Source organism: Streptomyces sp. NPDC002730 (assembly GCF_042888805.1).
Lineage (GTDB): Bacteria > Actinomycetota > Actinomycetes > Streptomycetales > Streptomycetaceae > Streptomyces.
The window spans coordinates 1-54,376 of sequence record NZ_JBIAQG010000006.1; the positions used below are offsets into that span (position 1 = coordinate 1).

Consider the following 54,376-nt stretch of genomic DNA (forward strand, 5'->3'; position numbering starts at 1 on the left):
TTTTGGCACGCTGTTGAGTTCTCAAGGAACGGACGCTTCCTTTGTACTCACCCGCAGAACATTGTCTGAGGCTTTCCTCCGGGCGCTTCCCTTCGTGTTTCCAACTTTACCAGATCCTTTTCCGTTCCGTTTCCGGTTCGGAATTTGATTCCAGTGGCCGTTGGGGGCCTTTTGCCTTTCGGCGTGTTCACTACTTTAGCTGATTCCCCCAGGCGACTCATAATCGAGTCATTCGGCTTGGATTTCGGCATGCCGAAATCGCACCCGGTTGGGTTGGTAGAAAGTAGTGGATGGCCACTTCGGGTTGCTGAACAGCAGGGCCCGTTTCAAGCGGCTCGGGCTACGTTAGGCGTCCCGGCAGGCCGAGTCAAGTTGCCCTGCGGCGCGGCGTATGGGCTCGGTAGGGGCTCACTGTGGGGTCGCCGTCGATCCAGAACCGCCAGGGGTGGTGGGCGCCCTCACCGCCCACTCCCGTGCGCGGGCCACTGCGCACCTGGTCAGAGCTCGGTGCGGTACCGGGCAGTAGGGACAGTGGGGCGGTCGGGCCGGCGCAGAGGTCGGTGCCGTTCAGGTCGCGGTCGACGTCGAGGGCCGTGGCCAGGCGGGCGGGGCCTTTGGCCAGTTCCTTGTCACTACGGGCCGAGAACCGTCGTTTACGTGCGAGGTCGGCGCCTACTCGGATCTCACCGGCGCGCAGGAGGACCCCGCTCGCCATGCCTTCCGGGCCGCACACCACATTGAGGCAGTGCCACATGCCGTAGGTGAAGTAGACGTACGCATGGCCGGGCGGTCCGAACATCACGTCGTTGCGCGCGGTGCGGCCGCGGTAGGCGTGGGAGCCGGGGTCGACCTCGCCCGCGTACGCCTCCACTTCGGTGAGGCGCAACTCGATGGGGCCGTCGTCGGTGAGACGTGTCAGGGTGCAGCCAAGGAGCTCCGGGGCGACCTCCAGAACAGGGCGGTCGAAGAACTCCCGGGGCATCGGCGTACGGTCGGGGCTCTCGATCATGGCGTATGAGCCTAGCGGGGAACCGACTACGGTCGTCGCGCGTATGTAGGGGTCAGGACCAAGAAGGAGTGGACATGGGCTTCAAGAGGCTGCTTGCGAGCTTGGGCGCCGGCGGTGCTTCCGTGGAGACGGAGCTGACCGAGGCGAACGTGGTGCCCGGCGGTGTGGTGCAGGGCGAGGTGCGTATCCAGGGCGGCTCGGTGGATCAGCTGATCGAGGGGCTCGCCGTCGGTCTGCAGGCGCGGGTCGAGGTCGAGGGTGGTGACCAGGAGGTCAAGCAGGACATCGAGTTCACCAAGCAGCGGCTCGGTGGCGCCTTCGAGGTGAAGGCAGGGGCTGTGCACGTGGTGCCGTTCGGGCTCGAGATTCCGTGGGAGACCCCGGTCACGAGCATCGCCGGGCAGCAGCTGCGCGGGATGAACATCGGTGTGACGACGGAGCTGGAGATCGCGCGGGCCCTGGACTCGGGCGACCTGGACCCGATCAACGTGCACCCGCTGCCGGCGCAGCAGGCGATCCTGGACGCCTTCATCGGGCTGGGCTTCCGCTTCAAGAGCGCGGACATGGAGCGCGGGCACATCCGCGGTACGCGGCAGCGGCTGCCGTTCTACCAGGAAATCGAGTTCTTCCCGCCGCAGCAGTACCGGGGGCTGAACCAGGTCGAGCTCACGTTCGTCGCGGACGACCGCGAGATGGACGTCATCCTCGAGATGGACAAGAAGCCGGGGCTGTTCAGTGAGGGCAGTGACTCGTACAAGGCCTTCAGGGTGGGTCACCACGACTTCCAGTCGACCGACTGGGCGGCGTACCTCAACCAGTGGCTCGCCGATGTCGGCGGGCGTCGTAACTGGCTCTAGGCTCGGATGCGGCAGGACAGGACAGCCGAATCGGAGGTTCAGACGTGACCGAGCTCAAGAGGGCGCCACTTCCGCACGACTTTCATCCGGCGGTGCCGTCGTTCACGGTGGTGAGCGATGACATCGCGCCGGGGTCGGTACTGAAGGACGCCCAGGTCTACTCGGCGGGCAACACCTCGCCGCAGCTGCGGTGGGAAGGCTTCCCGGCGGAGACCAAGAGCTTCGCCGTGACGTGCTTCGATCCGGACGCGCCGACGGGCAGCGGTTTCTGGCACTGGGTGCTCTTCGACATCCCGGCGTCGGTCACTGAGCTGCCGGCGGGTGCGGGCAGCGGGAAGTTCGAGGGGCTGCCCGAGGGTGCCGTTCAGGTCCGCAACGACTACGGGTCGAAGGACTTCGGCGGTGCGGCTCCGCCGGCCGGTGAGAACCACCGCTATGTCTTCACCGTGTACGCGGTGGACCGAGCGAAGCTCGGGCCCGACGCGGACGTCTCGCCCGCCGCCGTCGGCTTCAATCTGCGGTTTCACACGCTGGCCCGAGCGCAGCTGATCGCTGAGTACGAGGGGCCCGCCTAGAGCTCAGCGTTCGTTTGTTGTTTGCCCTGCCCTGGTCTTGGAGAGATCAGGGCAGGGCATCTTTTATTGCGTTGTCCATCTCGGCGCGCCCGGCCAAAGTTGATCCAAGCCCAAGGCCCGCAATGGGCTGGGCCGGCGAACGGGAGGTGGGCGGGATGCGGGACACGCTGGTACTGAATGCGAGCTTCGAGCCGCTGTCGACAGTGACACTCAACCGTGCGGTTGTGCTGGTCCTGCAGGACAAGGCCGTCGTCGAGCAGGCCCACCCCGGACTCCGTGTGCGTGCTGCCGCGGTCGATCTTCCGGTGCCCCAGGTGATCAGGCTCTGCCGCTATGTCAGGGTGCCTTTCCGAAGACAGGCGCCGTGGTCGAGGCGTGGTGTGCTGGTACGTGACCAGCACCGGTGCGCGTACTGCGGCAAGCGCGCCACGACTGTGGACCATGTGGTGCCGCGGTCGCGCGGTGGCGCGGACAGCTGGCTGAATACGGTCGCGTCCTGCGCCGAGGACAATCACCGCAAAGCGGACCGCACGCCGGAGCAGGCAGGGATGCCGCTGCTCCACGAGCCGTTCGTACCGTCTCCGGCGGACGCGATGCTGCTCGGGATGCGGGCCGGTGAGCGGTCGGAGCTGCCGCAGTGGCTGACGGCGCAGCCGGCCGCGTAGGAAACAGCAGTCTTGATGAGGCCCGCCTCCGTTCGGAGGCGGGCTTTCCTGCGTCAGCGCAGCAGTAGTTGGACGATGGCGACGCTGCCGACCACCACGATCAGTACGCGCAGGGCCGTCGGCGGGAGGCGGCGGCCGATCTTGGCGCCGAGCTGGCCGCCGATGGCTGAGCCGACCGCGATCAGCAGGACCGCTGTCCAGTCGAAGTCCGCGACGAAGAGGAAGAAGAGCGCGGCGATGCTGTTGACGACGGCGGCGAGGACGTTCTTGGCGGCGTTGAGGCGCTGCAGGGTGTCGTCGAGCAGCATGCCCATCAGGGACAGGTAGATGATCCCTTGGGCGGCGGTGAAGTAGCCGCCGTAGACGCTGGCGATCAGCAATCCGATGAACAGGAGGGGGCCGCCGTCGGGGTGGGCGTGGCTGCCATTGCGGTCGCGGCGGCGCTGGACGGCCTTGGTGATGCGCGGCTGGAGGATCACCAGGATGAGGGCGAGCGCGACCAGTACGGGCACGATCGTCTCGAAGGCCGTCGAGGGGAGCATCAGGAGCAGCAGAGCTCCGCTGATGCCGCCGATCGCGGCGGCGATGCTGAGGCGCAGGAGGCGGCTGCGCTGGCCGGTGAGTTCGGCGCGGTAGCCGATGGCGCCGCTGACCGAGCCGGGGATCAGACCGAGGGCGTTGGAGACGGTGGCGGTGACCGGGGGCAGGCCGGTGGCGAGGAGCACCGGGAAGGTGATCAGTGTTCCTGAGCCGACGATGGTGTTGATGGTGCCGGCGCCGATGCCCGCGGCGAAGACGGCGAGCATCTCCCAGATGGTCACGCTGTGCCTCTCGATGATCGGTGCCGGATGCACCGATCATGCCTGAGGGGATACCGGGGTCAGTCGATGGGGGGCTGCTCGCGGCGTTCCGTGCCGTTGCCGCCGCCGGACTTGCCGGAGCCGGAGCCGCCACCCATGCCGGCCATGGGGTTGAAGTTGCCCATGGCGCCGCTCAGACCCTTGAGCGCGTCGCCGATCTCGCTGGGCACGATCCAGAGCTTGTTGGCGTCGCCCTCGGCGATCTTCGGGAGCATCTGGAGGTACTGATAGGCGAGGAGCTTCTGGTCCGCGTCGCCGGCATGGATGGACTCGAAGACCGTACGGATGGCCTGGGCCTCGCCCTCGGCGCGCAGCGCGGCCGCCTTGGCCTCACCTTCGGCGCGCAGGATGGCGGACTGCTTCTCACCTTCGGCGGTGAGGATCTGCGACTGCCGGATGCCCTCGGCGGTGAGGATCGCGGCGCGCTTGTCACGGTCGGCGCGCATCTGCTTCTCCATCGAGTCCTGGATGGAGGTGGGCGGCTCGATCGCCTTGAGCTCGACACGGTTGACGCGGATGCCCCACTTGCCGGTGGCCTCGTCGAGCACGCCGCGCAGGGCCGCGTTGATCTCCTCGCGGGAGGTCAGGGTCCGCTCGAGGTCCATGCCACCGATGATGTTTCGCAGGGTGGTGACCGTGAGCTGCTCGATCGCCTGGATGTAGCTGGCGACTTCGTACGTGGCGGCGCGGGCGTCGGTCACCTGGTAGTAGATGACGGTGTCGATGTTGACCACCAGGTTGTCCTGGGTGATCACCGGCTGGGGCGGGAAGGGGACGACCTGTTCGCGGAGGTCGATGCGGTTGCGGATCGAGTCGATGAACGGGACGACGATGTTCAGGCCCGCGTTGAGGGTGCGGGTGTAGCGCCCGAAGCGTTCGACGATGGCGGCGCTGGCCTGTGGGATGACCTGGATCGTCTTGATCAGGGCGATGAAGACCAACACCACCAGAATGATCAGGACGATGATGATCGGTTGCATCGTGTTCCCTGTGCCCTTCGCTGCCGGATGATTCTGATGATCGAGTTTCCCAGAACACGGGCTGATGTGGGGGGTGTTCGGCTTCGATTTGTCACATGACCACGGCGGTGGCTCCCTCGATCTCCACAACGTCGACCTGTTGGCCTGCCTCGTACGACATGGTTGCGTCGAGTGCGCGCGCGGACCACACCTCACCGGCGAGTTTGATCCGGCCGCCGCTGCCGTCGACCCGTTCCAGGACGACGGCCTGACGGCCTTTCAGCGCGTCAACTCCGCTGGCGAATTGAGGGCGTTGGGAGCGGTGCCGGGTGGCGATGGGGCGTACGACGGCGATGAGTGCGACGGAGACCACGGCGAAGACGAGCACTTGGGCCACCGTGCCGCCGCCGAGCGCCGCGACGACGGCCGCGGCCACCGCTCCGGCGGAGAGCATGCCGAATTCGGGCATCGCTGTCAGTACGAGCGGAATGCCCAGTCCGACCGCGCCGATCAGCCACCACACCCATGCGTCGATGTCCACGTGGTCATGGTAGGTCCGCCGGTCGCGGTGGGGACAGGGGGCGAGGGCAGGAGCGAGATCCGGTCAGCCGCGCGGGCCGGGCCGGGGGTCGCCCCAACTACGGGGCCGGTCAGCCGAATCGGCCGGCCCGGAGTCAGCCGAGCGGGAGGCCCTGCGCGCTCCAGCGCTCGCCGTTCTGCTCGACGACCAGCGGGAGGCCGAAGCAGAGCGAAAGGTTGCGGGAGGTCAGCTCGGTCTCCATGGGACCGGCGGCCAGCACCTTGCCCTGACGGATCATCAGGACGTGGGTGAAGCCCGGGGCGATCTCCTCGACATGGTGCGTGACCATGATCATGGAGGGGGCGTACGGGTCGCGGGCGAGGCGGCCGAGGCGGCGGACCAGGTCCTCGCGGCCGCCGAGGTCGAGGCCGGCGGCCGGCTCGTCGAGGAGCAGCAGCTCGGGGTCGGTCATCATCGCGCGGGCGATCAGAGTGCGCTTGCGCTCACCCTCGGAGAGCGTGCCGAACTTGCGGTCCAGGTACTCGGTCATGCCGAGGCGGTCGAGGAAGGCGCGGGCTCGCTCCTCGTCGACGGCGTCGTAGTCCTCGTGCCAGGTGGCTGTCATGCCGTACGCGGCGGTGAGCACCGTCTGCAGCACGGTCTGGCGCTTGGGGAGCTTCTCGGCCATGGCGACGCCCGCCATGCCGATACGGGGGCGGAGCTCGAATACGTCGACACCGGCGGTGCCGAGCCGCTCGCCCAGGATCTTGGCCGTACCGGAGGTCGGGAAGAGGTAGCTGGAGGCGATGTTGAGGAGGGTGGTCTTGCCGGCGCCGTTGGGGCCGAGGATGACCCAGCGCTCACCTTCCTTGACCGACCAGGAGACGTCGTCCACCAGAGCGCGTCCGTCGCGGACCACGGATACGTCCACCAGCTCCAGTACATCGCTCATGAGCGCGTTGTCTCCCCATGCAATCGTCTTGAGGTATTGGGGGCGGTTTATGCACCTGTGGGCACAGCTCCCAGGGAAAACTTACGCCACCGGTCGGGTGGCCCAGTCGCCCGGTCCGGTCCCTAGGCTGGGTCCATGCTTTCCGAACCACGCTCAGGACGGCTGGCCGCATGGGGAAATGCCCTGTTGGCCGGATTTGTATCACCGGATGACGCGGCGCTCGCCATCGTCGGCGACGACGCGGTGCACCGGGTGGAGGGGTTGCCGGGCGAGGCGGGCCCGGTCGGGCTCACGCTTGCGCTGGGGCGGCTGCGGGCGCTCGGGGTGACCGGGTACCGGGTCGCGCTGCCGGCACCGGGGCATCCGCTGGGGCTCAGCGGGCCACCGGAGTTCAACGCGCGGGCGCTCGACGCGGAGGAGGCGGTCGTCGCTTCCGGCGCCACGTACGGGCTGGTGCCCGAGGTCTACGAGGCCGGGCCCGCGGGTGATCTGCATGTGGAGGTCGTCTGGCACTGCCTGCCGGTGCGGGAGGCGCCGCCCGCGGATGTGCCGTCGCTCGGGGAGGCGGAACGGGAGCTCGCGGAGGCGCTGCGGGACGCGACGGAGGTGCTGTCGCGGCTGGATGTGGCGGCGTCGGGGCCGGTGGCGGAGGCGGCGATCGACGCGTATCGGGCGCGGGCGGAGCGGGGGGTGGGCGAGATGCTGGCACCCGGGTATCCGCCGCGGGCGGTACGGGTGTTGGAGCTGGCGCAGCGGGTCGGGCTGCTGATCTCGGTGGCGTACGAGAACGGGCACGGCGGGGCGGTGAGCGCGTCGGAGATGGCGGCGAGGGGCGAGGCGCTGCGGCCGGTGGAACGGGTGGCGCGACGGGCGCAGGTGGCGGCGTACAACGCGTACGTCGAGGAGCGGGAGCGGTGAGCCTCCGGCGGGGGGCGGGGTCTTGTTGCCCGGGCCCGGGGCGCGGGTTGCCTCCGGCGGGGTGCGGGTGCCTGTCCGGCGCGGGCTGCCTCCGGCGGAGTGCGGCTGGCTGTGGCCCGGGCCTGGGGGTGCGGGGTCTTGTCGGGTGCGGGCTCCGGTGCCCCTCCGGGCTCGACTCCTCGGGGTCGGCGGCGTACAGGGTCTTGTCGCGTGACCCCGGTTTTGCCGCCAATCCCCTGCGGGGCCGGCCCTGCACGGCCCCTCCCCACCCGAACGGCGCGAGTGCGGTCCGCCGCGGGGGTTCAGCGGTTCGCCGGAGGAAACCACCCACGGACAGCAACCATCAACGCCCCCGGCCCACCTCGACCACATGACCGAGCACTGACGGGGGCGACACTGCACGGCCCCTCCCCACCCGAACGAGACAAGACCGATGCGCCGCAGTCGTCCGGTGACCCGGGCCCGCCTCGCTGGGGGCTGAGCCACAGGACCCGACGCGTGCCCCCGGTTCGCCGGAGGAAACCACCCACCGAAGAGCAACCGACAACGCCCCCGGCCCACGCTCACCACATGACCGGGCGACTGCCACCAACGTCCCCGGCCCACCCCGGCCACATGACCGAGCACTGACGGGGGCGACACTGCACGGCCCCTCCCCACCCGGACCAGACAAGCCGCTCGCCGGGGGCTCAGGCGGTTCGCCGGTGGAAACGACAGTGCACGGCACCTCCCCACCAGGACGGGACTCGCTCGGGCTGCGGGGGGGCAGCGGTTCGCCGGTGGAAACCACCACGGACAGCAACCATCAACGCCCCCGGCCCACCCTGACCACATGACCGAGTACTTAGGCAGGTGGTTAGGGGCCGGGGGTCGCTGATCGGAACCGTCAGCCGTTGTAGCCGGCGTTTCCGAACGTCGGGTTCAGCGCGCCGATCACGTTGACGGTGTTGCCGACGACGTTCACCGGGACGTGGACCGGGGCCTGCACCAGGTTGCCGGAGACAACGCCCGGGGAGTGGGAAGCCTTGCCATTGGCGTGCGCACCGGTGGTGGCGGACGCCACACCGGCGCCGGCGGCGACGAGGCTACCGGCGACCATGGTGAGGGCAGCGGCCTTCTTCAGGTTCTTCACTTCGAAATCCTCCTGAGCTTCGCTGCGGCCGGCCGCCGCAGCACGCCATGAAGAACGGCCGTGAGTCGATCAGGATGCGCCGTACGGGTGACATACACCCGACGGTATGAATCTCCGATCTGAGCTGGACGCTCCGGTTGGCCCGTCTCAGCCCGCCAGACCGTGCCGCACGGCCCACAGCGCCGCCTGGGTGCGATCCGCCAGATCCAGCTTCATCAGAATGTTCGAGACATGTGTCTTGACGGTTTTCTCGGACAGCACGAGCGCCCGGGCGATCTCGCGGTTCGACCGGCCGTCGGCGATCAGGCCCAGTACCTCCCTCTCCCGTTCGGTGAGGGTGCTGCCGCGGCCCGTGCCATTGCTCGGGTCGTCCTGCGAGAGCAGCGCGCCCGCGACCTCCGGCTGGAGCAGCACATGGCCCGCGTGCACGGAGCGGATCGCGCGGGCCAGCGCCTCCGGGTCGATGTCCTTGTAGACGTAACCCGAGGCACCCGCGCGCAGGGCGGGGACGACGGTGCGCTGCTCGGTGAAGCTGGTGACGATCAACACCTTGGCGGGGTTCGACAGCTCACGGAGCTTACGGAGGGCGTCGATGCCGTCCATCCCGGGCATCTTGACGTCCATGAGGACGACGTCCGGCTTCAGCTCCTCGGCGCCGGCGACGCCCTCGGCACCGTCCGCCGCCTCGCCGACGACCTCTATGTCGTCCTGGATCTCGAGGAAGGTGCGCAGTCCTCGCCGTACCACCTGATGATCGTCGACCAGCAGGACACGGATCATCCCAGTCTTCGCATGGGGCACAGCCTCAGCCACCGGGCACCTCCATCTCGATCGTGGTGCCCTTTCCGGGCGCCGATTCCACGGTGAGCGTTCCGCCGACCCCGTTCGCCCGGTCCCGCATCGAGACCAGTCCCAGATGGCGGCCGGCCCGGCGGACCGTCTTCGGCTCGAACCCCTTGCCGTTGTCGGTGACGCTGAGGACCGCGCCCTGGCCGCGGCGGACCAGGACCACATCGACCTCGTTCGCGCCGGAGTGCCGCAGCGCATTGTGCAGGGCCTCCTGGGCGACCCGGAGCAGGGCCTCCTCCTGGGCGGCCGGCAGCGCTCGGACAACGCGGCTGTCGAAGGTGACCCGGGCGGTGTGCGCGCGGTCGAGGACCTGAATGTGCGTACGGAGTGTGTTGACCAGTCCGTCCTCGTCGAGGGCGGCGGGGCGCAACTCGACGACGGCGGCGCGCAGTTCGTCCGCGGCCTCCGCGGCGAGCACGGCGACCTGCTGGAGCTCGCCCTTGGCGCGGGCCGGGTCGCGGTCCACCAGGGCGGCCGCGGCCTGGGCGGTCAGCCGGAGCGAGAAGAGCTTCTGGCTCACCGCGTCATGCAGCTCATGGGCGAGGCGGGAGCGTTCCTCGGCGATGGTGAGCTCGCGGCTGCGCTCGTACAGCCGGGCGTTGGTCAGGGCTATCGCCGCGTGCTGGGCGAGGATGGAGAGCAGCTCCTCGTCCTCGGCGGTGAAGCCGCAGCCTCCGTCGGGCTTGGGACACCGCTTGTTCGCCAGGAAGAGCGCGCCGATGGTCTCGTCGCCGTCCTTGATCGGCAGGCCGAGGAAGTCGGACATGTCCGGGTGGGCGGACGGCCAGCCTTCGAAGCGGGGGTCCTTGCGGACATCGGCGAGGCGCTCCACCTTCGCGTCGCGGAGCATCGAGGCGAGGATGCCGTGCTGCCGCGGGAGCGGGCCGATCGCCTTCCACTGCGCGTCGCTGACGCCGTCGACCACGAACTGGGCGAAGCCGCCGTGGTCGTCGGGCACGCCCAGCGCCGCGTACTCGGCGTCGAGGAGCTCGCGTGCCGAGGCGACGATCGTCTTCAGCACGTCACGCACCTCGAGATGCCTGCTCATCGCGAGGAGCGCGGTGCTCACGGCGGCGAGGCCGGAGCTCGGTCGGTGACTCATGAACTCACCGTACCGGCGGGGTGTGACGGTCCGTATCGGGCCGGGGACGGCTACCGCTTAGGGCTCAGGACGTAGGTCGAAATCCCTTGGCGGGTGGGGTCCCGCGCACGAGGCGGTGCGCGGTGTCGCGTTCCTACGTTGGTGGCACCGACGCGGAACAGCGGAACAAGGGGATGGACATCATGCCGGTAGCGGTGATCACTGGGGCTTCGAAGGGCTTGGGGCGTGCGCTCGCGGCGGCCCTCGCCCGGCAGGGCTGGGATCTGGCGCTGGGGGCCAGGACCGCGAGCGTCCTGGAGGACAGCGCACGTCATATCCGCGCGGCGTACGGGACGCGCGTGGTGGCGGTGGTGGGGGATGTCACCGATGCCGGGCACCGCAAGGAGCTGCTGGCCGCGGCCCGTGAGCTCGGCGGTCTCGACCTGCTGGTGAGCAATGCGAGCGCGCTGGGGGCCGAGCCGCTGGTGCGGCTGGACGCGCTGCCGCTGGAGGGGCTGCGGGCGGCGCTGGAGACCAATGTGGTCGCCGCGCTCGGACTCGTACAGGAGGCGCTGCCGCTGCTGCGGGCGTCGGGGGCGGGCACGGTGATCGCGGTCAGCTCGGACGCGGCGGCGGAGGCGTACGAGACCTGGGGCGGCTACGGAGCCTCGAAGGCGGCGCTCGACCATCTCGCGGCGGTCCTCGCCGTCGAGGAGCCGGAGCTGCGGGTGTGGACGGTGGACCCGGGCGATATGCAGACGGATCTGTACGCGGCCGCGGTACCGGGCGACGACGACCCGCGACCGGCGCCGGAGACGGTGGCGCCGGGATTCCTCCGGCTGCTGGAACAGCGACCCGTCAGCGGTCGGTACGCGGCGCCCTCGCTGCTGGATGCGCGATGAAGGTGCTGGAGTCGCTGTGGGTGCCCGAGGAGCTGTCGGCCCGGGTGCCTGCCGAGGAGCGCGGATCGGGTCGGGACGACGTACGGCTGATGGTCTCGCGCGGGACGGAGGTGTCCCACCACGCCTTCCGTGACCTTCCCGGGCAGCTGCGGGCCGGGGACGTCCTGGTGGTCAATACGTCGGCCACGCTGCCCGCCGCCGTCAATGGGCGGGTCGGCGGCGAAGCCGTCGTCGTGCACTTCTCGACGCGCGGGGACGACGGGCGGTGGGCGGTGGAGCTGCGCCGCCCGGACGGTGCGGGCAGCACTCTGCCGCGCGCCGGCGGGCCGGTAGGTGCGGTCGTACGGCTTCCCGGGGGCGAGCAGCTCGTACTGGAGGCCCCGCTCGCGCCGGGCGCCGACCGGTTGTGGTGGGCGTCGGTGTCGGTGGATGTGCCGGAGCTGCTGCACCGGTACGGCAGGCCGATCCGGTACCGGTACACGACTGGGGACCAGCCCCTGGCCGCGTATCAGACGGTCTTCGCGCTCCCCTCCCCCGACGGGGCGGGATCGGCGGAGATGCCGAGCGCCGCGCGTCCCTTCACGGCGCGGCTGGTGGCGGCGCTGGTGAGCCGGGGTGTGCAGTTCGCACCTATCACTCTGCACACGGGGGTGGCGTCGGCGGAGGCGCACGAGCCGCCGTACCCGGAGCGTTTCGAGGTGCCGGCGACGACGGCGTGGCTGGTCAATGCCGCGCGGGCGGGCGGCGGGCGGATCGTGGCGGTCGGTACGACGGCGGTCCGCGCCCTGGAGTCGTCGGCGGGTCCGGACGGAGTCGTGCGGGCTGCCTCGGGGTGGACCGATCTGGTCATCACGCCTGGGCGCGGCGTGCATGCGGTGGACGGGCTGCTGACCGGGCTGCACGAGCCGGAGGCCTCGCATCTGCTGATGCTGGAGGCGATCGCCGGGCAGGCGGCGCTGTGCCGCAGCTATACCGAGGCAGTGCGCCATCTCTATCGCTGGCACGAGTTCGGCGACGTCCACCTCATACTCCCGGCCGAGAGCGCTCACTCTTTGCATTGCTGAAGCAACGCATGGTGAGATCAGCAGGTGCTCGATGTGAGCCCGGGCATAGGACGCAGGTCACTTACGAACGACGCTAGTAGGTACAAAAGGGGCATCTCACCCGGTAATCGGTAATGAGTGGGAAAAAGGCGTCATCGCGACGCCCTGATCCACTATCGCGGGTCGTACGTCACACCTTTGCCACAGCATTTTGCTGCCGCTAAGAATTGCTCCCGTCGCCGCCGAGGAGCGCAGCGCCGCACCCGGCCTGATGCGACTTCCGCTATTCGAAGAGGTACGTCTGTATGTCCGCGTTCAGCACCCGCCTGACCAAGACCAACAAGGTCTCGATCGCCGGTATCGCCGCCGCTGCCGTCGCCGCCCTCACGTTCTCCCTCGTCCCGGGTAACGCCTCCGCCACCCAGACCGAGGCTCTCGCCACCGCCCCCGTGGCCTGGAGCACCGGGACCACCGCCGCGCAGACGACCGCTGTCCACGCGAGCATCGTCAAGCAGCAGACGGTTGTCGCCGCCAAGGCGGACGCTGCCGCCAAGGCCAAGGCCGCGGCTGCCGCCAAGGCCAAGGCCGAGGCCGAGACCGCTGCCAAGAAGAAGGCGGCCCAGGCCGCCGCCAAGAAGCGTGCGAAGCAGCAGGCCGCCAGCCGCGCCGCCGCCCGCAAGCCGATCTACGCCAACAACCTTGACGGCTGGATCCGCGAGTCGCTCGACATCATGAAGAAGCACAAGATCCCCGGCACGTACGAGGGTCTGCACCGCAACATCATGCGTGAGTCCAGCGGCAACCCGAAGGCCATCAACGGCTGGGACATCAACGCGATCAACGGTGTTCCGTCGATCGGCCTGCTGCAGGTCATCAAGCCGACGTTCGACGCGTACCACGTCCCCGGTACGGCGAAGAGCCAGTACGACCCGGTCGCCAACATCACGGCCGCGGCCAACTACGCCGCCGACAAGTACGGCACGATCGACAACGTCGACAGCGCCTACTGAGCCGCTCCGGGCGGTCTGACAGCTACGCCGAAGGGCGGCACCCCACAGGGGGTGCCGCCCTCGGCGCGTACACGTACAGATGCGCAGATGCGTTACTTGCGCATGACCTCCGGCTCGTGGCGGCGCAGCAGTCGCGCGACCGCGACGCCGCAGATGACGCCGATGGCGAGCAGGATCGTGATGTTCAGGCCCCACTGGCCCGCCGAGTGCTCCCACAGCGGATCCAGGTCGGTGGGCTTGTTCGGGTCCCACGGCGGCATCAGATGTGACAGGTCGAGCGTCGCGCCCGCGCCCGCGATGGCCCACCGGGACGGCATCAGCCAGGCGAACTGCTCCAGGCCGGGCGAACCGTAGACCTGGAAGAGGATGCCGGTGAAGACGACCTGGACTATGGCGAACATGACCAGCAGCGGCATGGTCTTCTCGGCGGTCTTCACCAGCGAGGAGATGACCAGGCCGAACATCATCGAGGTGAAGCCCAGCGCGATGACGACGAGGCAGATCTCGACGGCCGGAGGCATGATCAGGCCCTCTGCGGGCAGGTCGCGGGTGGCGAAGCCGATGCCGCAGATGATGACGCCCTGGATGGCCGTGATCACGCCGAGGACGATCACCTTGGACATCAGATACGCCGAGCGGGCCAGGCCGGTGGCCCGTTCGCGCTCGTAGATGACCCGTTCCTTGATCAGTTCTCGTACGGAGTTGGCCGCGCCGGAGAAGCACATGCCGACCGCGAGGATCAGCATGATCGTGCCGGCGTCGCCGTTGAACTTGCTCGGCGGCGTGGGTGGCGCGAGGCCGAACTTCGCCGGAATGACAACGCTGACCAGGCCCAGGACCGCAGGCAGGATCACCATCAGGCCGATGAAGCCCTTGTCGGACGCGATGACCGAGGAGTAGCGGCGGATCAGCGTCCACAGCTGGGAGCCCCAGCTCTGCGGCTTCGGCGGGCGCATCTGCTGCGGCGGCGGCATGTGCACCGACTGCGCGGCGACGGCGTCGATGTCCGCGGCGTACATCTGGTAGTGCTGCGAACCGCGCCAGCGGCCCGCCCAGTCGTAGTCGCGGTAGTTCTCGAACGCGGAGAAGACGTCGGCCCAGGTGGTGTAGCCGAAGAAGTTGAGCGCTTCCTCCGGCGGGCCGAAGTACGCCACCGAGCCGCCGGGGGCCATGACGAGGAGCTTGTCGCAGAGCGCGAGCTCGGCCACCGAGTGGGTGACCACCAGAACCGTACGGCCGTCGTCGGCGAGGCCACGGAGCAGCTGCATGACATCGCGGTCCATGCCCGGGTCGAGGCCCGACGTCGGCTCGTCCAGGAAGATCAGCGACGGCTTGGTCAACAGCTCGAGGGCGACCGAGACACGCTTGCGCTGGCCACCGGAGAGCGAAGTGACCTTCTTCTCCTTGTGGATGTCGAGCTTGAGCTCGCGCAGCACCTCGTCGATACGGGCCTCGCGCTCGGCCTCGGCGGTGTCACCGGGGAAACGAAGCTTGGCCGCGTACTTGAGCGCCTTACGGACGGTGAGCTCCTTGTGCAGGATGTCGTCCTGCGGAACCAGACCGATGCGCTGGCGCAGTTCGGCGAACTGCTTGTAGAGGCTGCGGTTGTCGTAGAGGACGTCGCCCTGGTTGGCGGGCCGGTAGCCGGTGAGCGCCTTGAGCAGGGTGGACTTGCCGGATCCCGAGGGGCCGATGACACCGATCAGCGACTTCTCCGGCACGCCGAAGGAGACGTCACGCAGGATCTGCTTGCCACCGTCGACCGTCACCGTCAGATGACGTGCGGAGAAGGAGACCTCGCCGGTGTCGACGAACTCCTCGAGCCGGTCGCCGACGAGGCGGAACGTCGAGTGGCCGACGCCGACGATGTCGTTCGGGCCGATGAGTACGGTGCCGGACTTGGCGATCGGCTGACCGTTGACATACGTGCCGTTGTGGGATCCGAGGTCGCGGATCTCGAAGCGGCCGTCGGGAGTGGCCACGAACTCGGCGTGGTTGCGCGAGACCTGGAGGTCGGAGACGACCAGTTCGTTCTCGAGCGCACGACCGATACGCATCACCCGGCCGAGGGCCAGCTGATGGAACGTGGTCGGGCTGCGGTCCCCGTACACCGGCGGGGCCCCCGCGACACCGCCCGCGCCGCCCGCGCCGCCGGGTCCCTGCTGGTGCGGGACCTGCGCCTCAGGTGGCTGCTGCTGCCAGCCCTGCTGCGGCTGCTGAGCCGGAGCCTGCTGCTGCCAGCCCTGCTGCTGGGCCGGGGCCTGTTGGGCCGGGACCTGCTGCTTGACCGCCTGCTGCTGGGGCGCGGCTCCCTGGGCGCTGTACCCGCCCGCGCCTGCTCCGGAGAGGTTCAGCCGGGGGCCGTCGGTCGCATTGCCCAGGTGTACCGCCGAGCCGGGGCCGATCTCCATCTGATGGATCCGCTGGCCCTGCACGTATGTGCCGTTGGTGCTGCCGTGGTCCTCAATCACCCAACTGCGGCCGCCCCAGCTGATGCTGGCGTGCCGCCACGAGACCCTGGCGTCGTCGATCACCAGGTCGCCCTGCGGATCACGTCCGAGGGTGTATGACCTGGACGGATCGAGGGTCCAGGTCCTTCCGTTCAATTCCAGTACGAGTTCCGGCACTCCATGCCCCACTAGTTGTCCCCCGAGTTACCCCCATCGCAGGGAGTCTAGGGATGGCGAACATCGTGAGGAACTATTTCAGGCCCGATCCCGTATCCGAAAGTCGGGCCATGTGAAGACCGCCTTCGGGCCGACCGTTGACGGAGGAGAAACACCCACGGAGAGTGGTAACCGCCCATGAGTGCGTACGGATCATGCGCGACCGGGGGCAACTGGGGCAAACCCAGAGGGATCGGGGGGTCCGGATGGACGCGAACGGCAGTGACGACCGGGTGCGTTGGGGCGATGTGCTGCTGGCATCGATCGCCGCGGTGAGCTGGGCACTGGTCGGGATGGCGGGTGCCGCGGCGCTCGGACTTCATCTGCTGGGTGCGGATTCGGCGGCGGCGCTCGGGCCGATGACGGCGGCCGTCGTGGTGCTCGCGGTGGGCGGATCGGTCACACCGACAGGTGATGTGTCCGCGTTCGGCCTGGAAGGTGCGCAGGCGCAGACCGCCATCGACATCACGCCACTTGGGGTGGGCCTCGTCGGGGCGTTGTTCCTTGCGTACTTCTTTCTACGCTCGCTGCGTGGTGCGGGACCGTACATCTCGGGGACGGAACTCGCCGCGCGGGTGGGCGGGGTGGTGCTCCTCTTCGTCGCGACGGTCGGCGGCTTGGCGTGGGCAGGTCACGACGTCATCACGATCGACGGGGCGAAGCTGGGGCTCAGCCTCGACAAGGTGCCGGGCGTGGGCGGTGACGGAGGCGGCATCGAAGTACCGGGCCTCGGCGACATCGGCGACATCGGAGGGCTGCTGCCCGACCGTCTCGGGGATCTGGTGGACGCCAAGGCGGCGGTGGGATTCAGCGTGAACACCGCGGATTCGCTGGCGGGCGCGCTGTTCTGGGTGCTCGGCGTGCTGGCGGTCGCGCTCCTCGCGTCACGGCGTACGCCACTGCCGCGCGGGGCGGCGTGGGCGGCGCTGAGGCGGACGGTACGGCCGGCCGCGTCCGCGCTGGCGAATGTGCTGCTCGTCGCGGTCCTCGCGGGGTACGCGGCGGCGGCATACGCGGCGATCGGCGACGACCACCCGAAACGGATCGCGGGCGCGGCGCTGCTCGGGGCGCCGAACGGGGTGTGGCTGGGGATTCCGCTGGGGCTGTTCGTGCCGTGGGACGGCGAGGCGAAGGGCGAGCTGGCGAAGCTGCTGCCCGATCCGCTGGACGAACTGCTGCGGGTCTCGGCGGACGAGCCTGCCACGGTCGGCAGGCTGGCGGAGCTGGACGGACGGGTGTGGCTGCTGGCGGTCGCGGCGGCCGTGACCATGCTGTGCGCGGGGGTGCTGGCGGCGTCGCGCACGCCGGTGGGCGGCCTGGGTGCGGCGGGGTTCGCGGGGCGCTGTGCGGTACGGCTGGGCGGGGTGACGGCGCTGACGCTGCCGCTGCTCGTATGGCTGACGGACGTCTCGGCGGACGCGTCGCTGTCGGTGCTGGGCCTCGACGCGTTCGGCGCCGGGATCGAGCTGCACGGGCAGCTGGGGATGGCGCTGCTGCTCGGGGCGGCGTGGGGTGCGGCGACGGGCGGGGCGGGTGCGCTGCTGGTGTACGCGACGCGGGGTGGCGGCCGGGCCGAGTTTCCTGGGCAGGAGCCGGAGCAGGTCCCTGGGCCGTACCGGCCGATGGCGCCGTACCGGCCCTCGAACGACGACACGAACCCGTATCTGCGCCCGCCGCCCGGGATCCACGGTGCGCCGACGATGGTGGGCCCAGTGCCCCCGCCCCCGCCGCCACCGCCACCGCCGCGCTACGCCGCCCCTGCCGACCCCGAGGAGGGCCCGCCGCCGCCGGGCACCCCGAGCAGCGGCCGCTGAGCCGGGGTGCGCTTGTCCGCCACTCGGGACGCGCCGTCTCGGCGCGGCGTCCGCCAGATACGGTGGAGGCACCATGAGCGCACCGCAGAACTCCGACGTCCCCACCCTTCTCGTCAAGATCTTCGGGAAGGACCGTCCCGGGATCACCGCCGGGCTCTTCGACACCCTCGCCGCCTACTCCGTCGACGTGGTCGACATCGAGCAGGTCGTCTCCCGTGGCCGCCTCGTCCTGTGCGCCCTGGTCACGGCACCGACCGCCGGCGGGACCACCGAAGGCGAGCTGCGGGCCACCGTGCACAGCTGGGCCGAATCGCTGAAGCTGCAGGCCGAGATCATCTCCGGCACCGGCGACAACCGGCCGCGCGGCAGCGGCCGTTCTCACGTCACCGTGCTCGGACATCCGCTCACCGCGGAGTCGACCGCCGCCATAACAGCCAGAATCGCTGCCATCGGCGGCAACATCGACCGTATCTTCCGGCTCGCCAAGTATCCGGTCACCGCCGTGGAGTTCGCGGTGTCCGGTACGGAGACCGAGCCGCTGCGTACCGCGCTGGCGACCGAGGCCGCCGGGATCGGCGTCGATGTGGCGGTCGTGTCGGCCGGACTGCACCGCCGGGCCCAGCGTCTGGTCGTCATGGATGTGGACTCGACGCTCATCCAGGACGAGGTCATCGAGCTGTTCGCCGCGCACGCCGGCTGCGAGGACAAGGTCGCCGAGGTCACCGCTGCGGCGATGCGTGGGGAGCTGGACTTCGAGCAGTCCCTGCACGCGCGCGTGGCGCTGCTGGCCGGGCTCGACGCGTCCGTCGTGGACAAGGTCCGCGCGGAGGTCAGGATGACCCCCGGCGCCCTGACCCTGATCCGTACGCTCAAGCGGCTCGGCTACCAAGTGGGCGTCGTGTCGGGCGGGTTCACGCAGGTCACCGATGACCTCAAGGTCCGGCTCGGGCTCGACTTCGCTTCGGCGAACACGCTGGAGATCGTGGACGGGAAGCTCACCGGCCGCGTCGTCGGCGAGATCGTGGACCGCGCGGGCAAAGCCAGGCTGCTGCGCCGATTCGCCGCCGAGGCGGGAGTTCCGCTCGCGCAGACCGTCGCGATCGGCGACGGTGCGAATGATCTGGACATGCTCAACGCCGCCGGGCTCGGCGTCGCCTTCAACGCCAAGCCGGTCGTGCGCCGGGCCGCCCACACCGCGGTCAATGTGCCGTTCCTGGACACGGTTCTCTACTTGCTGGGGATCACCCGCGAAGAGGTCGAGGCGGCCGACGGCGAGGGCGAGGAGCACTGACCGACCGACCGTATAACGCGGCCGATGTGCGCGGTATGTGCGCGACCGCAGTACGCGGCCGATGTGCGATTGGCCCCGGCGCGGGATCCGCGCCGGGGCTGGTTCACATGCAGGGGCCGGCCCCCGCGCAGGGGTCGGCCGACGTGCCGGACAGGGGTCAGTCGTGCGGCGCCCAGTAGTCGAGCAGCGTGCCCACGCCGTGCTCCACGGACTTCCAGGAGCCACTGAAACCGACGACCGCGTACGCCGCGGTCGGGAAGCCGCTCTGCGTCATCCGTGCCAGCGCGTCACCCTCGACCTTGCCGGCGAGGGCGTCGGCGAGCGCGTGGATCGCGGGGTTGTGGCCGATGACGAGTAGGTCGTTCACCTCGTCCGGAGTCTCGCTGAGCAGCGCGAGAAGATCGCCGAGAGAGGCCTCGTACAGCCGCTCCTCGTACACCGTCCTGGGGCGGTGCGACAGCTCGTGCACCGCCAGCTTCCAGGTCTCGCGGGTCCTGCTCGCGGTCGAACACAGAGCCAGGTCGAAGGCGATACCGGTGTCGGCGAGCCTGCGGCCAGCCACCGAGGCGTCCATACGGCCCCGGTCGGCGAGCGGGCGCTCATGGTCGGACACCTGGGGCCAGTCGGCCTTCGCATGCCGGAGGAGGACGATCCTGCGGGTTTCGGGAGGTCCGGGGGGTGTCCCCCCGGAAGACACAGCGGCGCTCATGCACCCCAGCTTCGCATGAAATGCGCCAGCGGGCGCAGGGTGTTGACCGGCTCCCCCACGAAGGATGAATCCGTCATCGGGACAGGGTCTGCTGAATGCGGTCGATCAATTGGCCCACTGCCGGGTCGCCGCCCGCGGCGTGCGCCTGGCCCGGATCCGCGATCAGCAGAAGCAGTACGACGAAGGCGAGCATGGGCAGGGCGAGTGCCCACCACGGCAGCCGGATGTCGACGCTGCCCGCGGCCTGAGCGTGGGACCGGGTGTGCGTGTGGGCCGGCATGGCCGCCTCCGTAGGTCTGCGGTTTGTTGCTTCAAACCTACGGATCATGGGCTCGTGGGCCCATCCGGTGACCCACCCACTTCACCCTGACCCTGACCCCCTAGGGGTTGGTGGTGCTAGCCCCCCCTTTTTTGTGGCTCGGTTCCCCTCCGGGGCGCCTTCAGCGTCTGCCGACGGTCGATCGTGCCTCGTTCCTCTTTTTTTGTGGCTCGGTTCCCCTCCGGGGCGCCTTGAGCGTCTGCCGACGGTCGATCGTGCTCGACCGCTCGTTCCTCTTTTTTTTGTGGCTCGGTTCCCCTCCGGGGCGCCTTGAGCGTCTACCGACGGTCGATCGTGCTCGACCGCTCGTTCCTCACGGCCTCCGCGCGTTCTCCCTTTCGGCACCCGCGCGCCCCTTCGGCTCACTCGCAGGGGCTTGCCAGGGCTTGCGGCGGGACAACGACCGTGTCAGGGCGAGGCGATGGACGCGATCACCGCGATGACGACCGTAATGGCGATCATCGCGCCGAAGACGTAGAGGAGCTTCTTCTGGCCATTCGGGGGATTCGGGTCGAGCACAGGCATGGAACCAGTCTCGCACCTCAGCATTCGTCCTCGATCGTCCGGTCCCGGCCGGCCAGGATGCCGACGGCGACCTGCGGCACGATCAGCCCCGCCATCAGCGCGATCGGCAGCCCCCAGCCGCCGCTGTGCTGGTAGAGCACGCCCACCAGCAGCGGTCCGGGAATGGAGATCAGATAGCCGGTGGACTGCGCGAAGGCCGACAGCCGTACGACGCCGATGCCGGTCCTCGACCGCATGCCGATCATGGTGAGGGCGAGCGGGAAGGCGCAGTTGGAGATACCCAGCAGCAGCGCCCAGGCCCAGGCTCCGGCGGCCGGCGCGAAGAACAGGCCCGCGTAGCCGGTCAGTCCGCACAGGCCGAGGGCGACGACGATCGGGCCCTGGGTCCTCATCCGGGTGGCCAGCCGCGGGATGACGAAGGCGAGCGGCACGCCCATCACCATGGTCACGGCGAGCAGCACACCGGCCGTGCCGGCCGAGACCCCCGCGTCACGGAAGATCTGCGGCATCCAGCCCATGGTGATGTACGCGCCGGTGGCCTGGAGGCCGAAGAAACAGCCGAGCGCCCATGCGGTGCGGCTGCGGGTGACCCGTGGGGCCCGGGTGTCCTGGGCCGGTGCGGCCGGAGCGCTCCGCGCGGCCGCACCGCGGTCGCGGACCAGGCCGATCCAGGGCAGTACGGCGAGTGCGGCGAGGACCGCCCAGATCCCGAGGCCGACCCGCCAACTGCCGCCCAGCGCCTCGGTCATGGGCACGGTGGCAGCCGCGGCGGCAGCGGTGCCGAGCGCCAGCGCCATCGAGTAGAGCCCGGTCATGGAGCCGACGCGGTCGGGGAAGTACCGCTTGATGATCACCGGCATCAGGACGTTGCTGACGGCGATGCCCATGAGGGCGAGCGCGCTGGCGGCGAGAAAGCCGACTGTGCCGCCTGCGAAGGGCCGGATCAGCAGCCCGGTCGCGATGGCGGCCATGCCCGCGCAGACGACGGCCCCGGCGCCGAAGCGGCGGGCAAGCCGCGGTGCCGCGATCCCGAAGAGCGCGAAACAGAGCGGCGGTACGGAGGTGAGGACGCCGGCCACGCTGCCACTCATGTGCAGCCCGACCCGGGCCTCTTCGAGGAGCGCGCCGAGGCTGGTGATGGCGGGGCGGAGATTGAGTGCCGCGAGGACGATGCCTGCGATCACGAGCCGGGTGAGCCAGGCCGCGGGCCTCGAGGCGAACGGTTCCACGGCGGTACGGTCGGTGGTGGCGGGGCTCAGCGTCTGGGTCTCGTCGGGCATGCGGCCATCATAGAATCATGGGATGATTGGTTGTCCAATCCCGTACGAGTCTTGTGCACAAGGAGCACCATGGCGCTGACCTCTCCCCGGCGTTCCGCACTCTCCGACCAGGTGATCGCCCAGCTGCGGAACCAGATCACCTCGGGCGAGTGGCCGGTAGGTTCCCGGATCCCCACTGAGCCGGAACTGGTCGAGCAGCTGGGCGTGGCCCGCAACACCGTCCGCGAGGCGGTCCGCGCGCTCGCGCACAACGGACTCCTGGACATCCGGCAGGGTTCGGGGACGTATGTCGTGGCGACGAGCGAACTGGCCGGCGTCATGCACCGCCGCTTCGCCGACGCCAACCCCCGGCATATCGCCGAGCTGCGCTCCACCCTCGAGTCCTCCGCCGCCAAGCTGGCCGCCGAGCGGCGTACGCAACGCGATCTCAAGCAGCTGGACACCCTCCTCGCCCGCCGCGAGGAGGCGTGGGCCACGGGCGACGCGGAGCAGTTCGTCGCCGCGGATGCGACATTCCATCAGGCGGTGGTGGCTGCTTCGCACAATGAGGTGCTGACCGAGATCTACGCCGACCTGGGCGATCTGCTGCGGGACTGGCTGCGCGACGACATCGGCCGCGAACTGCGCCCGGAGAACCATATGGACCACGCGCGGATGGTCGAGGCGATCCGCGCGGGCGATGGTGATGCGGCGGCCGCGGAGGCGGCGGGCTACCCGTTCATGTGCCTGCGGAATCCCGCAGGGGCTGGTGGCTGACCCAGACCGTGCTCACCTCCTTCCAGCAGCGGTCGGTGAGCTCTGCGTAGCCGGCCGGGCCTATCTCGACGGGCGCGCTGTCCGCGTCGACGTCCCACCAGCGCTCGCACTCTATGTGCAGCCGGACGCGGTCGGTCTGGGGGTACGGGTTGTGGCAGTAGGCGGTGGCCCGGGAGCCGTCGACGACGGTGCGGCAGTCGGCCTTGAAATCCCGCGGCTCGGACTGGGGCTTCGAATCTTCGGGGGGCGGCTGGGAAACGGCGGTCGGCGGTGCCCACAGCAGGGCCAGCACCGTCACCGTGGTCAGTACGGAGGCGAAGCACAAGGTCGTACGCACAAGCAGGACCTCCTCGGCCGTACTGCGGCGCGAAATAGCCGCGGCTGCACCACAAGGGGGATTGCCTCTCCAGCGTCGCCTTCCCGGCGGTGCGCCGCGCGCTCCGGGGGCCCGAACGGGCGACGCCCCGCTCCCCGCACAGGGCGGGAAACGGGGCGTCGTTCTCGTACGAGAGGGATTCTCGTACGAGAGGGGGTCAGGCACCCATCATGTGCACGCCACCGTCGACATGGACGATCTCGCCGGTCGTGCGCGGGAAGAAGTCCGAGAGCAGACCGACGACACCGCGGCCGGCCGGGTCCGGGTCGGCCAGGTCCCAGCCGATCGGGGCGCGGTGGTTCCACACGTCCGCGAGCTCCTCGAAGCCCGGGATGGACTTCGCGGCAATCGACTTGATCGGGCCGGCCGCGATCAGGTTGCAGCGGACGTTCTTGGCGCCGAGGTCGCGGGCGAGGTAGCGGTTGGTGGACTCCAGGGCCGCCTTGGCCACGCCCATCCAGTCGTACTTCGGCCATGCGATCGTCGCGTCGAAGGTGAGGCCGACGACCGAGCCGCCGCGCTGCATCAGCGGGAGGCAAGCCATGGTGAGCGACTTGTAGGAGTACGCCGAGACCTGGACGGCCGTGGAGACGTCCTCCCAGCTCGCTTCGAGGAAGTTGAACGCGCCCTGCGGGCCGAAGGCGATCGAGTGCACGATGCCGTCGAGGCCCGAGTCGTCGCTGGAGTGCTCACGGATCTTGTCCGCGAGGCCGTCCAGGTGCTCCTGGTTGGTGACATCCAGCTCGATGACCGGGGCGGGCTTGGGCAGCCGCTTCGCGATGCGCTCGACGAGTGAGAGCCGGCCGAAGCCGGTGAGGATGACCTCCGCGCCCTCCTCCTGGGCCACCTTGGCGGCGTGGAAGGCGATGGACCCCTCGGTGAGGACGCCTGTGACGAGAATGCGCTTGCCGGCGAGGATTCCACTCATGTGATCAGTGACCCATGCCCAATCCGCCGTCAACGGGGATGACGGCTCCAGTGATGTACGAGGCGTCGTCGGAGGCGAGGAAGCGCACCGTGGCGGCGATCTCCTCCGGCTGCGCATAACGGCCGAGCGGCACCTGCGAGACGATGCCCGCGCGCTGCTCGTCCGTGAGCACCTTGGTCATGTCGGTGTCGACAAAACCGGGTGTGACGACGTTGAACGTGATGTTCCGCGAGCCGAGCTCACGGGCGAGGGAGCGGGCGAAGCCGACGAGACCGGCCTTCGATGCGGCGTAGTTCGCCTGCCCCGCCGAGCCCAGCAGTCCGACCACGGAGGAGATCAGCACGACGCGGCCCTTCTTGGCCCGCAGCATGCCGCGGTTGGCGCGCTTCACGACCCGGAAGGTGCCGGTGAGGTTGGTGTCGAGGACGGTGGTGAAGTCGTCCTCGGACATCCGCATCAGGAGCTGGTCCTTGGTGACACCGGCGTTGGCGACCAGCACCTCCACCGGACCGTGCTTCTCCTCGATCTCCTTGTAGGCCTGCTCCACCTGCTCGGTGTCGGTGATGTCGCACTTGACGGCGAGGAAGCCGGCCGGCGGCTCGCCGGAGCGGTACGTGATCGCGACCTTGTCGCCGGCATCGGCGAACGCGCGGGCGATGGCGAGGCCGATGCCCCGGTTTCCTCCGGTGACGAGAACCGAGCGGCTCAACGGATCACCCTTTCGATAGCGGTCTGGTACCTCGAAAACCTATCGGTCCCGCCCGCATTACGGAGAATCGGGCCCTGACAGCGCCGTCCTGAAGTCACTGTTGGGTCCCTACAGAATTGCCGAACCGCGGCTTTGCACGAGCCGCCGCGCGAGCTCGTCGATCCCGGCCTTCAGCTCCGCATACGGCAGGCCGGTTCATTCGCCCCGGCCGGCCCTGCACGCGGTGTGACGGAACGGATGGGGACACCGGTCACCTGGGTACTCCCCATCCGTCAGGCGACGGCCACCGGGGTGGTGGGCGACACCGCGCCGTTGTCGATGACGAGCAGCAGGTCGCCCACGGTCGCGTCCCTGCCGAGCCCCAATTCCGAGACGGGCCGTGAACCGGGGATCTCACGTGCGCTGACAGGAGGGAGATACAGCTCGTTCTCTCTCCCCTGGAAGGCGAGGATCACCCATGTCTCGTCGCGTCCTATGCGTGAGGCCACGGTGTCAAGACGGTCGGGAAGCACAGCGCAGACCACGGTGAGCCGTTGATGTTCGGCTCGAGGGAAGGCCGAAATCATCTCCAGGACGCCGGGGGCGGAGAGGGTGCCTTCCAGCAGTTGCGCGACGGCGGCTCGGTCTGCCGAACGGTCGTCGTCCTGCACCGCGTGGACGAAGCGCACGATCGGCAGACCGTCGTCGAGCACCTGCCGCCAGCGCGGCAGCATGAAGTCGATATGCAGGGCGTCCTCGCGGGCCGCTCCTACGTCACCGACCTTCTCGCCGATCGCCGCCAGCCAGGCGTTGACCTCTGCCCAGCGCCAGACGAGGGAGCGGCCGACCGTGCCCTCGGGCTCCGGGAACGCCGGGGCGTCATGACGCCGCTCGCCGTTCACCCACTGCAGGACGTTCTGCCGGCTGCGGCCGGCCCGCTCGGCGATGTCCGATACGCCGACCAGGTCCGGGTCGAGCCGGAGCAGACGCAGCTGGGGCAGCTCCTGGTGCAGCCGTACGACCAGGCGGTGCGCCGCGTCAATGGCACTGTCCCCGCTTTCCGACACATCCAGGAGATGCTTGCCCCGGTGACGGGTGAGCAGCCCGTCGAACTCGTCGAAGATGACGCCGACCGCCACGTCGTCGTCCACGCTGATGCCGTCCACGACGAAGACAAACTCGTATTCCATCGCGCCCCAACCCCCTTGATCGTGCTCCACGAACCCGCGCCAGGATCCGCCACCCCTCTGGGCAGACTTACCCAGTGCACGTACGTTGTCAAACGACAACACCGCCACCCGGGGCACGGCGCGGGTCCCCCTCAGGGAGCGGGCACAGCTTCGCGCGCCGCGCGAGGTTCCGTGCCGTGCGCCCGGGATTCTTCGCCGTACCCGGCACCGGGATGGTGAGGCACCCTTCGGCACAGGTGCAGTACAGCCGCCCCCAGTGCCCTTCCTTGCGCAGTGTCCAGCCGACGGCAACGAGCCGCTTGAGGACTTCGCGGATCTCTTTGTGCTGGTGATCCGCCGGTGACACTTCGCGCCCGACCATCCACCATCTCCCCAACGCTCACGGCGGTACCGGGAGTTGACTGTCAACTCCGCGTGACCGAGAGACTACCCCCGGGGTACGACAATCGGCGAAATCGCACGTCGATGCGGCATTTGAGACCTCCGGCCGGTCATTCGCGGTCAGCGGTCACGCGGGAGGAGGCAGCGGATCTGCTTGCCGACGGGCGTCGGCCGTGATGTCCCAGCCGGGCGCGAGCAGATCCATGAGCGGGGGCCCACAGCCGGACTCGGCAGTGGGGACGTCGAGTTGAACGCCAGTGCGGCGTGATGCGAGTGGTTCGCGGTTCCTGGACTACGTGGCGAGCTCCACCTGGTGGGGATCCGCTGCGCAGCGCCGCCTGTGCTCATGAGGTAGTTACCGCGATTTCCGATTCGGAGCCGGGTGGGAGGCGTGCTTCACTTCCGCGTAGTGATCCGAGGCCGTGAGAAGGGGAGGCCGCTTGTGGCCCATGACATCGATCAGACGTTCACCGCGCTGCCGCTGCGGGCCCTCGCCGACGCGGCACTTGCGCGGGCGCGTGCTCTCGGCGCCGAGCACGCCGATTTCCGCTTCGAGCGCGTACGCAGTGCGGCTTGGCGGCTGCGCGACGCCAAGCCCGCCGGTTCATCGGACACCACGGACCTGGGGTACGCGGTGCGGGTGGTCCACGGCGGTGCCTGGGGCTTCGCCTCAGGGGTCGATATGACGATGGACGCGGCCGCCAGGGTCGCCGGCCAGGCGGTCGCGATGGCGAAGCTCTCGGCGCAGGTGATCGCGGCGGCGGGCTCCGACGAGCGGGTGGAGCTGGCGGACGAGCCGGTGCACGCGGAGCGGACCTGGGTCTCCGCGTACGAGATCAACCCGTTCGAGGTGCCCGACGAGGAGAAGACGGCGCTGCTCGCGGAGTGGAGCGCGCGGCTGCTGCGGGCGGACGGCGTCGCACATGTGGACGCCTCGCTGCTCACGGTCCAGGAGAACAAGTTCTACGCGGACACGGCGGGCACCGTCACCACGCAGCAGCGGGTGCGGCTGCATCCGCAGCTCACGGCCGTCGCCGTCGACGAGACGACGGGCGAGTTCGACTCGATGCGCACGATCGCGCCGCCGGTGGGGCGCGGCTGGGAGTATCTGACCGGCACGGGCTGGGACTGGGAGTCCGAGCTGGAGCAGATCCCGGCGCTGCTGGCCGAGAAGATGCGCGCGCCGAGCGTCGAGGCGGGACGCTACGACCTGGTGGTCGACCCGTCGAATCTCTGGCTGACCATCCACGAGTCGATCGGCCATGCCACCGAGCTGGACCGGGCGCTGGGGTACGAGGCGGCGTACGCCGGGACGTCCTTCGCCACCTTCGACAAGCTGGGGAAGCTGGCGTACGGCTCCTCGATCATGAATGTGACGGGCGACCGGACCGCCGAGCACGGTCTCGCCACGGTGGGCTTCGACGACGAGGGCGTCGAGGCGCAGTCGTGGAACCTCGTCAAGGACGGCACGCTGGTGGGCTACCAGCTGGACAGGCGGATCGCGAAGCTGACGGGTCTCGGCCGGTCCAACGGCTGCGCCTACGCGGACTCCCCGGGCCATGTGCCGGTGCAGCGGATGGCGAACGTGTCACTGCAGCCGGAGCCGGGCGGCCTGTCGACGGAGGATCTGATCGGCGGGGTGGAGCGCGGCATCTATGTGGTCGGCGACCGGTCGTGGTCGATCGACATGCAGCGCTACAACTTCCAGTTCACCGGGCAGCGCTTCTTCCGTATCGAGAACGGCAGGCTGGCCGGTCAGCTGCGCGATGTCGCGTACCAGGCGACGACGACGGACTTCTGGGGCTCGATGGAGAAGGTGGGCGGCCCGCAGACGTACGTCCTGGGCGGCGCCTTCAACTGCGGGAAGGCCCAGCCGGGCCAGGTCGCGGCGGTCTCCCACGGCTGCCCCTCCGCGCTGTTCCGCGGCGTCAACATCCTCAACACGACGCAGGAGGCGGGCCGATGAGAGCGCGCCGCACGCCGTTCAGTCTCAACACCACGCAGGAGGCCGGTCGATGAGCCGCAACAGCAAGCCGCACGAGACGGTCGAGCGGGCGCTGGAGCTGTCCACCGCCGACCACTGTGTCGTCATCGCCGACGAGCACTCCTCCGCCAATCTGCGCTGGGCCCGCAACGCCCTGACCACCAACGGTGTGACCCGCGGCCGCACCCTCACCGTCATTGCGACCGTCGACGGCGCCGAGGGCACCGCCTCCGGTGTCGTGTCGCGGTCCGCCGTCACCGCTGCCGATCTCGAGCCGCTGGTACGGGCCGCGGAGGCCGCCGCCCGCGGAGCCGGGCCCGCCGAGGACGCCCAGCCGCTCGTCGAAGGGGTCCCGGCCTCCCCGGACTTCACGGACGCGCCTCTCGAGACGTCCTCGGCCGTCTTCGCGGACTTCGCGCCCGCGCTGGGTGAGGCCTTCGCCCGCGCCAAGGCCGGTGAGCGTGAGCTCTACGGCTTCGCCAACCATGAGCTGACCTCCACCTACCTCGGTACGTCGACCGGGCTGCGGCTGCGGCACGACCAGCCGAACGGGACGCTGGAGCTCAACGCCAAGTCCCCGGACCGCGCCCGTTCCGCCTGGGCGGGCCGTTCGACGCGGGACTTCAAGGACGTGGACCCGGCGCAGCTGGACGCGGAGCTCGCGCAGCGCCTCGGCTGGGCTCAGCGCCGAATCGAGCTGCCCGCCGGGCGGTACGAGACGCTGCTGCCGCCCACCGCCGTGGCCGATCTGCTGATCTACCAGCTGTGGTCGTCGACGGCGCGGGACGCGGTGGAGGGCCGTACGGTCTTCTCCAAGCCGGGCGGCGGCACCCGCGTCGGCGAGAAGCTGTCCGATCTTCCGCTTACTCTGCGCAGCGATCCGAACGCGCCGGGCCTGGAGTCCGCGCCCTTCGTGATCGCCCACTCCTCCGGCGACGACGCCTCGGTCTTCGACAACGGCCTGCCGCTGTCGAAGACCGACTGGGTACGCGACGGAAAGCTGGAGCATCTGGTCACCACCCGGCACAGCGCCGCTCTGACGGGCCTGCCGGTCGCGCCCGGCGCCGGCAATCTGATCCTGGACGGCGGCGGTGAGCGTTCGCTGGACGAGATGGTGTCCGCGACGGCCCGCGGGCTGCTGCTGACCTGCCTCTGGTACATCCGCGAGGTCGACCCGGCGACGCTGCTGCTGACCGGTCTCACCCGGGACGGCGTCTATCTCGTGGAGAACGGCGAGGTCGTCGGCGAGGTCAACAACTTCCGCTTCAACGAGTCGCCGGTCGACCTGCTGTCGCGGGCCACCGAGGCCGGCCGCACCGAGAAGACGCTGCCGCGCGAGTGGGGCGACTGGTTCACCCGGGCCGCGATGCCCGCGCTCCGGGTCCCGGATTTCAATATGAGTTCGGTCAGCCAGGGCGTATAACCTCGGAGGAGTCTGTATGCACAGACGTCCCCCCAGCACACCGAAGGAGACGCGAGACCCGTGACGGACATCGTCGACGAACTGCAGTGGCGAGGGCTGATCGCTCTCTCCACTGACGAGGACGCATTGCGCAAGGCGTTCGCGGACGGTCCCGTCACGTTCTATTGCGGCTTCGACCCGACCGCGCCCAGCCTGCACCTCGGCAACCTGGTCCAGATCCTCACCATGCGCCGGATCCAGCAGGCGGGGAACCGCCCGCTGGGCCTGGTCGGCGGTGCCACCGGTCTGATCGGTGACCCGAAGCCGAACTCGGAGCGCACACTGAACGCTCCGGAGGTCGTCGCGGCCTGGGTGGAGCGGCTGCGCGGGCAGATCGAGCGGTTCCTCGACTTCGACGGTCCGTACGCCGCGACCATGGTCAACAACCTGGACTGGACGTCGGGGCTCTCGGCGATCGACTTCCTGCGCGACATCGGCAAGTACTTCCGGGTCAACAAGATGATCGCGAAGGAGGCGGTCGCCCGGCGGCTGAACTCCGACGCGGGTATCAGCTACACCGAGTTCAGCTACCAGATCCTGCAGGGCATGGACTTCCTGGAGCTGTACCGGCGGTACGGCTGCACCCTGCAGACCGGCGGTAGCGACCAGTGGGGCAACCTCACCGCGGGCACCGACCTGATCCACCGGGTCGAGCCCGAGGCCGAGGTGCACGCGCTGGCCACACCGCTGATCACCAAGGCCGACGGCACGAAGTTCGGCAAGACGGAGTCCGGCACGGTCTGGCTCGACCCGGAGCGGACCACTCCGTACGCCTTCTACCAGTTCTGGCTGAACGCGGACGACCGGGACGTCTCCAAGTTCCTGCGGATCTTCAGCTTCAAGTCCCGCGAGGAGATCGAGGAGCTGGAGAAGCTGACCGAGGAGCGGCCGCAGGCGCGTGCCGCGCAGCGGGCGCTGGCCGAGGAGCTGACGACGCTGGTGCACGGCGCTGACCAGTGCGCCGCGGTCGTCAATGCGTCGAAGGCGCTCTTCGGGCAGGGCGAGCTGGCCGAACTCGACGAGCCGACGCTGCGGGCGGCGCTCTCCGAGCTGCCGCATGCCCAGGTCGCCGAGCTTGGCCCGGTCGTGGATCTGCTCGCGGAAGTGGGTCTCGCGCCGAGCAAGTCGGCCGCCCGCCGCACGGTGAAGGAGGGCGGGGCCTACGTGAACAACGTGAAGGTCACCACCGAGGACGCCGTACCGGCGAAGGAGGAGCTGCTGCACGGCCGCTGGCTCGTGCTGCGCCGGGGCAAGAAGAACCTGGCTGCGGTCGAGGTCACGGCCGGCTGATCAGCCGCGGCAGAAGAACCGAGTCCGGTGGCGGCCGGGTGAGCTTCGTTGCTCACCCGGCCGCCGCCGTACCCGGCTCAGGCTCTCTGCCTCTTGCCCCGCATCGCGGTATAGGCCATTTCGCCGAGGAAGACGATGACGACGGCCGCCAAGAGCTGGAGTCCGTGCCGGCCCCAGTCGATGCCCTTGGTCTCGGCGATGCCGAGACCCATCGCGAGCCAGTTGCCGAGCGCAGCGCCGGCGATGCCGCAGATGGTGGCCAGCCACAGGGGCATGTGCTGCTTGCCGGGAAGGATCGCTTTCGCGATCAGGCCCAGCACGAAGCCCACGATGATCGCCCACAACCAGCCCATGGCTGCCTCCTGGTACGTGCTCCGCATGAGCAGTTACGCCGTCAGTCTCGGCCTGTCCGCGGTACAGCGCATGTCGGGCGGCGCCATACGCGCTACGGCGCAGTCGGGACACGCAGGCGGGGCTCCCCCCGCTCTCGTAGGTGTCGGAGGTGCGGCGTACGGTGGAAGGCGTCAGGACCTGGGAGCGTCCGGCGTGGAAAATCGGTGGTGGAACCTGATGCGGAAGCATGGCAGTACGGAGGTCTTCCGGATCACGGGAGCCCGGAAGGGGCTCGCGGACGACGTCCGTGGCCGGCAGCGCCGCTATGTGATTTCGATGTCGGTGCGGACCTTGGCGGTGATCCTCGCCGCCGTCCTGTGGAACGTCGAACGTCATGTGGCGATCGTGGCGCTGGTGCTCGGTGGGCTTCTTCCCTACATTGCCGTGGTGATCGCCAACGCGGGCCGGGAGAACGCGCCTTCGCTGCCGTCGACCTTTGTTCCGACCCCTTCCCGGCCGATGATCGCGCCTTCCCCGGGACCGCCCACAGCCGCCGCAGCGGAGGACGAGCCGGAAGCCGGAGCCTCCGAGCGGGACCGTCGAGAGCGCGACCAGAGCTGATTTCACGGGGCTTGCGAAGCTCAAGAAAAGCTCAGATCAATCATGAAGTTCCGGTGCACCGCACCCCGTTCCCCGTGACATACTTCGTAGGCGCTCCGCATCCCCCGTCGGAGCGACGGACCGACGCCGGGCAGCTCCCCCCGTGGCTGCTCGGCGTCGCCTTGTTTGGGATGAACATCAGTGAGTGACGAAACACCGATCTGCTCCGCCAAGGGCTGCCGCACCGACGCCGTCTGGGTGCTGGCGTGGAACAACCCGAAGCTGCACACTCCTGAGCGCCGCAAGACCTGGCTCGCCTGCGACGAGCACCGTGAGCATCTCTCCCACTTCCTTGACCTGCGCGGTTTTCTCAAGGATGTGGTGACGCTCGAGGAGTGGGAGCGTGGCTCCTCCGGCGCCGGCTCGGGCTCGGATGCCGACTCTGGCTCCGGTGCCGACTCGCGCGGCCCGGAATCCGGCTCAGCCGCCGATCGCTGACATCGGCCGGTCGGGCTGCAGGAACGACGGGTCGTCAAGGCCCGATCCCGCCTTCTTGCCCCACATCGCCAGCTTCCAGATGCGCGCGATCTCCTCGTCGGGCGCGTCCGAGCGCAGCGCGGCGCGCAGGTCCGTCTCCTCGCGGGCGAACAGACAGGTGCGCACCTGGCCGTCGGCGGTGAGGCGGGTGCGGTCGCAGGCCTGGCAGAACGGGCGGGTGACGGAGGCGATGACGCCGACCCGGTGCGGTCCGCCGTCCACGGTCCAGCGCTCGGCGGGCGCGGATCCGCGCTCCTCGTCGCCCTCCGCGGTGAGCGTGAAGCGCGTACGCAGGGACTCCAGGATGTCGCCGGCGGTGATCATGCCGTCGCGCTTCCAGCCGTGCTGAGCGTCGAGCGGCATCTGCTCGATGAAGCGCAGCTCGTAGTCGTTGGCCACGGCCCAGGCAAGCAGCTCGGGAGCTTCGTCGTCGTTGAGCCCCGGCATCAGAACCGTATTGACCTTGACAGGGGTGAGGCCGGCGGCGCGGGCGGCCTCCAGGCCGTCCAGCACATCGCGGTGGCGGTCGCGGCGGGTGAGGGTCTTGAAGACGTCGGGGCGCAGGGTGTCGAGCGAGACATTGACCCGGTCCAGGCCGGCGGCCTTGAGCGCGTCTGCCGTGCGCTTGAGTCCGATGCCATTGGTGGTCAGCGACATCTGGGGGCGGGGCTCGAGAGCGGCGCACCGCTCGACTATTCCGACCAGCCCCGGCCGCAGCAGCGGCTCCCCGCCGGTGAAGCGGACCTCGGTGATACCGAGGTCGGTGACGGCGATACGGATCAGCCGGACAATCTCGTCGTCACTGAGCAGATCAGGCTTGGCGAGCCACTGCAGACCTTCTTCCGGCATACAGTACATACACCGCAGATTGCACCGGTCGGTCAGTGAAACTCGCAGGTCAGTGGCCACACGGCCATAGGTGTCGATGAGCACGGTGGGCCCCCTCCCCGCTTGGCGGATCTTATTGCCTTCGAGCCTACGCCAGAGGGCTGACAACTCCGGGGCCCGATTGTCACGAGGAGCGGCAGGGCCGCGTCGTAGGACTCTACGACGCGGCCCTGCCCGGCACTCGGTACTGCGTCCCGGGTCAGTGTGCTCCGATCCCGGTGAGGGACTTGACCTCGAGCTCCGCGTACTTGCCCTTGTCGGCCTCTTCCTTCGACAGGAGGGAGCCGAGCCAGCCGAGGAGGAAGCCCAGCGGGATCGAGACGATGCCCGGGTTCTCCAGCGGGAACCAGTAGAAGTCCGCTGTCTTGAACATCGAGGTGGGCTTGCCGGAGACGACCGGCGAGAAGAGCACCAGCACCACCGACGCGGTCAGGCCGCCGTAGATGGACCACAGGGCGCCCTGTGTGGTGAACCTCTTCCAGAACAGGCTGTAGAGGATCGTCGGCAGATTCGCCGATGCGGCCACCGCGAAGGCGAGTGCGACCAGGCCCGCCACGTTCAGATCACGGGCGAGCGCTCCGAGCGCGATGGAGACGACGCCGATGGCGACCGTTGCCCAGCGGGCCGCGCGGACCTCTTCCTTCTCGGTGGCCTTGCCCTTGCGGATGACGTTCGCGTAGATGTCGTGCGCGAAGGAGGACGAGGACGCCAGGGTGAGGCCCGCGACCACCGCGAGGATGGTGGCGAAGGCGACCGCGGAGATCACCGCCAGCAGAATCGAGCCTCCGGCGGATCCCGGTCCGCCGCCGATCTCCAGGGCTGCCAGTGGAGCCGCCGTGTTGCCCGCCTTGTTCGAGGCGATGATGTCGCCGGGCTTGAGCAGCGCGGCAGCACCGAAGCCGAGCACGATCGTCATCAGATAGAAGGCGCCGATGATGCCGATCGCCCAGATCACCGACTTACGGGCGGCCTTGGCGGTGGGCACGGTGTAGAAGCGGATCAGGATGTGCGGCAGGCCCGCGGTGCCCAGTACCAGCGCGATACCGAGCGAGATGAAGTCCAGCTTCGAGGTGCCGGTGGCGCCGTACTTGAGGCCGGGCTCCAGGAACGCCGATCCCTTGCCGCTGTTCTTCGCCGCCGAGCCGAGCAGGTCCGAGAGGTTGAAGTTGAACTTCAGCAGGATCAGGAAGGTGATGAGCACGGTGCCCGCGATGAGCAGGACGGCCTTGACCATCTGCACCCAGGTGGTGCCCTTCATACCGCCGATGGTCACGTACACGATCATCAGTACACCGACCAGCGCGACGATCGCGATCTTGCCCGCGTCGCTGGTGATGCCGAGCAGCAGCGAGACCAGTACGCCCGCGCCCGCCATCTGCGCCAGCAGATAGAAGATCGAGACGACGATGGTGGAGGTGCCGGCGGCGGTGCGGACCGGGCGCTGGCGCATCCGGTAGGCGAGGACATCGCCCATTGTGTAGCGGCCGGAGTTGCGCAGCGGTTCGGCGACCAGCAGCAGCGCGACCAGCCAGGCGACCAGGAAGCCGACGGAGTACAGGAAGCCGTCGTAGCCGAAGAGGGCGATGGCGCCCGCGATACCGAGGAAGGAGGCGGCGGACATGTAGTCGCCGGAGACCGCGAGGCCGTTCTGGAAGCCGGTGAACTGGCGGCCGCCGGCGTAGAAGTCGGATGCGCTCTTGGTCTGACGGCCGGCCCACACGGTGATGAAGAGGGTCGCGACGACGAAGCACGCGAACAGTGTGATGATCAGCGGCCGGTGCTCGCTCGCCCCTCCTCCGGCGGCGAACTGGACCGTGGGATACGCGGCGTACGCGGCGCTCATGCGTCGGCCTCCATACGGGACTTGATCGCCTCGGCCTTCGCGTCGAGCTTTGTGGAGGCGTAACGCGCATACAGCCAGGCGATGAGGAAGGTGGTGGCGAACTGGGAAAGTCCGAAGACGAGGGCGACGTTGATGTTGCCGACGAACTTCGTGCCCATGAAGCCGCCGGCGTAGTTGGACAACAGGACGTACAGCAGGTACCAGGCGATGAAGGCGACGGTCAGGGGGAAGGCGAAGGAGCGGTAGGTGCGGCGCAGTTCGCCGAATTCCGCACTCTCCTGCACCTCGACGAACGCCTCTGTCGTGGGCTGAGCGGGGCTGGTGTCCAGACCGCCCGGGGGCGACGGTGCATCGGTAGCCACGGAATCTCCTCGCGACGCGGGTGGGGTGGGGAAGGACTTGGGGATGGTCACAGCGGAACCTCACGGTCGGGGACGGTTTGATGTTGCTCCACCCCCTGACAACGGCACGGAGAGCGCGTCGAAGTGGTTCAGCGTCGGCCTTTTTCTTCCCGGTTTCTTCTCGAACTCATTGATGGGGCCGCATGATCAGCGATAGCTTCGCTGGTCATGTACCCGCCCATTCGCGTCTGTCTGGGCGGTTGTCACGGATGATGTGGAGAACCCATGGCTCATCTGGGATCCAGACGGCGGCGCGCACTCGCCCTGCCCGCAGGTCTGGCGCTCACGGCCTCGCTCGGCTTCCTTCCCGCGGGAGCCGCCTCGGCAGCCCCGGCGGACGAAGTACCCGCCGCGGTGGTGACCGACGGCCCGAAGCTGTCGTACGTCGTGAACGTCAAGGGCGGGCACGGCACCGCCAAGTCGGTCAAGAAGGCGATAGCCAAGGCCGGCGGTTCGGTGGTGATCGCCTACGACCGGATCGGCGTCATCGTCGTCCACTCGCAGAACCCGGACTTCGCCAAGACGATCCGCCAGGTCAGGGGCGTCGCCTCGGCCGGCGCGACGCGTACCGCGCCGATCGCCGCCGCGAGCGACACCTCGATCAACTCCGAGCGCCCGCTCACCGCCCAGGAGGCGAAGACCGCGGCGGCGCAGGCCGAGTCGGGACAGGACCCGCTCGAGCCGCTCCAGTGGGACCTGCCCGCCATCAAGGCGGACAAGGCTCACGAGAAGACGCTGGGCAGCAAGAAGGTCACGGTCGCGGTCATCGACACGGGTGTCGACGACACGCACCCCGACCTCGCGCCCAACTTCAACGCCAACGCGTCGGCCAACTGCGTGAGCGGCAAGCCGGACACGACACCCGGCTCCTGGCGGCCGGCCGCCGGCGAGAGCGACCACGGCACGCATGTCGCGGGCACGATCGCCGCGGCCAAGAACGGTATCGGCGTCACCGGTGTCGCGCCGGGCGTCAAGGTCGCCGGCATCAAGGTGGCGACCACGGCCGGATTCTTCTACACCGAGTCCGTCGTCTGCGGCTTCGTCTGGGCCGCCGAGCACGGCGTCGATGTGACCAACAACAGCTACTACACCGACCCGTGGCTGTTCAACTGCAAGAACGACCCCGACCAGGGGGCCCTCGTCGAGGCCGTCACCCGCGCCACGCGGTACGCCGAGCGCAAGGGCACCGTGAACGTCGCCGCGGCCGGCAACTCCCAGATGGACCTCGCCGTCGACGAGATCACGGACACCACGAGCCCGAACGACACCACCCCGGTCGAGCGGGTGATCAACCCGCGTGAGTGCCTGGACATCCCGTCCCAGCTCCCCGGTGTCGTCACCGTCACCGCGCTCGGTGCCAAGGGCCTGAAGGCCTCGTACTCCAACTACGGCCTCGGCATGGTCGACATCTCCGCCCCGGGCGGCGACTCGACGGCCTTCCAGAAGCCGGACGCGCCCGCCACCGACGGCCGGATCCTCTCCACGCTGCCGGGCGGCAAGTACGGCTACAAGGCCGGTACGTCGATGGCCTCGCCGCATGTCGCGGGCGTCGTCGCGCTGATCAAGTCGAAGCACCCGCACGCTTCGGCGGCGCAGGTGAAGGCGCTGCTCTACGCGGAGGCCGACGACACGGCCTGCACCAACCCGTACGACATCAACGGCGACGGCACGGTCGACGCGGTGTGCGAGGGCGGCAAGCGCAACAACGGCTTCTACGGAACGGGTGTCGCCGACGCCCTGGACGCGGTTCGCCGGTAACAGTGCTTCTCGGGGGCCGGACGCGGAGTGCCGCGTCCGGCCCCTGTGCGTGGCTACGGGTTCCTATGGCATTCGGGTGGCACTCAGTGCCATAGTGCGTGCATGGCTCACACATCCTTGAGCGGTACGCCTGCGAGCGGTCGTTCGTCGGCCGGTACGGCGCACGCGTGGGCGGCGCTCGGCGGCGATCCCGCGCTCCTCGACCGCGTCCGGTACGAAGGCACGGGCGGGCTGCGCGCCCAGCTGCCCGTCATGGAGCTGGCCCGCTCCTGCGTGGCGGTCTGCGCACTGGCCGCCGCCGAGCTCGCCGCGCGCCGCACCGGCGGCCGGGTCCCGGCCGTCCGGGTCGACGACGGAGCGGTGACCGCGGCATTCCACAGCGACCGGCTGGTGCGGGTCGACGGCGTGGCACCGACGACCTTCGCTCCGCTGTCCCGCTTCTGGCGGGCGGGCGACGGCTGGGTCCGTACACACGCCAACTACCCGCACCACCGGGCCCGGTTGCTGGCCGCGCTCGGGCTGCCCGGCGACGCGGGCGTGGAGGCCGTCGCCGCCGAGATCGGCGGGCGCCGGGCCGCGGAGGTCGAGGAGACGGTGTACGCGGCCGGTGGTCTCGCGGTGGCCGCCCGTACGCCCGAGGAGTGGGCGGCGCACGAGCAGGGGTCGCGGGCCGCCGCGCATCCGCTGCTGACGATCGCGCCGGTCCATGAGCGCGACGAGCAACCACCGCGCACCTTGCCGGAGTTGACGGGCGAGACCCTGCTTCCGGCCGCCGGACTGCGGGTCCTGGATCTCACCCGGGTGCTCGCCGGGCCGGTCGCCACCCGCACTCTCGCCCTGCTCGGCGCGGATGTGCTGCGGATCGACGCTCCCGGGCTGCCGGAGAGCCAGGAGGCGCACAACGACACGGGCATGGGGAAGCGGTCGACCCGGCTGGACCTGGGCGACCGGGCGGGCGACCGGCGGATCTTCGAGGAGCTGCTGGAGAGCGCCGATGTGGTGGTGCTGGGCTACCGTCCCGGCGCGCTGGACCAGTTCAACGGAATGACGGCCGACGCGCTCGCCGTGCGCAACCCGGGGCTGGTGATCGCGCAGCTCTCCGCGTGGGGCCGGTACGGACCGTGGGCCGAACGGCGCGGCTTCGACAGTCTGGTGCAGGTGGCGACCGGTATCGCCGCGATCGAGGGCGGTAAGGGACAGCCCGGCGCGCTGCCCGCCCAGGCGCTGGACCACGGCACCGGATATCTGCTGGCGGCCGGGGTACTGCGCGCGCTCACCGAGCAGCACGACGAGGGCAGGGCCAGGCTGGTGCGGCTCTCCCTCACCCAGACGGCGGCGTGGCTGATGAACCGGCTCACGAAGGATCCGGCCGAGGAGGGCAAGGAGGCCAAGGAGACCGAGGAATCTGGTGCGTACGACTCCGAGCGGTGGCTCACGGAGACGGACAGCCCCATGGGCCGACTGCGGCACGCCCTGCCGCCGGTCTCCTTCGCCGGCGGCCCGGCCAACTGGTCACGCCCGCCCGGCTTTTGGGGCTCGGACGCGCCCGAGTGGCGCTGAGCACGGTCGCGGAGGCTACCGTTGCCCGTCCGCCCTTCGTGCCCCGCCCGTACCTGGAGTCACCCGTGTACCACGAGAGTTCCTGGGAGCCGCTGCCCGCACGGTCCGTCGCAGAGCTGACGCTGCGGTTCGTCCTCACCGTCATCGTGCTGCCGCTGCACTGGGCGATGCTGCTGGCGGGCTTCGCGCTCTTCCTCGCGATCGCTTTCGTGGGCGATCTGTTCGCGCTGATCCCCGGGTTCGAGAAGGGCTTCGAGAAGACCATCGACGCGCTGGGCGACCGGCTGCAGGTCTGGCCGCGCTGGTTCGTGTCGTGGCCCGAGCTCCGGCACGAGGGCGACACGGCCTTCTACGGACGGCGCGCGGACAAGGAGGTGGCGGACTGGACGCGCAAGGCGACCGCGCCGCACGGCAAGAACAAGGCCGTGCCGCCGTCGACCTGCGAGATACCGGTACGCAAGTACCGTGCCGTGGGCGCCGGTTACGTCCTGCGGACGGCCGAGGCGCAGGGCTGGGCCCTGCGCCACGACGAGTACTCCGACCTGCCGTACGAGATCAGGCTGCGCCGCGTCCCCGAGCCGCAGACGACGGACGCGGGGAGCACGGCGGCCTCATCCGGCGATCCGGGTCAGGCCCAGGGCGTCACGGCTTGATGATGACCTTGAGCGCGGTGCGCTCGTCCATCGCCTTGTAGCCGGCCGGGACGCCGTCGAGGCCGACCGACAGATCGAAGACGGGCGAGGGGTCGATCGTGCCGTCCAGGATGTCGGGCAGCAGCTCGGGGATGTAGGCGCGGACGGGCGCGACGCCACCGCGCAGGGCGATGTTCCGGTCGAACATCACGCCGAGGTCCAGGCCGGTACCGCTGCCGTGGGGCACGCCCACGTAGCCGATCGCGCCGCCGTCGCGGGTGATCCCGACGGCCGTACGCATCGACTGCTCGGTGCCGACGGCCTCGATCACGGCGTGCGCGCCCTGGCCGCCGGTCAGCTCGCGGACTGCCGCGACGGCCGCTTCGCCGCGCTCGGCGACGACATCGGTGGCGCCGAAGGTCTTCGCGATGTCGGTACGCACCTGGTGGCGGCCGAGGGCGATGATCCGCTCGGCGCCGAGCCGCTTGGCAGCCAGCACGCCGCACAGCCCGACCGCCCCGTCGCCGACGACCGCGACCGTGGAGCCGGCCCGCACCCCGGCGCCCACGGCGGCGTGGTGTCCGGTGCCCATGACGTCGGAGAGCGCGAGCAGCGCGGTCAGCAGCCGGTCGTCGGATGCGGCTTCGGCCGGGAGCTTGACGAGGGTGCCGTCGGCGAAGGGCACACGCACAGCCTCGCCCTGGCCGCCGTCGAAGCCGACCGAGCCCCAGAAGCCGCCCTGCGGGCAGGACGTGTGCAGGCCCTCGCCGCAGAAGTCACAGGTGCCGTCGGACCAGACGAACGGAGCGACGACAAGATCGCCGGGCGCGAACCCGCTGACCGCGGAACCGGCCTCCTCGACCACGCCGAGAAACTCGTGTCCGATGCGCTGCCCCGGCCGGCGCGCGGACTCGCCGCGGTACGCCCACAGGTCACTGCCGCAGATGCAGGCGCGCAGGACACGCAGGACCACGTCGGTGGGCTGCTGGATCGCCGGATCGGGCACCTCCTCCACGCGGATGTCGTGCGGGGCGTGGATGACGGTGGCGCGCATGCGGCGAATCCTTGCTGATCAGACGAGTGTCATACGGACGTACGGCTCTCACGGTACGCCTGCGGAACCCGCGCCAGCACGCCGGTGGCCAGCAGCAGCTGCGCCGCGCAGTAGGTGAGCATGATCCAGAAGTCGGGCACGGGCGGCTGCGGCCACCCGGCGACACCGGTGGCGATCAGCGTGTCGGAGAGCAGAAAGAGCGCCCCGCCCGCGCCCGCGACCGGGCCGAGTCCGCTGGAGCGGCAGGCCATGGCGGTGAGCAGCAGCGAGTAGCCGGCGACCGGGATGCGCAACTCGGCGGGGAGGTCGGGCCAGAGCAGCGCGACGGTACCGACGAGGGCGGTGCCGTACACCGCCGCGAGCGGTGTGGACGTATGTGTACGTCGGAAGAGGACCAGGTAGCAGACGTGTCCGGCGGCGAACGACCCCATGCCGACGAGGAAGGCCCAGTCCGCGTCACCGAGCAGGAAGACGTCGCCGGCCCAGCCGAAGAGCAGTGCGGCGACCAGCGTCCGGGGCGCTCCACGGGTGACGGCGTACGCCGCGAGCAGCGGCATGAGGAGGGGCTTGGCGATCTGGTGCCCGATGTCCGGGCCGGGGCCGAGGCAGGCCAGATCGCAGCCGACGGCGAGGAGGAAGGAGAGGAGGATGGCCCGGCCGATCCGATCACGGGACGCCGCACGGCCCGCGACGGCGGTGCCGACCTGCGGCACCGCGCTCACGCGGCGTGCTCCGGCGCGGCAGCCGCCGCCGGGGTCCCGGACTTCGGCGCGGTAGCCGCCGCCGAGGTCCGGGGCTCCGGCTGCCAGCCGGGTCCGCGGAAGACCCGCCCGGCCCGCTCGCTCCAGGTGCCCGCGGCCCGTATGTCGCGGGCGATCGCCGCGTACTCATGCGTGGCGACCCGCAGCGGGTTGGAGGTCTCGATGTTCTTGGTGAGCCCGAACACGGGCCGCTCGGTCTCGGGCGTGAACGACCCGAAGAGCCGGTCCCAGACAATCAGGATCCCGCCGAAGTTCCGGTCCAGATAGCCGCCCTGGGAGGCGTGGTGCACCCGGTGGTGGGAGGGCGTGTTCAGTACGTACTCGAAGGGCCGCGGCAGCTTGTCGATCCGCTCGGTGTGCACCCAGAACTGGTACACGAGATTGGCGGACGAGCAGAAGGCGAGCGCGGCGGGATGCACACCGCACGCGATGAGCGGCAGATAGAACGGCCAGGCCGTCAGACTCGTCCAGGGCTGGCGCAGCGCCGTGGTGAGGTTGAACTTCCGGCTCGAGTGGTGCACGACATGGCAGGCCCACAGGATCCGGATGACGTGGTGGCCGCGGTGGGACCAGTAGTAGAAGAAGTCCTGCGCGAGCAGCATCAGCAGGATCGTCCACCACAGGACGGGGACGCGCGCGGGGGTGAGCTCGTAGACCGCGGTGTAGATCGCGACGATGGGGATCTTCCACAGGAAGTCGAAGGCGAGACTGCCGAGCCCCATGCCGACGCTGGTGGCGGCGTCCTTGGCGTCGTATCCGGCGGCGTCCTCGTCCGGATGGAGGCGGACGGTCACCATCTCCAGGACGCTGAGCAGCACAAAGGCGGGTATCGACCACAGCACGACATCGGGCAGGTTCGGCATGGGTGCACCGTAGAGGCCGGGGCCGGGCGCGGCTAGACGTTGTTACCGACAAGTATGCGAGACAAGATGTCAGCAACCTTTGGTGACTTCTGCCAAGTCGGCATTCGTACGGTCCGGTCCGGCCCGGCGGCCCTCAGACGCCCACCGCGCCCAGCAGCGACCCCGCCCCGTACGTCACCGCCATCGCCATCGCTCCCCCGCCCAGGTTCCTCAGCACCGCAGGGCCCGCCGCCGCCGCGCCCAGGCGGGCGCTCCACCAGCCCGTCAGGGCCAGGGCCGTGAGCACCGAGCACACGGTGACGTACAACCGCATCGACGCCGGCGGCAGGACGATCGCCAGCAGCGGCAGCAGCGCGCCGACCGTGAAGGCCAGGAAGCTCGCGCCTGCCGCGTGCCAGGGGTTCGCCAGTTGGTCCGGGTCGATGCCGAGCTCCACGCGCGCGTGGGCGCGCAGTGCGTCCCGTTCGGTGAGCTGCTGCGCCGCCTCCCGTGCCACTTCCTGGGACAGGCCGCGGGACATCAACAGGCCGGCCAGCTCCTCGAGTTCCGCCTCCGGCTGTTCGCGCAGCTCGCGTCGTTCCATGGCCAGCGCCGCCTTCTGCGAGTCGCGCTGCGTGGACACGGAGACGTACTCGCCGACCGCCATCGACATGGAGCCGGCCAGTAGTCCCGCCAGTCCAGCGGTGAGCAGGGTGTCGCGCGAGCCGGTGGCTCCGGCGACGCCGACGACGAGGCCCGCGGTGGAGACGACGCCGTCGTTGGCGCCGAGTACCGCGGCGCGGAGCCAGTTGAGCCGCGCGCCGAGGGCCCCGCCGTGGGCTTCGTCGTGGGGTCCGTCGTGGGGTGCGTCAGTCACCCCGGGAGGGTCTCACCCGGCCCGTCACCAGACGCGCACCGACCCGCCCCGCGCGAACGCGGGGCTCGTCGCGCCGGCCGGTATCTCTGCCAGGGGCTCGGCTATCTCCTCGACCGTCGGACCGACCTTCGCCGCGATCGGGTCGAGGAGATCGAGGTCGAAGCCGTACACACGCGCGGCGTTGCCGCCGGCCATCGCTGCGACCTCGTCCCTCGGCAGACCCGCGTAGGCGATGCGGAGGCCTTCGCGGGAGTACGGAGCCGTGCCTTCGTCGTGCGGATAGTCGCTGCCCCACATGATCTTGTCGAGGCCGATCCGGTCGCGCAGCGGCACCTCGTGCGGGCGCATGAAGCTCGCGCCGACAAAGCAGTTGTCGCGCCAGACCTCGCTCGGGCCCTTGCCCATCGAAGCGGCAAGCCCGGCACCGAACTTGGACTCGGCGGTGGCGGCCTTCGTCGCCGCGGCCACCAGGCGCGAGTGGTAGTAGTCCAGCATGTCGAGCACGCCCGGAATCCAGCCGGAGCCCTGTTCGGTGAGGACCAGTTTCAGCTCCGGGTGGCGGCGGAAGGCGCCGCCGAAGATCAGGTGCCACAGGGCCCGGTGCGAGAACCAGGTGGTCTCCACCATGAACACCGCGCGGGCCGCCGGTTCTTCGCCCAGCGGCGGGGACGCCGAGCCGCCGTGGTGGTTGACCGGTATGCCGAGCTCGGCGCAGACCGCCCAGATCGGGTCGTACGTCTGGGAGTACAGCTCGGGCAGGCCCGAGCCCGGCGGCGTACCGGGCAGCAGGATCCCCCCGGTGAGTCCCGCCTCCTTGATCCGGTGGATCTCGCGGACGGCCTTGTCCACATCGTTGAGCAGGATCTGCGCGACGCCCGCCCGGCGCCCGGGAGCCGCCGCGCAGAAGTCGGCGAGCCAGCGGTTGTGGGCGCGCAGTCCGGCCCAGCGCTGTTCGTACTCCTCGCGCGGCGGCGCCGGCGCCATCAGCGAGGCGCTGGGGAAGAAGGGCGGGATGGTGTTGGGGAAGACGACCTCGGCGACGATGCCGTCCGCCTCCTGCTCGGCCATCCGGCGGTCCGAGTTCCAGTTGCGGTCGGCCGTGTCGGCGAGGAGATCCTCGTAAGGATTGATGTACGTGGCCGCCCAGGCGTCGAAGTCGTCGTGGTACCTCTTCTCCAAGTACGGCTTGTAGTCGAGGAGATCGGCCCCGGCGTGGCAGTCGGCGGAGATGACGGTGTAGCGGGCCGACACGCGGTTCGCCCCCTGTCCCGACACGCGGTCCGTCATGACGACGCTCCCAGGACCGGGAAGTCGTTGTCGGTCAGCCAGTGGCGGCCGACCTCTCGCGACCTCGCCCACGACGCCTCGACGGCCGACTGGTCGTCGGACTGGCCCAGTTCGGCCGGCGTCGGGCCGATCCGCCGGGCGATCGGCTCCAGCACGGACACATCGAAGCCGAAGACCTCCGCCGCGGCCAGGCCCAGCATGCGTCGGGTCTCGGCGACCGGGATGTCGTGGAAGGTGTTCTTCAGCCATGCGCGGGTGTTGGGCCAGGTCCCTTCCGGATGCGGGAAGTCGCTGCCCCAGAGGATGTTGTCGACGCCGATCTCGTACCGCTGGGCGAGCTCGCGCCGCTTGGTGTTGGTGGCGCAGATGAAGATCTGCCGGTCGAGATACTCGCTCGGCGGCCGCTTCAGCTCGGCGAACGGCGACAGCTTCTTTCCGCCGTGCGCGCCGAGGTAGAGCCGGTCCATGAACCAGAGGAGGTTCGGCAGCCACCAACAGCCGGACTCGGCGACGCCGAACTTCAGGCCCGGGTGACGCTCGAAGACGCCCGACCAGAGCAGGAACCACAGCGGGCGGGCCGGCCACCAGGTCACCTCCGAGACATAGATGCCCAGGTGGTCGCCGTACTCATGGCGCGGCGCCGCGCCGGAGTGGGTGACCACCGGCATGCCGGTCTCGGCCGCGGCGGCCCACACAGGGTCGTAACGGCGGTCGTGGTACGGCGCCTTGTCCACCCACATCGAGGGGATCATCAGCGCGCCGAGCCCGGACTCCTTGGCCCGGTGGATCTCGGCGACGACCCTGTCGACCTCGCCGGTGACGGGCAGCAGGGCGACCCCGCAGTGGCGTGCCGCGTTCTCCGCGTTGCCGCCGACGAACTCCGCGAGCCAGCGGTTGTGCGCCTGCGCGCCCGCCATGCCGAGGTCGGGGTCCTGGTCGCCGGAGAGTCCCAGGCCGACCCCGAAGGGCGCGGCGGTCCGGCTGTCGACGGCGTCCGCGTCCGGGAAGACGACTTCGGCCGCCACTCCGTCGCCGTCGAGCTCCTTGATCCGCTGGGCGGTGTCCCAACCTCCCTTCAGGCCCTCGCAGTTGTCGCTGAACCACTTGGTCGCGAAGGCTTCGTTGCGTACGCCGAGCCGGTTCATCTCCTCGCGGCGCGCGTCGCGCCCGGCGAGGAAACCGTCGAAGGCCCGGTGGAACCTGCTGTCCAGATAGGGCCGGTACTGCTCGGTCGGCAGTCCGGCATGGCAGTCGGAGGAGATGATCAGGTACGGGTCCGACATCACGCATCCCTCAATCGAGAATGAAGCCTTCCAGGTACGACGGGTTGGCGCGGTCGAGCATCGACTGCGACCTGGCGCGGATCTGCCGGTCGCTGTGCTCGCTCTCCGGCAGCATCCAGAACCGGTCCGCACGGATCCCGTCCACGACGAGTGCGGCGACTTCCTCGACCGGCGTGAACGTCACCTCGTGCCCGGCGTCCCTCATCGCCGCCTCCCACTGGTCGAGGCTGCGGTACGGCGTCCTGCGCGGCCGCTCCTTGGCGTACCGCTGGGGCCGGTTGCGGTGCGACTCCCACAGTCCGGTGCGCAGCATGTGCGGTCCCGGGAAGAGCACGGACGCGCCCACGCGCGCGTGCTCCGCCTTCAGATGCGCGTACAGCGACTCGGTCATCGTCACGACGGCCGCCTTGGTGACGGCGTAGACGGAGGCGGTGGGCAGCGGGGCGATCCCGCCGTCGCCCGACGAGGTGTTGACGACATGGCCCGGCTCGCCGCTCTCGATCATGTGCGGCACGAAGGCCTGGATGCCGTGGAAGACGCCCCAGACGTTGACGGCGAAGGCCCATTTCCAGTCGTTGGGCTCGTGTTCCCACATCCGGCCCTCGGCACCGGAACCGACGCCCGCGTTGTTGCACAGCACATGGACGGCGCCGAAGGTCTTGTACGCCACGTCCGCCAGCGCGAGCACGGAGGCCCGGTCGCTGACGTCGACGGTGCGGGCGAGCACCTGGGCGCCTTCTTCGGTCAGTTCGTCCGTGGCCTCGCGCAGCGCCTTCTCCTCGACGTCCGCGAGGACGACCTTCAGGCCGTCCGCCGCGAACCGGCGCGCCATCGCACGGCCGATGCCGCTCGCGGCGCCCGTGACGACGGCGACCTGTCCCGCCGTCAGCTCCATCAGACGCTCCCCTCGGGCGGGCCGTCGAGGATCTGCTGAGGGTCGTCGTAGCGCTGATGGATGTACGGCAGCAGCGCCTGCGCGCTGACCCGTTCCGCGACCCGGCCCTTCTGGTCGGTGGTCTTCTCGCCGATGGTGAGCTCGACGACACTGCGTACGGGGAGGTCGGCGACGGGGTCGTACATCGACTCGCGCAGCACCACATCGCCGGTGATCTTCTCCAGCCTGCGGAACTTCTCGTTTCGGGTGCAGTGGACGAGGACCGGGTCGGCGTCGAAGCCCTGGCCGTCCACGGCGGGCAGGAATTTGAAGTAGAAGTCGAGCTTCTCGGCCGGCTCGGGCAGCGGAAGCGGTCCGTCCACCGCGCCCCGCACCTCGACGAAGGCGATGCCGTGCCGGGCGAGCACCGCCCGTACGACCAGGCCGTCGCGTTCGACACCGACCTCGCCCAGCTTCTTCGGCTCGCCGAAGACCTCACGGCCGCCGATCAGCGCGCGCTCATGGGTCATCGGCATGACCAAGGGGTACCAGCCCTCGCGGCCGTCGTGCAGCGCGGCGACCGCAACAGAGCCGGCGCCGAGCGGATAGCCGGGCAGGTCGACCTTGCTGATGGCGGCCCGTACGAGCGGCCGCTCGGTGGGCTTGAGCGGCGGCGGCAGTACGGCCGCCACCGCGTCCGGGTCGCTCTCCCACACCGCCACCACGCCCGTGGACCAGATGTCGGGGAGCTTGGAACTGGATGCGCGGGCCGCGGCGATCTCCGCCTCGGTGCGCGCGCCGTACCGTACGCGTGCCATGTCGTACCGCCCTTCGTGGAGTGTCCTTCCCGGGGGTCTGTAACACAGTTACACCGGAGCCGATGAAGGGTAAAGAGCCGTGCACGTACCGGAATTGGGGGCATCATGCCGAGAACCGCCCTGACCCGCGACGAGGTCCTCGACTCGGCTGCCGCCCTCGTCAGGCAGCACGGCCCGCAGGCCCTGACGATGCGCAAGCTCGCCGCCGAGCTCGGCACCGCCGTCACCTCGATCTACTGGCATGTGGGCAATCGCGAGTCACTGCTGGACGCGCTGGTCGAGCGCACGGTCCAGGAGATGGGCGCCATCCGGCCCACCGGCCGTACACCCGCCGAGCGCGTGGTCTCGGTCGCGCGCAGGCTCCGCCGTGAGCTGCGGGACCGTCCTCATCTGATCGCGATGGTCCATGAACGGGGGCTCACCGAAAGGATGTTCCTGCCCGCGCAGCAGGCGCTCGTCCATGAGGTGCACGCGGCCGGGCTGCGCGGGGCGCGCGCCGCCGAGGCCGTGCGCGCCGTGCAGTTCCAGGTCGTCGGCTTCGTACTCGTCGAGCGCAACCGCGAACGCTCGCCCGTCCAGTCGCCGGGCGAGGGCGAGTTGTGGGAGGGCGCCGGCGCGGCGGAACACGACCTCGCGCTGGCCCGCGCGCTGGCGCGACCCGCCGATCCGGAGAAGCTGTTCACCGCCTCCGTACGGGCGCTGGTGAGCGCCCTGCTGGACGACTGAAACCGGACGACTCAAACCGGACGACTGAAACGTGACGACAGGAATCGGACGACAGGAACAGGAAGGGGACGACAGGGACCGGAGGGGCTGGGACAACGCCGCCGCGCCTGCCTCCGAAACCACTGCCGGCAAGCGGGGGTTGCTCCCCCAGGCCTGGTTCCACGTCCCCCGAAGGAGCGACAGCTATCGTCCGCCCGCTCCGCCCCGGAGCGGTCGACGGCCACCCCGGCCTGGCCCCGGTCACCGACGGGCCTCGTCGCGGACCCGGTCACCGAGCCGGGCGGATGGGGGACTGTCAGTCCCGGCCCGTATTCTCTGTGACCATGCTCGACGACCGTACAACCGCAGCAACAGTGTGGCCGGCCGCGTACCCACAGGGGTACGCGGTCGTCGACGTGGAGACCACCGGACTCGCCCGCGACGACCGGATAATCTCCGCTGCGGTGTACCGCCTCGACGCCCGGGGCAATGTCGAGGACCACTGGTACACCCTGGTCAACCCGGAACGGGATCCGGGCCCGGTGTGGATCCACGGTCTGACCAGCGATGTGCTGGAGGGCGCCCCGCTCTTCGGCGAGATCGCGGGTGAGTTCTCCGAGCGGCTCGACGGCCGGGTCCTCGTCGCGCACAACGCCATCTTCGACTGGTCGATGATCGCCCGGGAGTACGCGCGCGCGGAGCGGACCGCGCCCACCCGTCAGCGGCTGTGCACCATCGCACTCTCCAAGGAACTGCGGCTGCCGCTGCCCAACCACAAGCTGGCCTCGCTCGCCGCGCACTTCGGTGTCGTACAGCAGCGGGCGCACCACGCGCTCGACGACGCACGTGTGCTGGCCGAGGCGTTCCGGCCGAGTCTGCACACCGCGGCCCGCGACGGGGTGCGGCTACCGCTGCTGGAGTGCCGCCCGCTGACCGAGTGGTCGGACTCCCCCGCCACCCCGCGGATCGGCTACCAGGCCTCGTACGGGCAGAGCAGTTGGCGGCCCTCGCGCAAACGTCCGCCCTGCCCCTATCCCAACCCCGGGCGGTACGAGGCGGACAAGCCGCTCAGGCAAGGCATGCGGGTGGCCTTCTCCGGCGACACCTCCGTCGACCGCGAGCTGCTGGAGGACCGGGCGATCGAGGCGGGGCTGCATATCGCCTCCGGCGTCTCCCGGCTGACCAGCCTGCTGGTGACCAACGATCCGGAGGCGTCGACCTCGAAGACCGTCAAGGCCAAGTCGTACGGCACGCCGGTCATCGACGAGGCGGCCTTCACCCAGCTGTTGCGGGATGTGGCTCCGGCACCCGCATCGGAGTGAACCCGGCGCGACTCGCCCGGCGACCGCTCGCCCCGTGGCGCCTCGCGTCCCACCCTGTGGCGCATGGCACGTTGCGAGGTATGCGGAAACGACTACGGCATGTCCTTCGAGGTGCACGCGCAGGGCGCGGTGCACGTCTTCGACTGCTTCTCCTGCGCCATTCACCGTATGGCGCCCATCTGTGAACACTGCCGGGTCCAGATCATCGGCCAGGGCGTCGAGGTCGAGGGCCACTGGTTCTGCGGCGGGCACTGCGCCCGCGCCGACGGGAGGGCGGGCATCGTCGACAAAGTCTGATCCCACGGCCCACAACCCACGGCCCCAGGCCCGCGCCCGGGGGCCGCACCCCGACCCCCCACCCGCCGCACCCCATGGCCCGAGTTGTACGGTCATGGGGTGTACCGCTTCCTGTTGTCCCGGCAGTGGGTGATCCTCACCCTCATCGCCCTCGTCCTCATCCCCGCGATGATCGAGCTGGGCTTCTGGCAGCTTCACCGGCACGAGCACCGGGTCGAGCAGAACACCCTGATCTCGCGGAACCTCAAGGCGAAGCCCGTCCCCGTGACCGAGCTCACCTCCCCGGGGCACACCGTCCCGCGCACCGACTACTGGCGCCAGGTCACCGCCACCGGCACCTTCGACACCGCGCGGGAAGTCGTCGTACGCCGCCGCACCTCCGCCGACGACCGGGTCGGCTTCCATGTGCTGACCCCGCTGGTCCTGGCCGACGGCCGGGCGGTCCTGGTCAACCGTGGCTGGGTCCCGTCCGCCGCCGACCAGAAGTCCTTCCCGCCCGTACCCGCCGCGCCCAAGGGCACCGTGACCGTCACCGGCCGGCTCAAGGCCGACGAGACGACGAGTGCCAGCGGAATCAAGGACCTGTCCGGTCTGCCGCCCCGCCAGATCATGCTGATCGACAGTGCCCAGCAGACGAAGTCGCTGGGCCGGCCCGTCCTCGGCGGCTATCTGGAACAGAGCGGGCCCGAGCCCTCGGGCGGCAACCCGGAACTGATCCCCGAACCCGACCACGAGTCCATCGGCCCGCACATGGCGTACGCAGTCCAGTGGTGGCTGTTCGCCGCGGCCGTACCTGTCGGCTGGGTGATACTCGTACGCCGCGAGAAGCGCGACCGCCAGTCGGCCGAGGCCGGGAGCGCCCCGGAGCCGGCCACCGCGACTGCTTAACGGCAGCGTTCGGCGGGAACACGCCAAAGCGTGACCCAACGTATCGAGGACTACGCGCTCATCGGCGATCTGCAGACCGCGGCGCTGGTCGGCAGAGACGGCTCCATCGACTGGCTGTGCCTGCCCCGCTTCGACTCGCCGGCCTGCTTCGCCGCGCTGCTCGGCGACGAGGAGAACGGCCACTGGCGGATCGCCCCCAAGGGCGCGGGGCCGTGCACCCGCCGCAGCTACGTCGGTGAATCGCTCGTCCTGGAGTCGGTGTGGGAGACCCGGACCGGCACTGTAAAAGTCCTCGACTTCATGCCGCAGCGCGACACGGCGCCCGATGTCATCCGGATCGTGGAGGGCGTCAGCGGCACGGTCGAGATGAACGCGACCCTGCGGCTGCGTTTCGACTACGGCTCCGTCGTGCCGTGGATGCGGCGCTCGGACGGGCACCGGGTGGCGATCGCGGGCCCCGACTCCATATGGCTGCGCAGCGAGCCGCAGGTCAAAACCTGGGGACAGCAGTTCAGCACCCGCTCGTCGTTCACGGTCGGACCGGGCGAGAAGGTGGCGTTCGTCCTCACCTGGCATCCCTCGCACGAGCCGCGGCCAGGGCTCGTCGACCCTTTCGATTCGCTGGAGCAGAGCCTGGAGGACTGGGCCAAGTGGTCCTCGCGCTGCCGGAGCGACAGCCCGTACCACGAGGCCGTCGTCCGCTCCCTGATCACCCTCAAGGCACTCACCTTCGCGCCGACCGGCGGGATAGTCGCCGCGCCCACCACGTCACTGCCGGAGGAGATCGGCGGCGTACGCAACTGGGACTACCGCTTCTGCTGGCTGCGTGACTCCACCCTCACGCTGGACGCGCTCATTTCGGCCGGCTACCTCGACGAGGCCGCGGCCTGGCGCGACTGGCTGCTGCGGGCGGTGGCCGGCGACCCCGCCGATCTGCAGATCATGTACGGGCTGGCCGGCGAGCGCCGGCTGCCCGAGACCGAGCTGCCGTGGCTGAGCGGGTACGAGGGCTCCACGCCGGTCCGTACCGGCAACGCGGCCGTACACCAGCTACAGCTCGATGTGTACGGAGAGGTCATCGACTCCCTCCATCTGGGGCGGGAGGCGGGCCTGTCCGCGGAGGAGCACGCCTGGAATCTGCAGCTCAGCCTGCTCGGATTCCTGGAGTCGAAGTGGCGTGAGCCGGACGAGGGGCTGTGGGAAGTACGGGGCGCGCGCCGCCACTTCGTGCACTCCAAGGTGATGTCCTGGGTCGCGGCGGACCGTGCCGTACGCACCCTGGAGCAGCGCCCTTCGCTGCGCGGCGACGTGGCACGGTGGCGGACGATGCGGGACGAGGTGCACCGGGAGGTGTGCGAGAAGGGGTACGACCCGGTTCGGAACACCTTCACGCAGTCGTACGGCTCCGAGGAACTCGACGCCGCGGCGCTGCTGATCCCGCGGGTCGGCTTTCTGCCGCCCGACGATCCGCGGGTGATCGGGACGGTGGACACGATACGGGCGGAGCTCGGCCACGACGGTCTGGTGCGCCGCTACAGCACGGACAACAAGGCGGTCGACGCGCTGCCGGGAGGCGAAGGGGCGTTCCTGGCCTGCTCGTTCTGGCTGGCGGACGCGCTGCGGATGACGGGCCGGGTGAAGGAGGCCAGGGAACTCTTCGAGCGGCTGCTCACCCTGCGCAACGATGTCGGTCTGCTCGCCGAGGAGTACGACCCGGTGAGCGGGCGCCAGGTCGGGAACTTCCCTCAGGCCTTCAGTCATATCGGGCTGGTGAACACGGCCCTCGCACTGGGCGGGGAAGACACGGCAGGATAGGCCCATGGATCTTGGACTGAAGGACCGCGTCTATATCGTCACGGGTGCGTCGCGGGGGCTGGGCCACGCGTCCGCCCGTGCGCTTGTCGCCGACGGCGCGAAGGTCGTCATCAGCGGACGCGGCGAGAAGGCGGTCGCGGACGCCGCCGCGGAACTCGGCCCGAACGCCGTGGGTCTCGCCTCCGACAACGCCGACCCGGCGTCGGCGGAGCGCCTCGTCGCGGCGGCGCGGGCACAATTCGGACGCCTCGACGGCGTACTGATCAGCGTGGGCGGCCCGGCACCGGGCTTCGCCGCGGACAATACGGACGAGCAGTGGGAGTCGGCGTTCCAGTCGGTCTTCCTGGGCGCGGTGCGCCTGGCCCGCAGCACGGCGGCGGCGCTGGGCGAGGGCGGCGTCATCGGCTTCGTCCTGTCCGGCTCGGTCCATGAGCCGATCCCGGGGCTGACGATCTCCAACGGCCTCCGTCCGGGCCTGGCCGGTTTCGCCAAGTCCCTCTCGGACGAGCTGGGCCCGCGCGGCATCCGGGTCGTCGGCCTGCTGCCGGCCCGTATCGACACGGACCGGGTGCGCGAACTCGACGCGCTGTCGGGCGACGCGGAGGCGGCACGTACGGCGCACGAGTCCCGCATTCCGCTGCGGAGGTACGGCACCCCGGAGGAGTTCGGCAACGCCGCGGCGTTCCTGCTGTCGCCGGCGGCGTCGTACTTGACGGGAGTGATGCTCCCGGTGGACGGGGGCGCGCGACACGGGTTCTAGGGCGTTGCGGGGCGCCCCCCTCAACTCACCCGTTGCGCCCGATGCTTCGCCGCCCTGAGGCGGACCTCCGCCGGTAGCGACGCCAGGCCCGCCGAGTCCCGTGCGTGTGCCACCGCCTCGTCCGTCAGACGCGCCAGCATCTCGACGGGCGCCGCGTGCGGTTCCAGCAGCAGGTCCGCCCGGGCCTCGGGCGTGCTCCGGCGGCCGGTCAGGGTCACCCGGGCGCGGGCGACCCCGTCCAGGGCCTTCGCCTCGCCCTCCAGTACGCCCTCCAGCGCGCGGCCCCGCAGCAGCGCGCCCTCGCCGTCGCCGCTGTCGACCAGGACTTCCGCCAGCCGGGAGCGCCGAAGTTGGGCGAGCAGCCACCACACGGCGAGCAGCACCAGCACCGCGAGCACCGCGATGACCGTCGGCCACCACCAGCCCTCGTCCCGCCAGCGGTACCGGTCCGCCTTGCTCAGCAGCACATCGTGGCGCCCGTCCCAGGGCCACCAGGACGGCACCAAGAGCCCGGCCCCCGCCGCCATGACCGCGCCACCCACGCACAGCAGCACCAGCCCGGCCAGGCCCAGCAGGACCCGGTTGACCACTCGCAGCTTTGCGCCCATCGCGCCCTCACCTCTTCTTCGCCGGCGACCTGGCGACGTGCACGGCCAGGGCCGGCGGCCTGGCGAGGCCGAGTTCCTTGATGGCGGTGGCCAGCGCCGAGTCCAGATCGGCGCGTACGTCGTCGAGTTCACGGAAGTGGGACTGCGCCCGCACCGAGACCCTGGCGCGTCCCATCCGTACGCGTGCGGACTGCACCCCGGAGACCTCCATCGCCCGGTCCCGCAGCACGAGCACCGCGGCTTCCCGGTCAAGACCGGCGCGTACGGCAGGGGTGTCGCGGCGCATCGGCAGCAGCGACCGCAGTCCGGGTGTCACAGCGAGGACGATCAGACCGACGCCGAGGAGCATCACGACCCCCGCGCACGCCAGCACCCCCACCTCCTCCAGCCGCCACTTCGCGAGATGCTCCGCGGTGGTGCGGCGCCATTGCATGGCCGGGCGGTCGGCCCGCACCGCCGCGATGTCGTACAGCAGCAGACCCGCGCCGCCGACAACCACCACCGCCAGCAGCCCGGCCGGGATCCGGCGCACGGACCAGAAGCGTCCGGCCTTGCCGCCTTCGCCGTCCAGGACCGGAACCGGCTCGTACGCCGCTGCCGATGCGGACTGGTCCAGATCGAGTACGGGCGGTGCGGACTGTG

At 69.9% G+C, this 54,376-nt stretch carries 56 protein-coding genes (1 of these 56 cut by a window edge); 24 read left to right on the forward strand and 32 right to left on the reverse strand.

Features of this window, described 5'->3' with window-relative positions; all coding sequences use genetic code 11:
• Positions 1-367 precede the first annotated feature (367 nt).
• Positions 368-1,009: a DNA-3-methyladenine glycosylase gene (locus ACFYXH_RS16245; protein WP_389563040.1), complete on the reverse strand. Its 642-nt coding sequence runs from the start codon at positions 1,007-1,009 to the stop codon at positions 368-370.
• 74 nt (positions 1,010-1,083) lie between these two features.
• On the opposite strand from ACFYXH_RS16245, the gene ACFYXH_RS16250 reads away from it, so the two are divergent.
• The 3 genes from ACFYXH_RS16250 (at position 1,084) to ACFYXH_RS16260 (ending at position 3,106) form a co-directional block, all read left to right on the forward strand.
• On the forward strand, positions 1,084-1,866 hold the full coding sequence (locus tag ACFYXH_RS16250; RefSeq protein WP_389563042.1) for a sporulation protein: 783 nt from the start codon (positions 1,084-1,086) through the stop codon (positions 1,864-1,866).
• 44 nt (positions 1,867-1,910) lie between these two features.
• Complete coding sequence (locus ACFYXH_RS16255) at positions 1,911-2,441, forward strand: YbhB/YbcL family Raf kinase inhibitor-like protein (protein ID WP_389563044.1); 531 nt, start codon at positions 1,911-1,913, stop codon at positions 2,439-2,441.
• Positions 2,442-2,596: 155 nt separating this feature from the next.
• Positions 2,597-3,106, forward strand: a complete 510-nt coding sequence (locus ACFYXH_RS16260; RefSeq protein WP_327322723.1) for an HNH endonuclease — start codon at positions 2,597-2,599, stop codon at positions 3,104-3,106.
• Between the two features lie 53 nt (positions 3,107-3,159).
• On the opposite strand, the gene ACFYXH_RS16265 is transcribed toward ACFYXH_RS16260, so the two are convergent.
• The 4 genes from ACFYXH_RS16265 to ACFYXH_RS16280 all read right to left on the reverse strand — a co-directional run bounded on the left by ACFYXH_RS16265 (position 3,160) and on the right by ACFYXH_RS16280 (position 6,397).
• Positions 3,160-3,927: a sulfite exporter TauE/SafE family protein gene (locus tag ACFYXH_RS16265; protein WP_389563045.1), complete on the reverse strand. Its 768-nt coding sequence runs from the start codon at positions 3,925-3,927 to the stop codon at positions 3,160-3,162.
• Positions 3,928-3,986: 59 nt separating this feature from the next.
• Complete coding sequence (locus tag ACFYXH_RS16270) at positions 3,987-4,946, reverse strand: SPFH domain-containing protein (protein ID WP_327322725.1); 960 nt, start codon at positions 4,944-4,946, stop codon at positions 3,987-3,989.
• Positions 4,947-5,037: 91 nt separating this feature from the next.
• Positions 5,038-5,466 carry an NfeD family protein gene (locus tag ACFYXH_RS16275; protein ID WP_389563047.1) on the reverse strand — a complete coding sequence of 143 codons (429 nt, stop codon included), beginning with the start codon at positions 5,464-5,466 and terminating at the stop codon, positions 5,038-5,040.
• Positions 5,467-5,599: 133 nt separating this feature from the next.
• Complete coding sequence (locus tag ACFYXH_RS16280; RefSeq protein WP_389563049.1) at positions 5,600-6,397, reverse strand: ABC transporter ATP-binding protein; 798 nt, start codon at positions 6,395-6,397, stop codon at positions 5,600-5,602.
• Between the two features lie 135 nt (positions 6,398-6,532).
• Here ACFYXH_RS16280 and ACFYXH_RS16285 point away from each other — a divergent pair, with 135 nt between their 5' ends.
• A complete protein-coding gene (locus ACFYXH_RS16285; protein ID WP_327322728.1) occupies positions 6,533-7,315 on the forward strand; it encodes a hypothetical protein in 783 nt (260 codons plus the stop codon).
• A gap of 886 nt (positions 7,316-8,201) precedes the next feature.
• Here the strand turns inward: ACFYXH_RS16285 and ACFYXH_RS16290 are convergent.
• The 3 genes from ACFYXH_RS16290 to ACFYXH_RS16300 form a co-directional block, all read right to left on the reverse strand.
• The gene (locus ACFYXH_RS16290; protein ID WP_327322729.1) at positions 8,202-8,447 is read right to left on the reverse strand and encodes a chaplin; all 246 of its coding nucleotides are present in this window, start codon (positions 8,445-8,447) and stop codon (positions 8,202-8,204) included.
• A 147-nt stretch (positions 8,448-8,594) separates the two neighbouring features.
• Positions 8,595-9,227: a response regulator gene (locus ACFYXH_RS16295; protein ID WP_389563882.1), complete on the reverse strand. Its 633-nt coding sequence runs from the start codon at positions 9,225-9,227 to the stop codon at positions 8,595-8,597.
• Positions 9,228-9,252: 25 nt separating this feature from the next.
• Positions 9,253-10,398: a GAF domain-containing sensor histidine kinase gene (locus tag ACFYXH_RS16300; RefSeq protein ID WP_389563051.1), complete on the reverse strand. Its 1,146-nt coding sequence runs from the start codon at positions 10,396-10,398 to the stop codon at positions 9,253-9,255.
• Between the two features lie 182 nt (positions 10,399-10,580).
• Between ACFYXH_RS16300 and ACFYXH_RS16305 the strand changes: the two genes are divergently transcribed.
• From ACFYXH_RS16305 to ACFYXH_RS16315, 3 genes are all read left to right on the forward strand, one after another.
• Positions 10,581-11,279, forward strand: a complete 699-nt coding sequence (locus tag ACFYXH_RS16305; RefSeq protein WP_389563885.1) for an SDR family NAD(P)-dependent oxidoreductase — start codon at positions 10,581-10,583, stop codon at positions 11,277-11,279.
• Positions 11,276-12,343, forward strand: coding sequence for an S-adenosylmethionine:tRNA ribosyltransferase-isomerase (locus ACFYXH_RS16310; RefSeq protein ID WP_389563053.1), 1,068 nt, complete (start codon positions 11,276-11,278; stop codon positions 12,341-12,343). The genes ACFYXH_RS16305 and ACFYXH_RS16310 overlap by 4 nt, the downstream gene beginning before the upstream one ends.
• Positions 12,344-12,627: 284 nt before the next feature.
• A complete protein-coding gene (locus tag ACFYXH_RS16315) occupies positions 12,628-13,332 on the forward strand; it encodes a transglycosylase SLT domain-containing protein (RefSeq protein WP_389563055.1) in 705 nt (234 codons plus the stop codon).
• A 92-nt stretch (positions 13,333-13,424) separates the two neighbouring features.
• Here the strand turns inward: ACFYXH_RS16315 and ACFYXH_RS16320 are convergent, their stop codons facing one another.
• Positions 13,425-15,971, reverse strand: coding sequence for an FHA domain-containing protein (locus ACFYXH_RS16320; RefSeq protein WP_389563057.1), 2,547 nt, complete (start codon positions 15,969-15,971; stop codon positions 13,425-13,427).
• Between the two features lie 233 nt (positions 15,972-16,204).
• On the opposite strand from ACFYXH_RS16320, the gene ACFYXH_RS16325 reads away from it, so the two are divergent.
• Both ACFYXH_RS16325 and serB read left to right on the forward strand, forming a co-directional pair.
• Positions 16,205-17,812, forward strand: a complete 1,608-nt coding sequence (locus ACFYXH_RS16325) for a streptophobe family protein (protein ID WP_389563059.1) — start codon at positions 16,205-16,207, stop codon at positions 17,810-17,812.
• Positions 17,813-17,885: 73 nt separating this feature from the next.
• Positions 17,886-19,103 (forward strand): phosphoserine phosphatase SerB, encoded by a 1,218-nt coding sequence (gene serB / locus ACFYXH_RS16330; RefSeq protein WP_327322737.1) that lies wholly within the window; start codon positions 17,886-17,888, stop codon positions 19,101-19,103.
• 157 nt (positions 19,104-19,260) lie between these two features.
• On the opposite strand, the gene ACFYXH_RS16335 is transcribed toward serB, so the two are convergent.
• The 4 genes from ACFYXH_RS16335 to ACFYXH_RS16350 form a co-directional block, all read right to left on the reverse strand.
• Positions 19,261-19,812 (reverse strand): histidine phosphatase family protein, encoded by a 552-nt coding sequence (locus tag ACFYXH_RS16335; RefSeq protein ID WP_327322738.1) that lies wholly within the window; start codon positions 19,810-19,812, stop codon positions 19,261-19,263.
• Positions 19,813-19,885: 73 nt separating this feature from the next.
• Complete coding sequence (locus ACFYXH_RS16340) at positions 19,886-20,092, reverse strand: hypothetical protein (protein ID WP_389563062.1); 207 nt, start codon at positions 20,090-20,092, stop codon at positions 19,886-19,888.
• A gap of 447 nt (positions 20,093-20,539) precedes the next feature.
• On the reverse strand, positions 20,540-20,656 hold the full coding sequence (locus tag ACFYXH_RS16345) for an SGM_5486 family transporter-associated protein (protein WP_389563063.1): 117 nt from the start codon (positions 20,654-20,656) through the stop codon (positions 20,540-20,542).
• A gap of 17 nt (positions 20,657-20,673) precedes the next feature.
• Entirely contained in the window at positions 20,674-21,936 is a 1,263-nt protein-coding gene (locus ACFYXH_RS16350; protein WP_389563065.1) for a CynX/NimT family MFS transporter, read from the reverse strand.
• 69 nt (positions 21,937-22,005) lie between these two features.
• Here ACFYXH_RS16350 and ACFYXH_RS16355 point away from each other — a divergent pair, with 69 nt between their 5' ends.
• Complete coding sequence (locus ACFYXH_RS16355) at positions 22,006-22,692, forward strand: FadR/GntR family transcriptional regulator (RefSeq protein WP_389563067.1); 687 nt, start codon at positions 22,006-22,008, stop codon at positions 22,690-22,692.
• Here ACFYXH_RS16355 and ACFYXH_RS16360 read toward each other — a convergent pair.
• The 5 genes from ACFYXH_RS16360 to ACFYXH_RS16380 form a co-directional block, all read right to left on the reverse strand.
• Positions 22,655-23,029, reverse strand: coding sequence for a hypothetical protein (locus ACFYXH_RS16360; RefSeq protein ID WP_385303559.1), 375 nt, complete (start codon positions 23,027-23,029; stop codon positions 22,655-22,657). The two genes, ACFYXH_RS16355 and ACFYXH_RS16360, sit on opposite strands and share 38 nt — an antisense overlap.
• Before the next feature lie 196 nt (positions 23,030-23,225).
• Positions 23,226-23,996: an enoyl-ACP reductase FabI gene (gene fabI, locus ACFYXH_RS16365; RefSeq protein WP_385303558.1), complete on the reverse strand. Its 771-nt coding sequence runs from the start codon at positions 23,994-23,996 to the stop codon at positions 23,226-23,228.
• A 4-nt stretch (positions 23,997-24,000) separates the two neighbouring features.
• Entirely contained in the window at positions 24,001-24,705 is a 705-nt protein-coding gene (fabG, locus tag ACFYXH_RS16370) for a 3-oxoacyl-[acyl-carrier-protein] reductase (RefSeq protein ID WP_362688317.1), read from the reverse strand.
• A gap of 272 nt (positions 24,706-24,977) precedes the next feature.
• Entirely contained in the window at positions 24,978-25,874 is an 897-nt protein-coding gene (locus ACFYXH_RS16375; RefSeq protein ID WP_389563070.1) for a helix-turn-helix transcriptional regulator, read from the reverse strand.
• Between the two features lie 88 nt (positions 25,875-25,962).
• On the reverse strand, positions 25,963-26,235 hold the full coding sequence (locus tag ACFYXH_RS16380) for a hypothetical protein (RefSeq protein WP_389563072.1): 273 nt from the start codon (positions 26,233-26,235) through the stop codon (positions 25,963-25,965).
• A gap of 462 nt (positions 26,236-26,697) precedes the next feature.
• Between ACFYXH_RS16380 and ACFYXH_RS16385 the strand changes: the two genes are divergently transcribed.
• From ACFYXH_RS16385 to tyrS, 3 genes are read left to right on the forward strand one after another with little or no spacing between them, the layout of a single operon-like run.
• On the forward strand, positions 26,698-28,221 hold the full coding sequence (locus ACFYXH_RS16385; protein WP_385303553.1) for a TldD/PmbA family protein: 1,524 nt from the start codon (positions 26,698-26,700) through the stop codon (positions 28,219-28,221).
• A 49-nt stretch (positions 28,222-28,270) separates the two neighbouring features.
• Positions 28,271-29,662: a metallopeptidase TldD-related protein gene (locus ACFYXH_RS16390; RefSeq protein ID WP_389563074.1), complete on the forward strand. Its 1,392-nt coding sequence runs from the start codon at positions 28,271-28,273 to the stop codon at positions 29,660-29,662.
• Positions 29,663-29,722: 60 nt separating this feature from the next.
• Positions 29,723-30,991 (forward strand): tyrosine--tRNA ligase, encoded by a 1,269-nt coding sequence (gene tyrS, locus ACFYXH_RS16395; protein WP_389563076.1) that lies wholly within the window; start codon positions 29,723-29,725, stop codon positions 30,989-30,991.
• A 77-nt stretch (positions 30,992-31,068) separates the two neighbouring features.
• On the opposite strand, the gene ACFYXH_RS16400 is transcribed toward tyrS, so the two are convergent.
• Positions 31,069-31,344 carry a GlsB/YeaQ/YmgE family stress response membrane protein gene (locus tag ACFYXH_RS16400; protein ID WP_362688673.1) on the reverse strand — a complete coding sequence of 92 codons (276 nt, stop codon included), beginning with the start codon at positions 31,342-31,344 and terminating at the stop codon, positions 31,069-31,071.
• A gap of 217 nt (positions 31,345-31,561) precedes the next feature.
• Here ACFYXH_RS16400 and ACFYXH_RS16405 point away from each other — a divergent pair, with 217 nt between their 5' ends.
• Both ACFYXH_RS16405 and ACFYXH_RS16410 read left to right on the forward strand, forming a co-directional pair.
• Positions 31,562-31,945, forward strand: coding sequence for a DUF3099 domain-containing protein (locus ACFYXH_RS16405; protein WP_389563078.1), 384 nt, complete (start codon positions 31,562-31,564; stop codon positions 31,943-31,945).
• Positions 31,946-32,125: 180 nt separating this feature from the next.
• Entirely contained in the window at positions 32,126-32,422 is a 297-nt protein-coding gene (locus ACFYXH_RS16410) for a hypothetical protein (RefSeq protein WP_389563080.1), read from the forward strand.
• Here ACFYXH_RS16410 and moaA read toward each other — a convergent pair.
• The 3 genes from moaA to ACFYXH_RS16425 all read right to left on the reverse strand — a co-directional run bounded on the left by moaA (position 32,405) and on the right by ACFYXH_RS16425 (position 35,554).
• Positions 32,405-33,394: a GTP 3',8-cyclase MoaA gene (moaA, locus tag ACFYXH_RS16415; protein WP_389563082.1), complete on the reverse strand. Its 990-nt coding sequence runs from the start codon at positions 33,392-33,394 to the stop codon at positions 32,405-32,407. The genes ACFYXH_RS16410 and moaA overlap by 18 nt on opposite strands.
• A 154-nt stretch (positions 33,395-33,548) precedes the next feature.
• Positions 33,549-35,192: a cation acetate symporter gene (locus tag ACFYXH_RS16420; protein WP_389563084.1), complete on the reverse strand. Its 1,644-nt coding sequence runs from the start codon at positions 35,190-35,192 to the stop codon at positions 33,549-33,551.
• Positions 35,189-35,554 carry a DUF485 domain-containing protein gene (locus ACFYXH_RS16425; protein ID WP_389563086.1) on the reverse strand — a complete coding sequence of 122 codons (366 nt, stop codon included), beginning with the start codon at positions 35,552-35,554 and terminating at the stop codon, positions 35,189-35,191. Before ACFYXH_RS16425 ends, ACFYXH_RS16420 begins: the two co-directional genes overlap by 4 nt.
• A 264-nt stretch (positions 35,555-35,818) precedes the next feature.
• Here ACFYXH_RS16425 and ACFYXH_RS16430 point away from each other — a divergent pair, with 264 nt between their 5' ends.
• From ACFYXH_RS16430 to ACFYXH_RS16440, 3 genes are all read left to right on the forward strand, one after another.
• Positions 35,819-37,351 carry a S8 family serine peptidase gene (locus tag ACFYXH_RS16430; protein ID WP_389563087.1) on the forward strand — a complete coding sequence of 511 codons (1,533 nt, stop codon included), beginning with the start codon at positions 35,819-35,821 and terminating at the stop codon, positions 37,349-37,351.
• A 102-nt stretch (positions 37,352-37,453) separates the two neighbouring features.
• Complete coding sequence (locus ACFYXH_RS16435; protein WP_389563088.1) at positions 37,454-38,911, forward strand: CoA transferase; 1,458 nt, start codon at positions 37,454-37,456, stop codon at positions 38,909-38,911.
• Between the two features lie 65 nt (positions 38,912-38,976).
• Positions 38,977-39,564, forward strand: a complete 588-nt coding sequence (locus tag ACFYXH_RS16440; RefSeq protein ID WP_389563090.1) for a hypothetical protein — start codon at positions 38,977-38,979, stop codon at positions 39,562-39,564.
• Here ACFYXH_RS16440 and ACFYXH_RS16445 read toward each other — a convergent pair.
• The 8 genes from ACFYXH_RS16445 to ACFYXH_RS16480 form a co-directional block, all read right to left on the reverse strand.
• On the reverse strand, positions 39,554-40,597 hold the full coding sequence (locus ACFYXH_RS16445) for a zinc-dependent alcohol dehydrogenase family protein (RefSeq protein ID WP_389563092.1): 1,044 nt from the start codon (positions 40,595-40,597) through the stop codon (positions 39,554-39,556). The two genes, ACFYXH_RS16440 and ACFYXH_RS16445, sit on opposite strands and share 11 nt — an antisense overlap.
• A gap of 29 nt (positions 40,598-40,626) precedes the next feature.
• Complete coding sequence (locus ACFYXH_RS16450; protein ID WP_389563094.1) at positions 40,627-41,319, reverse strand: lysoplasmalogenase; 693 nt, start codon at positions 41,317-41,319, stop codon at positions 40,627-40,629.
• Entirely contained in the window at positions 41,316-42,221 is a 906-nt protein-coding gene (locus ACFYXH_RS16455) for a sterol desaturase family protein (RefSeq protein ID WP_389563096.1), read from the reverse strand. The genes ACFYXH_RS16450 and ACFYXH_RS16455 overlap by 4 nt, the downstream gene beginning before the upstream one ends.
• 133 nt (positions 42,222-42,354) lie before the next feature.
• Positions 42,355-43,077, reverse strand: coding sequence for a VIT family protein (locus tag ACFYXH_RS16460; RefSeq protein ID WP_389563098.1), 723 nt, complete (start codon positions 43,075-43,077; stop codon positions 42,355-42,357).
• 24 nt (positions 43,078-43,101) lie between these two features.
• A complete protein-coding gene (locus ACFYXH_RS16465; RefSeq protein WP_389563100.1) occupies positions 43,102-44,364 on the reverse strand; it encodes an amidohydrolase family protein in 1,263 nt (420 codons plus the stop codon).
• Positions 44,361-45,647 (reverse strand): amidohydrolase family protein, encoded by a 1,287-nt coding sequence (locus ACFYXH_RS16470; protein WP_389563102.1) that lies wholly within the window; start codon positions 45,645-45,647, stop codon positions 44,361-44,363. Before ACFYXH_RS16470 ends, ACFYXH_RS16465 begins: the two co-directional genes overlap by 4 nt.
• Positions 45,648-45,657: 10 nt before the next feature.
• Complete coding sequence (locus tag ACFYXH_RS16475) at positions 45,658-46,542, reverse strand: SDR family NAD(P)-dependent oxidoreductase (RefSeq protein ID WP_389563104.1); 885 nt, start codon at positions 46,540-46,542, stop codon at positions 45,658-45,660.
• Complete coding sequence (locus ACFYXH_RS16480; RefSeq protein WP_389563106.1) at positions 46,542-47,339, reverse strand: acetoacetate decarboxylase family protein; 798 nt, start codon at positions 47,337-47,339, stop codon at positions 46,542-46,544. The genes ACFYXH_RS16475 and ACFYXH_RS16480 overlap by 1 nt, the downstream gene beginning before the upstream one ends.
• A gap of 105 nt (positions 47,340-47,444) precedes the next feature.
• On the opposite strand from ACFYXH_RS16480, the gene ACFYXH_RS16485 reads away from it, so the two are divergent.
• From ACFYXH_RS16485 to ACFYXH_RS16510, 6 genes are all read left to right on the forward strand, one after another.
• On the forward strand, positions 47,445-48,065 hold the full coding sequence (locus ACFYXH_RS16485) for a TetR family transcriptional regulator (protein ID WP_362688373.1): 621 nt from the start codon (positions 47,445-47,447) through the stop codon (positions 48,063-48,065).
• A gap of 323 nt (positions 48,066-48,388) precedes the next feature.
• Positions 48,389-49,366, forward strand: coding sequence for a DEDDh family exonuclease (locus ACFYXH_RS16490; protein WP_389563108.1), 978 nt, complete (start codon positions 48,389-48,391; stop codon positions 49,364-49,366).
• Positions 49,367-49,429: 63 nt separating this feature from the next.
• Complete coding sequence (locus ACFYXH_RS16495; protein ID WP_266542878.1) at positions 49,430-49,663, forward strand: hypothetical protein; 234 nt, start codon at positions 49,430-49,432, stop codon at positions 49,661-49,663.
• A 99-nt stretch (positions 49,664-49,762) separates the two neighbouring features.
• Entirely contained in the window at positions 49,763-50,551 is a 789-nt protein-coding gene (locus ACFYXH_RS16500) for an SURF1 family protein (protein ID WP_389563110.1), read from the forward strand.
• A 30-nt stretch (positions 50,552-50,581) separates the two neighbouring features.
• Complete coding sequence (locus ACFYXH_RS16505; protein ID WP_389563112.1) at positions 50,582-52,366, forward strand: glycoside hydrolase family 15 protein; 1,785 nt, start codon at positions 50,582-50,584, stop codon at positions 52,364-52,366.
• A 4-nt stretch (positions 52,367-52,370) separates the two neighbouring features.
• On the forward strand, positions 52,371-53,126 hold the full coding sequence (locus ACFYXH_RS16510) for an SDR family oxidoreductase (RefSeq protein WP_389563114.1): 756 nt from the start codon (positions 52,371-52,373) through the stop codon (positions 53,124-53,126).
• A gap of 20 nt (positions 53,127-53,146) precedes the next feature.
• On the opposite strand, the gene amaP is transcribed toward ACFYXH_RS16510, so the two are convergent.
• Both amaP and ACFYXH_RS16520 read right to left on the reverse strand, forming a co-directional pair.
• Entirely contained in the window at positions 53,147-53,734 is a 588-nt protein-coding gene (amaP, locus tag ACFYXH_RS16515) for an alkaline shock response membrane anchor protein AmaP (RefSeq protein ID WP_389563116.1), read from the reverse strand.
• A 7-nt stretch (positions 53,735-53,741) separates the two neighbouring features.
• Positions 53,742-54,376 carry the 3' portion of a DUF6286 domain-containing protein gene (locus tag ACFYXH_RS16520; protein ID WP_389563118.1) on the reverse strand. It continues 10 nt past the right edge of the window, so the window shows 635 of its 645 coding nt (coding positions 11-645); the start codon falls outside the window, past its right edge — the gene reads right to left on this strand; it ends in the stop codon at positions 53,742-53,744.

Excerpts from the sequence above, each read along its gene's own strand:
- ACFYXH_RS16245 (WP_389563040.1), bottom strand. The coding sequence starts at position 1,009 with ATGATCGAGAGCCCCGACCGTACGCCGATGCCCCGGGAGTTCTTCGAC.
- ACFYXH_RS16270 (WP_327322725.1), bottom strand. The coding sequence starts at position 4,946 with ATGCAACCGATCATCATCGTCCTGATCATTCTGGTGGTGTTGGTCTTC.
- ACFYXH_RS16495 (WP_266542878.1), top strand. The coding sequence starts at position 49,430 with ATGGCACGTTGCGAGGTATGCGGAAACGACTACGGCATGTCCTTCGAG.
- ACFYXH_RS16435 (WP_389563088.1), top strand. The coding sequence starts at position 37,454 with ATGGCTCACACATCCTTGAGCGGTACGCCTGCGAGCGGTCGTTCGTCG.
- ACFYXH_RS16445 (WP_389563092.1), bottom strand. The coding sequence starts at position 40,597 with ATGCGCGCCACCGTCATCCACGCCCCGCACGACATCCGCGTGGAGGAG.
- fabI (WP_385303558.1), bottom strand. The coding sequence starts at position 23,996 with ATGAGTGGAATCCTCGCCGGCAAGCGCATTCTCGTCACAGGCGTCCTC.
- ACFYXH_RS16345 (WP_389563063.1), bottom strand. The coding sequence starts at position 20,656 with ATGCCTGTGCTCGACCCGAATCCCCCGAATGGCCAGAAGAAGCTCCTC.
- ACFYXH_RS16335 (WP_327322738.1), bottom strand. The coding sequence starts at position 19,812 with ATGAGCGCCGCTGTGTCTTCCGGGGGGACACCCCCCGGACCTCCCGAA.
- ACFYXH_RS16405 (WP_389563078.1), top strand. The coding sequence starts at position 31,562 with ATGCGGAAGCATGGCAGTACGGAGGTCTTCCGGATCACGGGAGCCCGG.
- ACFYXH_RS16295 (WP_389563882.1), bottom strand. The coding sequence starts at position 9,227 with ATGATCCGTGTCCTGCTGGTCGACGATCATCAGGTGGTACGGCGAGGA.
- ACFYXH_RS16350 (WP_389563065.1), bottom strand. The coding sequence starts at position 21,936 with ATGCCCGACGAGACCCAGACGCTGAGCCCCGCCACCACCGACCGTACC.
- ACFYXH_RS16380 (WP_389563072.1), bottom strand. The coding sequence starts at position 26,235 with ATGGTCGGGCGCGAAGTGTCACCGGCGGATCACCAGCACAAAGAGATC.
- ACFYXH_RS16260 (WP_327322723.1), top strand. The coding sequence starts at position 2,597 with ATGCGGGACACGCTGGTACTGAATGCGAGCTTCGAGCCGCTGTCGACA.
- ACFYXH_RS16400 (WP_362688673.1), bottom strand. The coding sequence starts at position 31,344 with ATGGGCTGGTTGTGGGCGATCATCGTGGGCTTCGTGCTGGGCCTGATC.
- ACFYXH_RS16280 (WP_389563049.1), bottom strand. The coding sequence starts at position 6,397 with ATGAGCGATGTACTGGAGCTGGTGGACGTATCCGTGGTCCGCGACGGA.
- ACFYXH_RS16510 (WP_389563114.1), top strand. The coding sequence starts at position 52,371 with ATGGATCTTGGACTGAAGGACCGCGTCTATATCGTCACGGGTGCGTCG.
- ACFYXH_RS16315 (WP_389563055.1), top strand. The coding sequence starts at position 12,628 with ATGTCCGCGTTCAGCACCCGCCTGACCAAGACCAACAAGGTCTCGATC.
- ACFYXH_RS16340 (WP_389563062.1), bottom strand. The coding sequence starts at position 20,092 with ATGCCGGCCCACACGCACACCCGGTCCCACGCTCAGGCCGCGGGCAGC.
- amaP (WP_389563116.1), bottom strand. The coding sequence starts at position 53,734 with ATGGGCGCAAAGCTGCGAGTGGTCAACCGGGTCCTGCTGGGCCTGGCC.
- ACFYXH_RS16355 (WP_389563067.1), top strand. The coding sequence starts at position 22,006 with ATGGCGCTGACCTCTCCCCGGCGTTCCGCACTCTCCGACCAGGTGATC.
- ACFYXH_RS16455 (WP_389563096.1), bottom strand. The coding sequence starts at position 42,221 with ATGCCGAACCTGCCCGATGTCGTGCTGTGGTCGATACCCGCCTTTGTG.
- ACFYXH_RS16300 (WP_389563051.1), bottom strand. The coding sequence starts at position 10,398 with ATGAGTCACCGACCGAGCTCCGGCCTCGCCGCCGTGAGCACCGCGCTC.
- ACFYXH_RS16305 (WP_389563885.1), top strand. The coding sequence starts at position 10,581 with ATGCCGGTAGCGGTGATCACTGGGGCTTCGAAGGGCTTGGGGCGTGCG.
- ACFYXH_RS16430 (WP_389563087.1), top strand. The coding sequence starts at position 35,819 with ATGGCTCATCTGGGATCCAGACGGCGGCGCGCACTCGCCCTGCCCGCA.
- ACFYXH_RS16250 (WP_389563042.1), top strand. The coding sequence starts at position 1,084 with ATGGGCTTCAAGAGGCTGCTTGCGAGCTTGGGCGCCGGCGGTGCTTCC.
- ACFYXH_RS16490 (WP_389563108.1), top strand. The coding sequence starts at position 48,389 with ATGCTCGACGACCGTACAACCGCAGCAACAGTGTGGCCGGCCGCGTAC.
- ACFYXH_RS16480 (WP_389563106.1), bottom strand. The coding sequence starts at position 47,339 with ATGGCACGCGTACGGTACGGCGCGCGCACCGAGGCGGAGATCGCCGCG.
- ACFYXH_RS16470 (WP_389563102.1), bottom strand. The coding sequence starts at position 45,647 with ATGTCGGACCCGTACCTGATCATCTCCTCCGACTGCCATGCCGGACTG.
- ACFYXH_RS16285 (WP_327322728.1), top strand. The coding sequence starts at position 6,533 with ATGCTTTCCGAACCACGCTCAGGACGGCTGGCCGCATGGGGAAATGCC.
- ACFYXH_RS16325 (WP_389563059.1), top strand. The coding sequence starts at position 16,205 with ATGGACGCGAACGGCAGTGACGACCGGGTGCGTTGGGGCGATGTGCTG.
- ACFYXH_RS16375 (WP_389563070.1), bottom strand. The coding sequence starts at position 25,874 with ATGGAATACGAGTTTGTCTTCGTCGTGGACGGCATCAGCGTGGACGAC.
- ACFYXH_RS16475 (WP_389563104.1), bottom strand. The coding sequence starts at position 46,542 with ATGGAGCTGACGGCGGGACAGGTCGCCGTCGTCACGGGCGCCGCGAGC.
- ACFYXH_RS16420 (WP_389563084.1), bottom strand. The coding sequence starts at position 35,192 with ATGAGCGCCGCGTACGCCGCGTATCCCACGGTCCAGTTCGCCGCCGGA.
- serB (WP_327322737.1), top strand. The coding sequence starts at position 17,886 with ATGAGCGCACCGCAGAACTCCGACGTCCCCACCCTTCTCGTCAAGATC.
- ACFYXH_RS16485 (WP_362688373.1), top strand. The coding sequence starts at position 47,445 with ATGCCGAGAACCGCCCTGACCCGCGACGAGGTCCTCGACTCGGCTGCC.
- ACFYXH_RS16310 (WP_389563053.1), top strand. The coding sequence starts at position 11,276 with ATGAAGGTGCTGGAGTCGCTGTGGGTGCCCGAGGAGCTGTCGGCCCGG.
- ACFYXH_RS16465 (WP_389563100.1), bottom strand. The coding sequence starts at position 44,364 with ATGACGGACCGCGTGTCGGGACAGGGGGCGAACCGCGTGTCGGCCCGC.
- ACFYXH_RS16390 (WP_389563074.1), top strand. The coding sequence starts at position 28,271 with ATGAGCCGCAACAGCAAGCCGCACGAGACGGTCGAGCGGGCGCTGGAG.